Consider the following 57,671-nt stretch of genomic DNA (forward strand, 5'->3'; position numbering starts at 1 on the left):
TTATTTGTTGAGATCATATATAAATCTCACTATATATTAAAAATATATAGAAAGCAGCCCACCCCCCCCCCCCCCCCCCCCCCCCCCCCCCCCCCCCCCCCCCCCCCCCCCCCCCCACGCCTCGATTTTCGCCTGACTGACGGCTGTCGGCATCTCGATCAGCCGATCGCTGAGCGTGAAACGAGCGGGCAGTGTCCCCACGAGACCGGCCAGTGTCCGGCCTGATTGTCGCGCGGACACCAGCGCGCAGAGCATGGGAAGCATCGCATCGCGTGTCGGCAGGGCCGATAGCGTGCCATCGCCGCGTGTCACCGGGGTGGCGAGCAGGAACCCGCCATTGGCCTCGTAACCGACCGAGGGAGCGACGCCGCTTTGCGCGGCTTCCATCATGGCCTCGACTACAAAAGGCGAACCGATGCGCGTGCGCCGTATATCGCGCGCGAAACCGGCTTTTTCCAGAGCAGTGTTGCTGCTGACCGGCGTCGTAACGGCGGCGGCTCCGAGAAACTGCGCGGTGAGAATCCCAAGCACGTCTCCGCGCAGCCAATGGCCGTTCTGGTCGGCGAGCAGGGGACGATCAGAGTCGCCGTCGGTCGTCAGGATGGCGTCCAGCGCGTGTTCGGCGGTCCATCCCGATGCCAGCGCCGCGTCTTCCGGGCGCACGGCCTCGGTATCCACCGGGATGAAACTGTCGGAACGGCCCAGAACGACGGCCTGCGCCCCGAGAGCCTCGACAATCCGCACCAGAACGTCCCGCCCCACGGCAGAGTGCTGATAGACGCCGAGCTTCAGCCCTGACAGCGCGTCGGGGCCGAAGAAAGCGACATATCGCTCCACATAACCAAGCACCACGTCCACTGGCTCGAACGGCGGAAGCGCAGCGACCAAAGCGCCTTTTTCGTCGAACCAGCCATCGGGCAGATCGACATCCTCATCGCGCATGGCCTTCTCGTCGCTCTTCAGAAACTCGCCCCGCGCGCGGTTATATTTGATGCCGTTGCGATCGGCCGGGATATGACTGCCGGTGACCATCAGGGATGGAATGGCGCGCGCGAACGCATGGAGGCAGAGCGCCGGGGTGGGAATCTGCCCGCACAGGACGGGTTCTCCTCCCCTATGAATGATCGCCGCGATGCAGGCGCGCAGGATGCGGGGCGTGCTGGGTCTCAGATCGCCCGCAACCGCCACCGGCATGCCCGGCCCGAATTCGCCAAGAGCCGTAAGGTGTTTCAGATAACCCACGGTGTAAGCAAAGCAGACGGCATCGGTCATGGCCGTCACAAGTCCTCTGGCGCCGCTTGTACCAAAAGCAACGCCGGAGCGTGTCATCCAATCCGCAATTTTCATAACGTGGCTTTCCAGGTCATACCGGATCTGTCGCACGATTTCAGCGGTTAGGACATGCAGGAATCTTTCAGGGCGTTTTCGTCTCGACGCGGCCCTTCTGCCGCATCCGCTTCACCGACGCTCGCCCTGACGCCGACAATCTCCCAGTCTTCGGAGGTTCCGACGAGAGGCGTCCGTCCGAACCGCGAGCGTGGATATCATGGATTTTCGGCAATGGCTGATTGTGCCAGATCCAGACCGGGCCCTACTCCGGGCAGCGAGGCGCGGAGAACCCCGAACACTCCGGGGCGCTGCGCCCCGCGATCCTGAAGTCACGCATACAAATTCGCAATTTTCGTTCCGGGTTCCAGGAGAGTCTTTTGTGAGTTGAGAAAACTCCCTAGAGTAAAGCCCGCTCGACGTCCTGCCGGTGGGAGCAGATCGTCCAGAGAATAAAGTGAGCCCTTTGCCGGACGCCCATGTCGATATCCCCCATTGGGAGCTGCAGAACAACACCGGAAGCGTTACGGTCGTTCTCAGCGGAACCTGGCTCGCACGGACAGCGGACATCCCGCGCTTTCCGGATGACAGTTTCCTTCAGCGTCGAGGCGACTCAGGCACCCTGGAGTTCAACACACAAGCGGTTCAGTCCTGGGACACGGGCCTGATCGCCTTCATCTGGGAAGTCACACGCGCGGCGAAGGACGCGGGTCTTCACACATCGCTTGAGCAACTCCCCGCGCCGATGCGTAAACTCATGGAGTTGCTGCCAGACACGATCGCGTCACCGGCGCCGGTGGCACCGCGTCCCAAACTGCTGGAGACGATTGGCTCCGGGTCCATCAATGGTCTCGCCGAGATCGGCACCGTCACGGAACTGACGGTCGAAGTCATCAAGAATGGCTGCCTGACTCTCGTTGGTCGTGGCCGCATGCGAGGCGTGGATCTGCTCAACGATACCGTCGACGCCGGGCCGTCCGCTCTGCTGATCGTTGGCGTCGTCAATCTTCTCGTCGGGGCCATTCTGGCTTTCGTGGGCGCATCCCAGCTTCAGAAATTCGCCGCGGGCATCTATGTCGCCGCTCTGGTCGGGATCGCGACGGTTCGTGAAATGGCGGCCGTCATGACGGCCATCATCATGGCCGGACGCACGGGCGGCGCATATGCCGCGCGCATTTCGACCATGCAGGGTAACGAGGAGATCGATGCGCTGCGCGTATTCGGCATTCCTGTTTCGACCTACCTCATTTTGCCATCCGTCCTTTCGCTCACGATCACCATGCCGTTCCTCTATCTGTATGGATGTGTGATCGGCATGTTCGGCGGATTTCTGGTGGCCACGGCAATGCTCGACCTCACGCCAGCCGGATATTTCCACGCGACGATTTCAGCGTTCGGGGTCGGGCAGTTTCTTTTCGGCTTCGTCAAAAGCATCGTATTCGGCGCGTTCATAGGACTGACAAGTTGCCGGATCGGCCTGAAGGCCGGGCGCTCGGCTTCGGATGTCGGCATCGCGGCGACACGGGCCGTCGTGGTCGGCATCGTAGGCGTCATTCTGATCGATGCGATCTTCGCCGTTGTCGCCAATGCCGTGGGGATCTGAGGCCATGGAGACTGTTCTGTCGGTCGAGGATCTGACCCTCGCTTTCGGCCCCAAGGTCATTCAGCAGGACATCACCTTTGACGTGCGACGCGGCAGCATTTTTGCCGTCATGGGCGGCTCCGGGTGTGGGAAGAGCACGCTTCTCAAGAGCATGATCGGTCTGTTGCGCCCTAAAACAGGCCGGTATACCGTCGATGGCGAGGACTACTGGGCGGGTTCGGATGCCCATCGCACGGATCTCAACCATCGCTTCGGCGTGCTATTCCAAAGCGGTGCGCTCTGGAGTTCGATGACAGTCGGCGAAAACGTGGCGCTGCCGATGCAAATGTTTACGGAACTCGACACGGACGCGATCCGCCGACTGGTGGAACTCAAACTCGGCTTTGTCGGGATGCTTCCGGCCATGGATCTGTATCCGTCCGAGATCAGCGGCGGCATGCGCAAGCGGGCCGGACTGGCAAGGGCGCTGGCGCTCGATCCGGACATTCTGTTCTTCGACGAACCCTCCGCCGGTCTTGATCCCATCACATCGGCCCGTCTTGATGATCTGATTCTCAATCTGCGTGACGGATTGGGCGCGACGATCGTGATCGTCAGTCATGAATTGTCCAGCCTTTTCCGAATTGCCGATAGCGGCATTTTTCTGGATGCAAAGACCAAGAAGCCGATTGCGCATGGATCACCCGTTGACCTGCGCGATCACTGCGAAGACCCGCAGGTTCATGCCTTCATGAACCGAACCCGCGACGAAGAGGAAAAATCGCCATGAACAGGCAGGCACTGGTTGGCGCGTTCGTCGTGGGCGGCACAATCCTTCTCATGGCGGCCTTCGTGTTTTTTGGAAATCTCCATCCTTTCCAGCACAAACAGAAGGCCGTGATGATCTTTCGCGGCGCGACCTCGGGTCTCTCCATTGGCGCGCCTGTGACCTTCAGGGGCGTACAGGTCGGAGCGGTCACCCGTGTGGCGATTGCCTATGACGCACAGACGCAGGAAGCATTCATTCCGGTCTATGTGACTCTCAATCGAGACAACATCGGACTTCTGGGGAAGCGTGGCCAGGGTCTGCCGACCGTCACGGAACTGGTGCGGCAGGGATTGCGCGCGGAAATGAATCTCAAGAGCTTCGTGACGGGCACGTCGGAAATCGACCTTGACTTCGCCCCGAACTCTCCCGCCACCCTGCATCCCGATCTCGTGCATGGCGTTGAAATCCCGACACGCCAGTCACCCATACAGGCCGTGACGCAGACACTGACCGAACTGCCGCTCAAAGAAATTGCCGACAATACCAATGTGGCGCTCGCCGGCATTCGCTCGGTCGCCGATCATCTCGACCACGATCTGCCACCATTGGTTCAGAGCGTGCAGGCGACGTCGGACCACAGTCGTGAAATGGTGGATGCGGCCCGCCAGCTTGTTGAAGCCTTGCGTCCCGAACTTGAACAGACATTGAAGAACGTGAACAAACTCGCCACGACCGGAACCGCGCAACTCGATGCGAGCGGACACCAACTCCAGACTTTGCTGACCAACAGCAATGCGACCGTTCTGAAAGCCGGAAAAACGCTCGATAATTTTGAAAGCATGACGTCCCTGCGATCGTCGGAGCGGGCCAATCTCGAGGCCAGCCTCCGAGATATCGCCGCCGCCGCCGCTGCGCTGCGCGGTTTCGCGAATGACGTCGAACGCAATCCGCAACTTCTGCTGATGGGGCGCCGCCCGTGAACTCACGTCTTTCCGCCGCAGCGATCGGCCTGCTTCTGATGAGCGGCTGCGCCGCGCCGCCCGTACATTTTTATACGCTCGGCGCGCCGAGCGTTGCGTTGAACACCACGGCTCTCAACCCGACGATGCCGGTCGTCGCGCTCGACCGGATTACGCTGCCCGACTACCTTGATACGCAGGATATGGCGGTCCGTTCCGGAAACGAGATCATGCGCAGCGCAAACGGACGTTGGGCGGAGCGACTTTCCGAGGCGGCCACCAGCCTTCTTGCCGCGCGCCTTGGCGAAAGCTGGCCGAACACGTTCGTTACAACGGCGCGGCAATCATCAACGCCAAACGCTCGTTTGAGCATCAATGTGACGCGTCTCGATATCACGCAGAACGGGCAGGGCACACTTGAAGCGGACTGGACGCTCGTTCCTGCCGATGAGCATCGGGATGTTTCGCGCGCACGGGGTATTTTTACCGCATCCGGAGTGACGACGACAGATGGCGGGAATGCCGCCTTGACAGAGCGGCTTTTCAACGCACTAGCGGAGCGGATTGCTCACAGCATTCATCCATAGGTTTTCATTTTTGAAGCCCGGCTGACGCATCGTTTATGCGCAGAGAAAATTTGCACCGGTGGATGACCGCATGCCGCCGTGGCAACGGCGACTGAAAGCGCGTCATCCTCGTCGGGCAATGAGGTCGGTGATAGCCCGGCCCTGCCGAGATTTCTGGTGTGACATGCCGACTTGAAACAGACGGGCTGGCATGCTCGAAACCGATACTACAGCATCAATCAGGATTTTTCGAACGCTCGATGCGTCCGGTCCCGTTATTTTCATCGCGTCGGCAACGTATTCCTCAACCCGGATAACGGGCGGCCACGCGGAATGGAAAAGTCGCGACGTCTGACGGGACATCGCGACCAACAGATTTAGAAGTGCTTGCGAAGCGTGAAGAACACCATGCGGGGAGATGCGGCCTGAAGGGTCGCGAAAACATGCTTCGGATCGGAAAAAACAAATCCGTTCGAACCGACCGTTGCAACATACCGCTTGTTGAACAGGTTGCTTACGTTGATCTGGGCATCCAGACCACGCAGAACCCAATTGCTGCTCTGGAACCGATATCCAAGATTCAGGTTGAAGACGTCGTTTGGCTTGACCCAGGCATCGTTGAGGTAAGTATAGGTGCGACGCCCCTGATACTGCATGTTGACGTTACCCCAGATGGCGCCGTCATCATAACCGAGTTGCACGTTGGCAAGATTGCGCGGCATGGCGACCACCTGCTTGCCCTGCGTCTGATAGATCGTATCCCCGGAATGAACGTTATCGTTATAATAGGAGTCATTATAAGCATAGGACGCGTAAAGCGACCAGTTACGGGCGAACTGGTAATTGAAGGCGGCGTCGATACCGCGGGACGTCACACCACCGACATTCGTCAGGACCGAAGGATTGCCCTGCACGCCGGTTCCCTGCGTGATCGAAAGCAGACGGTTTTCAAACTCGACATAATACGCCGCGACCGATGCCTGAATGCTGTGATTATGGAAACGATAGCCGACCTCTTCCGTATAGGACATTTCCGGCTTTATCTTGCCCTTGATGGCGTTGTAGCCTGCGGTCGTGGTCGCAAACGGGCTGGTGGCCCCGGTCTGAGAATTGTCGAAGGCGGACATGTTGCGCGCAAAATCGGCGAAGATTTCGTTATGGCCGTCGAGACGATAATTGGCGCCAACCTGCGGCAGGAAGCCGTTTGACGACTGGATCGAACCGGACGGATATCCGTCGTCACCCGTCACGCCGCCGCTCATGGCGCCGATCTGACGGGCCGTTCCGTCGACAATCAGGGATTTGAAACCGTAATTCAGTTTCAGGGCCTTTGTGATCTGCCATGTATCCTGCAAATGCACCTGATAGGTTTTCGTGCCGAACGCGGCCTGCCACGCTGTGGCGAAAGCATTGTTCTTATACCAGTGCAGGCTGCCCGGTGTACCATCCAGACCAAGGGGATAAAAACGCCGCGCCTGTTCGAAATTATTATTTTCGAACCAGAAACCGCCTTCGATCACATGATGTCCGACATCATAGGAAAGACTGCCGATGAAACCTTCACGATGAATGTCATATTCCGTCGTGCGAACCGAAAGCGGCGATCCGCCCAGCGCCGCCGGCGTTGGCGTGTAGGGCGTGGCCCAGACACCTTCGCCATTGTTCATGTGACCGTAGACAGTCGTGAAGCCCTTCAGATGCGACGTGATATCGAAATCGAGCTTGCCATAGCCCAGCACGTCCTGTCGCAGACCGCCCGCATTATAATACACAAAGTCCGGGGGACTGTCGTAATTGGTGCTGCCGATGCCCGCCGGGTAAGCCGTGCCGTTCTGGTAAGCGTAGCCAATCTGCTTGGCCAACGCGTAATTGCCGGTGATATTGTCGACGTTATAGCCATACTGTTTGATGGTCGCGAGCGAAAGATCCTGATAATCATTCTCGCGACGCATGGACCAATCGCCGAAAACAGTCAGTTTTACATGCTCTCCTATCGGCTGGACATATTTCGCGTTGGCCTGGTCCTGCTCCTGCTGCCCGTCACCTTTCCATTTATTGGCATCCTGATGGGCATAGGAGACATAAAATTTACCGCCGCCCTTCAGCGTACCGCTGTTGACGCGCATGAACGTACGCCAGGTCGAAGCCGAACCGATCGTGCCCGCGACATCCACGCCGAATTTATCGCTCGGATCGATGGACGTGAACTCAAGCGCACCACCCAGATCATTGGACGCCGCGACGCCGACGGCCCCGGCGCCCTGCGCCAGGGTCGCCTTGCCATTGTTCTCGGTCAGCAGAGCGCGTCCGATCGAGAGGCCATTGTCATTGCCGTAAGACAGGTTGCCCAGCGGCACGCCGTCCATTGTAAAGCCCAGGCGCGTCTGATCGAAACCGCGAATGATGATCTGCTGCGACCATTCGTAAGAGCCCAGCGGATCCGACGACGTGAACATGACGCCGGGCAACTTGGAGAGCGCCTTGAAAGGACTGGTGCCGGGAACATACTGGGCAATGGCGGTGCGCGACACGGTCTGGGTTTCACGCGCGGCGCCAGCACCAAGAACAACAATCGATTCCGACTTTGTCGCTTCCCTGGAGGTGGGGAGAACCGCGGACGGCGTGACCGCTACGGGCGCGGCGGAGGAAACCGTCGGCGCAGATGCGGTCGCTTTCGCGGCCTGCACCTTGCGAGGCGTGTTCGCATGTTTGGACTTTGACGGACTGGTCGCCGCGTGAGCCGTCGTCGAGAATGCCAGAAGCGTGGAAACACAGGAGGAAAGAAGAAGTGTCTTGCCGCGGATCATGCACTTGCCTTCCAAGATCGATCGTCATTTCAGATCGAATGCATTTCATAACGATCATGCTTTATGGGCAGCGTCATTAAGGCCACTCGAAACACTTGTCTCGTGACAGTTTTATTTCAGTATCGTGTCGTTTTGAATTTAACTTTACAACAAAAGCGGTCTGAATCTTCATGCCTGCTCTGTCGTGAAAAGTCTCGACTTTGTCGGCACCAGCCTGTATCGAGCACGGGCCGTCAGACGCTCGTTGCATGAGACGGTGTCGCATGGACCCGAGGGCGATAGGTCTCTCCTCACATGCGGGTTCGCTCGTACCGGTTTTTCAAACAGGGTCGCATTCCCGGGCGTGCTAAGATGCTGCGAAACGCGCCCTCCTCCCACGGGCGCCTCTACTTGATAACGGCGGTTCCGTGTTTATCCTGCTTCTCGGCGTGCTCGCCCTCGCCCTTCTGACTGCGGTCAGTGTCCTGATTTCACTGTCAGAAATCTCTTTCGCCGCTGCCCGGGACGTACGGCTGCGCGCCCGGGCCGATGCGGGGGATGAGCGCGCTCATTCCTTCCTGGCGCTCCGTCGCAATGGCGGGCAGGTCATGACGGTCCTGCAGATCCTGCTGAACGCCGTGGGCGTCCTCGGCGGCATGATCAGTTCAGATCTGCTGACGCCGCCCATGACCGTCATGCTTCAGTCATGGGGCATCGAGACGACGACGGCCCAGAGCGTCGCTGCAACCGTCAGTTTCGTGTTTACAACCGGTATTTTCGTGCTTTTCGCGGATCTTCTGCCCAAACGCATCGCCATGAATGCCCCGGACCGGATTGCGCTCAGTGTCGGGTGGTTCCCCGCTCTGGCGCTCAAGGTTCTGTTTCCGGTCGTATGGGTGTTCTCGAAAATTTCGGACGCGCTTCTGCGAATGCTGAAAATCCCCGCCGCCTCCGCCGTCGAGCCGATGACGCCCGAGGATCTGCGCGCCCTTCTGGCCGTCGGGACCGCGTCCGGCGTCCTGCTTGCCCAGGAGCACCAGATGATCCAGAATGTGCTCGGCTTGCAGGAACGTGCCGTGACCTCGGCCATGACGCCCCGCGACGAGATCGTCTTTCTGGACATCCACGAGCCGCCGGAAACGCAACGCGACAAAGTGCGCGTCCATCCGTACTCGCGTTACCCGCTGTGCAAAAACGGCATGGACAACGTCATCGGTTCCGTACGCGTGGAAGATGTTCTGGTGGGATCAGCCGTGACCGACGTGACGCGCCCACCACTCTCGAAACTGCGCCGGGACGTGCTTTCCATCCCCGAAAGCCTCAGCCTGCTCGACACGCTGGCCCAATTCGAGGCGCACGGTGTGGGTTTCGCGCTCGTCGTCAACGAATATGGGCTCGTGGTGGGCCTGATCACGTTCAAGGACATCATGGGGGCATTGATGGACGGTCTCGCCAGTCCGTTCGATGAGCAGGCCATCGTTCGTCGTGACGAGAATTCCTGGCTGGTCGACGGCGCCGCGCCGATCGCGGAAGTCATTCGTGAACTCGGCGTCGCGGAACTTCCCGATGGCGATACCTTCGATACCATCGGGGGCTTCGTCATGCACCGTCTGCGTCGCATGGCGCGAAAGGCCGACCGCACCGAAGCCGCCGGCTACCGCTTCGAGGTCGTCGATGTCGACGGCTTCCGCATCAATCAGCTTCTCGTGACGCGTCTTCAACCGACGCAAATCTGAGCGTAGGGACACGCGAGGCAGATACGCCGTACATGCCATAAAAAAACTCCCGCCCGGGGAACCGGAGCGGGAGCCGCCATCGTCAATCCTGACGGAAGATCAGGCCCGACGGGAAATCAGGCTGCCGGACGCATGGAGACGATCACATCCGGTTCCTTGACCACGCCCGACGAACCGGAACCGCGCTTGACCTTGTCGATATGCTCCATGCCTTCGACCACGTCGCCGACGATCGTGTACTGACCGTCCAGCGAAGGACAGGGTGCGAACATGATGAAGAACTGGCTGTTGGCCGAGTCCGGGTTCATCGTGCGCGCCATGCCGACCGTACCGCGCAGGAATTTCGCTTCATGCGTGAACTCCGCCTTGAGATCGGGCAGATCGCTTCCGCCCGAACCGGTTCCGGTCGGATCACCACCCTGAGCCATGAAACCCTCGATCACACGATGAAACTTCACCCCGTCATAGAAACCCTGCTCCGACAGCGTGCGCAAACGCTCGGCAGCCAGAGGCGCGATGTCGGGACGAAGCTGGATCACGACATCGCCATCCTTGGTCTTCAGGACGAGGCGATCTTTGTTTTCGGACATAGGGATAAAAACCTTCAGATAACAGATCGTAAAACGGGCGACATGGATATCATGCCCTGCCCCTTATTTCGGGGTGGTGTGCAGCTTCGACAAGACGAGCGGGATCGTATTTTTGGGCACGAATCCGTCGATATCGCCACCAAACCGGGCGATATCCTTGACGATACGTGACGCCGTGCAGCGATGGGCCTCACTGGCGAGCAGAAAAACCGTCTCGATCTCGGGCGCCAGACGCCGGTTCGCACCCGAAAGCTGCGCTTCGAAATCGAAATCGCTGACAGCGCGCAGCCCCCGCACGATGCAATTCGCGCCATGCGAACGCACAGCCGAGACCAGCAGGGTATCGAACCCGACGATCTCGATCTGCGCGCCGCGTGACAAACCTTTGGTCTCGCGGTGCAGGCACTCGATCCGCTCGTCAAGCGTGAGGAGCGGTTTCTTCGCGGTATTCAGAGCCACGCCCACGACCAGGCGGTCAAACAGCGCCGACGCCCGTTCGACGATATCCAGATGTCCGAAGGTCACCGGATCAAACGTCCCTGGGTAGAAGCCGACACCACACATGAATCAGGCCTCTGTGGGAGGGACATCACCCTCCGACGTCGGCGCCTCGGGCGCAATGTCTTCCGGCGTCGCATCCGTCACGACAGCAACGTCAGCGCCTTCAACGTCGGGACCTTCAACGTCCTCGCCTTCTTCCTCCATCACCGGGAAGATGGCTGCGACCTTTTCTTCTTCGCCCACGCGACACAGCGTCACGCCCGATGCCTGACGCGCCATGACGCGAATCTGCGCAACCGGCGTACGGATCAGACGGCCGACATCCGTCACCATCATGACATCCTCGCCTTCCAGCACCGGCAAGGTCGCCACGACCTCGCGGCCACGTTTGGGATTGGTCAGCGTCATATTCGCGATGCCCTGCCCGCCACGCCCGCTGACACGATAATCGTAGGCCGAAGAGCGACGTCCGAAACCGGCATCGGTCACAGTCAGCAGGATCTCTTCCTGACGTTCGAGTTCCTCGAAACGCTCAGCCGTCAGATCACCCGCGATCTCCATGTCTTCACCGGAGTCGTCGGCCACGACCTCTTCCGCCTCATCGCCCTCTTCGGACTGGGCAAGCAGGCGACGCTTGGCATTCGCCATCTTGAGATAGGCAGCGCGTTCCTCGACGGTCGCATCGACATGTGTCAGCACGCAGAGCGAATTGACCTCGTCACCTTCCTGAAGACGAATGCCGCGCACCCCGGAACTGTCACGCCCGGCGAAGACGCGCAGCGTGTCGGCGGTGATCTGGAAGCGGATGCATCGCGCCTTCTGCGTCGCGAGAAAAACGTCCTGCCCTTCCCGACAGGTCGCGACGCCGATCAGGCTGTCGCCTTCGTCGAGCTTCATGGCGATCAGGCCGGAAGCGCGGATATTGCGGAAATCCGACAGACGGTTACGCCGCACGGAGCCGCTTGCCGTCGCGAAAACGAGGTGCAGCGGTTCCCACAGTGCTTCGTCCTGCGGCAGCGGGAGAACGGCCGTGATGGCATCGCCGCCCAGTTCGGGAAGGAGATTGACGAGCGCACGGCCCTTGGCCGTCGGGCTGGCCTCGGGCAGACGCCATACCTTCTCACGGTAGGCCTTACCGCCAGAGGAGAAGAACAGCACCCATTGATGGGTATGGGCGTTGAAGCTGCGCACCACGACGTCATCGCCACGCCGCCCCGCTGCCGTCCGGCCGCGGCCACCGCGATTCTGGGCACGGAAAATGTCGAGCGGCGTGCGCTTGATGAAGCCGTCGCGCGTGATGGTCACGACCATCTGACCCGGCTCGATCAGGCTTTCGTCGGACTGATCGCCCAAGGCGTCCGAAATCTCGGTCATCCGGGGCGTGGCGATTTCCGCGCGCACGGTGACGAGTTCGTTGCGCATGACGTCCATGCGCCGCGGGCGGCTGGCGATGATGTCGAGCAGATCGTTGATCCTGGCGGCGACTTCGTTGAGTTCCGCCTGAATCTTTTCGCGCTCGAGACCTGTCAGGCGCTGGAGACGCAGCTCAAGGATGCCGCGAGCCTGCGCTTCGGTCAGACGGACTTTCCCGTCCTCGACGATATTGCCCTCGTCATGAATGAGCTGGAGCAGAGGCAGGACTTCCGCCGCGTCCCACTGCCGCGTCATCAGCGCCTCGCGCGCCGAAGCCGCGTCCGGCGCACCACGTATCAGGGCGATGACCGCGTCGATATTGGCGACTGCCAGCACGAGACCGACCAGCAGATGACCACGATCGCGCGCCTTGTTCAGATCAAAGCGCGAACGGCGCAGAATGACGTCCTCGCGGAAGCGCAGGAAGGCTTCGAGCACATCCTTGAACCCCATGAGACGGGGCTTGCCGTCATCCAGGGCGATGCAGTTGACGGCGAAGGACGTCTGAAGCTGCGTGAAGCGGTAGAGCTGATTGAGGACGACATCGGGCGTGGCGTCGCGCTTGAGCTCGATGACGATCCGCATGCCGGACCGGTCGGACTCGTCGCGGATATCGGAAATGCCTTCGATTTCCTTGGCGCGGACGAGATCGGCGATCTTTTCCTGCAACGTCGCCTTGTTGACCTGATAGGGGATCTCGGTGACGACGATCGCCTGTCGGTCCTTGCGGATCTCCTCGATCTCGGCGCGGGCGCGCATCGGGATCGAACCCCGTCCGGTCTCGAAGGCCTGCCGGATTCCGCGACGCCCCATGATGATGCCGCCGGTCGGGAAATCCGGCCCCGGGACGATCTTCATCAGTTCGTCGAGCGACAGTTCCGGGTTCTCGATCAGCGCCAGAGTCGCGTCGATGATCTCGCCAGGATTGTGCGTCGGGATGTTGGTCGCCATGCCGACCGCGATGCCCGACGCGCCATTGACCAGAAGATTGGGGAAAGCGGCCGGCAGAACGCGCGGCTCGCTCTCGCTCTCGTCATAGTTGGGCTGGAAATCGACCGTATCGCGGTCGATGTCGTCCAGAAGGTAGGAGGCCGAACGCGCGAGACGGGCTTCGGTGTATCGCATGGCCGCCGGGCTGTCGCCGTCGACGGAACCGAAATTTCCCTGTCCGTCGATGAGCGGCACGCGCATCGACCAGGGCTGCGCCATGCGGACCATGGCGTCATAGATCGAGCTGTCGCCATGCGGATGGTATTTACCCATCACGTCACCGACCGCGCGGGCCGATTTGCGATAGGGTTTGTCGGCCGTGAACCCGCTTTCGCGCATGGCGTAGAGAATGCGGCGATGCACCGGTTTCAGACCGTCGCGCACATCCGGCAAGGCACGCGAGACAATCACCGACATGGCATAGGCCAGGTAGGATGAGCGCATCTCATCCTCGATCGCCACCGGGATCAGGTCGAGTGGTTCAGCGGGATTCATCGGATCGGTCACGTCGGTCAAGGCAGGTCCATCAGGCTATGGGGACGTCACGCCGCGAGGGCGCCATTCGAGGCTCCCGATGTAGCACGAACTTGCCCTTGTGCCCTAATCCCCACCGGTGAGCGTGACGCGGTTTCATCCGATGGCGCGAACCGTCCACGCCGCCTCCCAGCTCTGCTGCGGCCCGATGTGGAGATTACCCGGCTTGACGGCGAAATCTCCATGAAAACCGGTCGGCGTCGCATAGCCGTGCCATGGCTCGATGCAGAGGAAACCGGCCCCGGGCTTCGTCCACACGCCGAGTTCCGGGAAACCGCGCCAACTCATTTCCAGACCCGCGCCCCGTGGTCCCAGGAACTGCACGCCATGACTGCGCACAGGCCGGAAAATCAGGGCGTCATCGACGAAGAGACTGTCGGAAAGCGGCAGTTCCCGCCCGACCAGGGGTGAGGGTTCCGGCTGGGCACGCAGAAGTCCGTCCGAAACGCGCCATATCGTTTTTTCCTCCTCATCGGAAAAAACCAGCCTGTGCGCCTCGCGGAGCGCTCCGGGTTCCTGCGGCCAGAGGAACGCCGGATGCGCCCCTACCGCCGCATGCAGGTCCGCCGTCGTGTCCGGGTTGCGCAGGACGTAGCGCAGTTCCAGCTTCCCCGCCGCGATCCGATAGTGAAGCTGAAGGCGGAACGCACAGGGGAAGACCCTGCGGCTCTCGGCGTCATCGATGAGTTCGAGAACACACCCATCCGTCGAACGGGAAACCCACTCGAACACGCGATCGCGCGCGAAGCCGTGCTGTGGCAACCGGACCTCGGTGTCTCCGAGCGCCATCCGGTCGTCGGGAAGACGACCGACAATTGGAAAAAGAACAGGAGAATGGCGCTTCCACGGGTTGGAGCCATCCCAGAGCAGGGGCCGCGCATTCGGCCCCCTGCTGTCGAGCACCACGAGTTCGGCGCCCGCCGCATCCACGACGGCGTGCAGCCATCCATCTCCGAACTCATGCCGGTCCGCCATCAAGTCCTCCCGTTAAGACGCCCCCATAAAGGACAGGTCTTCGAAGCGGAGCAAGAGGCTCAAACCGGATTGTGATCCGGCCGGAAGATCCCCCGCAACGGCGCCAGATAGGTCGCCAGATCGACCTTGACGGGCATGAGATAGGCGCTGTCCCCGCGCTCCCGCGCAAATCGCAGGACATCCTGGGCAAAAGCGATGTTCGCCTGCAGACTCGGATTGAAATCTCTTGGGAAAACAACGCGGTTCACGCGCTCCCAATAAGCACGGGACTTCGGTCCGATAACGGGAGACACCCCCCAGAACACCGTCTCGTCTTCCAGCCAGGACGCGCTGAGTTCGAGCATGCGGCGATCGAACAGGGGCTGGGTAAAGAAGCCGCAGGCGCCCGCCGCCTTCTTGCGGCGTATGTCTTCAAGTTCCCGATAGGGCGCGCGGCGATAGGGATCGAACGCAGCATAGATTTTGAGATGAGGCAGTTCGCGGCGATAACGCCCGATGATGTCGACCGTGGTGTTCGGCCATGTCCGATGGCTCATGTCCTGTGGCGGATCGCCCGCGATCACCAGAATCTCGCGCAGTCCGGGATCGTCGGCGCCGGGCAGAGGCCGGTCCGGATCAATGTCGATCGCGCGGATATGGGGAATGCCGTTCAGTGACGCGGCTCCGGCGCCATGCTCCCGCAATGCTCTCACCGCTTGCCACGAACGGAGTGGCAGACGCAGCAGATCGGGAATGTTGATGTCCGTGACGTCCGGCAGAACGTCGCGCACCACGGCGTCATCACGCAGGAGGGCCTCACCGCCCCGGGGGATCAATTCGATGGAAAGGCGGCTCACGCCAGGCCTCCCTGCGGATCCAGCGTCAGGCGCGCCGCCTGCAACGTGTTGTGCAGGAGGCAGGCGATGGTCATGGGGCCAACTCCCCCGGGTACGGGCGTGATGTGCGCGGCGACCTGGCGGGCTTCCTCGAACACGACATCGCCCACGAGCTTCGTCTTGCCGTCATGGGTCGGCACGCGCGTGATGCCGACGTCGATGACCGTCGCGCCCGGTCGAATCCAGTCGCCCCTGACGAGGCCGCTCCTGCCCGTCGCGACGACGAGAATATCGCCCTCACGGGCCAGACCGGCGGGATCGCGCGTGTCGATATGCGCGATCGACACCGTGCACCCCTCCCTGAGCAGAAGCTGCGCCATCGGCTTGCCGACAAGATTGGACGCCCCGATGACCACGGCATGCAGTCCGCGCATTTGCGGCAGGGTCTCCCTGAGAAGGATCAGGCATCCCAGCGGCGTACATGGCACGAGCCCGGGAATGCCGAGGCTCAGCCGTCCGGCATTGACCTCGCCGAGACCATCCACATCCTTGTGCGGAACGATGGCGTTGGTGACGACCGCCGGATCGATCTGCTTCGGCAGCGGAAGCTGGACCAGGATACCATGGATCTGCGGATCGCCATTGAGACGCGCGATCAGGCCCAGCAACTCGTCCTGCGGCGTCGTCTCGGGCAGCATATGCATGAATGACCGCATGCCGGCGCGGTGGGTCTGAAGCGCCTTGTTCCGCACATAGACCTCGCTCGCCGGATCGTTACCGACAAGAACCACGGCCAGTCCGGGAAGCTGTCCGGTCTTTTCGCGCAAGGCCTCGACCTCGATCTTGACACGATCGGTCAGACGGCGCGCGATAGCTTTGCCGTCGATAAGATTGCCGGGTTCTGCGCGGGCCTGTGTCATGTTTCCTCGGAAGGCATGGACGGTGGAATGATGAACGTTCGCAGGAACCGGCTGTCGGCACGAGCGAAAACGAGGGGGAAACGACCGTGAGCGACGAAATACGCAAGAATTTCGCCAGTGACAACATCGCACCCGCGTGTCCTGAAGTTCTGGACGCCCTGCTGCGCGCCAATCGGGGTCCCGCGCCCGCCTATGGATCGGACGAATTGACAGGCGAACTGGAACGCCGCTTTGCCATCCTTTTCGAGCGTGGCCTCATAAGCTTTCCAGTCGCGACGGGTACCGCCGCCAACAGCCTCGCGCTGTCGGCCCTCGTGCCGCCCTATGGGGCGGTGCTGTGCGATCAGAGCGCCCATATCGCCAATGACGAGGGCGGTGCGCCGGAGTTCTTCACCCACGGCGCCAAGCTGATCCCGATCCCCTCTCCTGACGGCCGCATGAAGCCGGACGCGTTGCGCGCGGCTATTGAACTCAACCGCCTTGGCGGCCTTCAAAGCCCTCCAGCGCGCGCATTGAGCCTCACCCAGAGCACCGAATGGGGTACGCTCTACACCCTCGACGACCTGCGCGAACTGACGACCATCGCGCATGATGGCGGAATGACCGTGCATATGGACGGCGCACGGTTCGCCAATGCGGTCGCCGCGCTGGGCTGCACGGCCGCGCAGGCCAGCTGGGAAGTCGGAATCGACGTTCTCACCTTTGGCGGCACGAAAAACGGCGCCATCGCGGCCGAGGCCGTCCTGTTCTTCACGCCGTCCCTTGCGGAAGACTTCCTCCGCCGGGTCAAGCGCAGCGGCCATCTCTGGTCGAAACAGCGCTTCATGAGCGCGCAGCTCCTCGCCCTTCTGGAAAACGATCTCTGGCTCGACCATGCCCGGCAGGCCAATGCGATGGCCGAGCGCCTGGCTCATGGCCTGCATCGCTATACGGCGGCGACGCTGCCTTACGAAACGCAGGCCAACGAGGTGTTCGTGGTTCTTCCAAAGGCGGTTACGCAGGCGCTGGAAGACGCGGGCTACCGGTTCTATCGCTGGCCGACGCCTCCGGGCGTTACGGGCGATCTGATCCGGCTCGTGACGGATTTCACGACCACGACCCACGACATCGACGCCCTGCTGGCCGCGCTCTGAGCGAATAGCGCAGCCGTCATATCCGGCTCCCGCCGCGCGTCACGGCCGTCCGAATCGTCCGAAATCCGGACCACCGTCGTGCCATCCCATGAGGCGCGCCATGACGTGCCCCTCGAGATTCCAGACCGGCAGCAGTCCCACACCGCCCTGCGCGACCGGCACGCGGCTATCGGCCGAATTGTCGCGATTGTCACCCATGACGAAAACATGACCCGCAGGGACGGTAAAGGACGAGAGGTTATCCAGAGGACCATCGTCCAGCCGCTTGAACAGCACGTGTGTCACGCCATTCGGTAGAATCTCATCATAACGTTCGACTTCCGCGCGTCTCCCATCACCGAGAATCTCGGTTCCGACCCCTCGGTCGCGCCAGGGCAGTTCCCTGCCGTTCAGCCACACGCGGCCATGCTCCAGGGCGATGCGATCGCCGGGCAAAGCGATCACGCGTTTGACCCAGTGCTCGCGGTGATTGGCTGGCGCCCTGAAGACCACGACATCCCCCCGCGCGGGAAGGCGACCGAACAGTCGGCGAGAAAGCGCGTCATGCTCACCGGGGGCGGTCGCGAAAGGAAGCTGGGCCGAGCTGAGGCCATAGGCGAAGTTCATCGTGACGATCCGGTCACCGATCATCAAACTCGGCTCCATGGAGCCGCTCGGCACCACGAATGTCGCTGCGAGCGTGGATCGTACGGCAAACGCGCAGAACACCATCAAAGCGATTTCTGTCAGCAGCCCGGCTTTTTTCTTCAGCATTACATTCTTCTCACCGTTTACGGTGACATCCTGTAACAAGCGGGCGATAAGAAACCAGTGACAAGACAGCAACGAGATGTCACTCAGAGGGCTGACAACCATCACCTGTTCGAATCCGACACAAAAACATACCCGACGGGAACCCATAGGTTCCGGGTGCGTATTGGGTCGTAAAAAATATGTTATTTTCAGGAAATATTTTCATATCCGATTCACACTTACTAGGTGTTAACTTTTTTCCGTGCAGTATCTTCGAATGAAATTTGGGCGAATCCTGCAAGTTCTGCGCTCGATAACTTTTATGCTGATTGCTTATTTCGCCACGGCTCGCACGGGCGCACAGACACTGCCCACGCAGATGTATGTCGCCGATTTCATGACGCCCAACATCATCTGCCAGCTTCATCTCCCCAACGGAGCGCTGCTCGTCGGTACGGATGGAGGCGTTTTCTTCTTCAATGGCGTCCGTTTCGTGCAACTCGGGCCGCCGCAGGGGCTTCCGCCGACGGGGATCGTGTTCGGTCTGACACTCACAACGAACGGCACCATCGCCGCGAAATATCTCTCCCGTATCTTCACGGCACAGTTTGATCCCGCCCGGCCCAATCTCACGGACTTGCACTTCCAGGCCCTTGGAAAATTCAAGATTACACCGACGGAGCGCATCGCGGCTTTCGGCGACGGCATCGTCACGATCGATCAGTGGCGACTGCGGCATATCTCCTTTACGCCGGGATCCCCCCCCCCGACCCAGCCAATGCTGCCAGGCGACGAGGAAGTCGCAGCGTTCCATAGTCATGACGATAAATTATGGGCCATTACTTTTTCAAACCGTTTCTGTCATGCGACGCTGACACGTCCTTTCGTTTGCATGCCTCCGCCTCCCGCACGATGGAACGACGAAAAATGGCGGACGATCACCGTCACCGGCAAACTCGTCTATGCGCGAAGCAATCACCACTTCGCGGTCATTGATCCGCGCAGCGAGACGGTTGCCTACTCAGCGCTTCCCTTCACGTCGCAGCGCTACGAAAGCATCGATCGGCCGCCGCTTTTCATCACCGGCGACGGCGCTGCCCTTACACCTGGCGATGGCGGCCTGATGGAATGGCACGCGGGTGTCTGGAGGCGCTTCAATTTTCCCACCGAGGCGCTCGCCGACGATCGCATCCGGACCATCACCGAGACAGGAAAAGGCACCCTCTGGATCGGTTTTTTCAACTCGGGCGAAGCGCGTGTCCTGGGCTATCGCTCCGTGGAAAGCTGGACAAAGCAGGACGGCCTCTCGAACAACAGCATATGGAGCATGGTCCGCCAGCCTGACGGTCCCCTATGGATCGGCACGGACACGTCTCTGGACACTTTCAGCGCCACCAGAACGCCGAAAATCCAGCGTGTCTTTCAGGAACATGCGGATAGTCTCTCTCTCGACAAAGCCGGCCATATCTGGTTCGTCGCAAGCTATCAAAAGCTCTGTCGGGTGGAAAACATCCTCACTCCGATTGTCTGCCGAACCGAGCGCGGTCCCGACATGGCCCTGTCGCAGCCAAACGGTCCGACCTGGCTCATAAGCCAGACTGGTCTGCGGAAAGTGGTGCCCGGACCCGACAACACTTTCTCGACGATCCCCGTTCTAACCGGCACCAGCGCCTGGGCGTCACTCGATCCTCTGACGGACCGGTTCTGGATGCAGATCGACACCGACCTGATCAGCGTCGGCGCCAAAGGCGACGTTCAGAGGCTCAACGGCTTCCAGAACGCCGAAGATGCGGAATCCACGCATTATGCTTCGATTGGACTGAAAACGTTATGGGTGGTCAACGCGTCCCATCTGTACCGTATTCAGCATGAAGGGATGAAAGTGACCCATACGGCCACCTATTCAACCCAGACACTCGGACTCCGCTCGCCTTTCGTCTCCATCAAGGCCGACACGCGCCACTGGCTCTGGGTCGGAACCGGAGAGGGCGTTCTGGTCAATAATGGCCATCAATGGACCCACATCACGACCCAGGACGGTCTGATCAGCAACGACGTCAACGAAGGATCGATCGAGGAAGACAGCGACGGATCGATGTGGATCGGTACCAGCAGCGGGCTGTCCCATCTCACGAATATAACCAATCTTTTCGACACAACCCCGGCCGCCCCGTTCATCGAGGCCGTTTCACTCAACGGGCGTAAGCTCACAGGCCCGGCCCCCTACTATTCCAGGGCGCCTCTGGATATCACATTCGGCACTCTGGATTACGCGCACTCCCTTCCAGCCTCATTCGAGTATCGTCTGGACGGCGTCGACGGCGCGCCGATTTTCACGGCTTCGGACCACGTCCATTATCCTTATCTGCCGCCGGGCAAGCATATCTTCCACCTCACGACATACGACACTCATGACGGAAAACGTTCGAACGAAACGACCGTCACCCTGACGATGCCCTATCCCTGGTGGCAGCGCTGGCCCTTCATCATCGTGAGCGGCGCGACAGTCATTCTCACGGCCTACGTGGCCTTCCGGCTCCGGCTCCGGAAAATATTAGCCCGCCAGACCGAACTCGCCGCCCTGGTCGATCATCAGACGCGGGAATTGCAACACGCCGCGCGCGAGCTTGAATACCAAGCCTCGCATGACAGCCTGACAGGTCTCCTGAACCGGCGCACGCTCGGCAAATCCACTGATACGCTTCAGCGTCAGCGTCGGAGAGGCGAAATCATTCATATCGTCGCCATGGACGTCGATCATTTCAAATCCATCAACGATAATCTGGGACATAGCGCTGGCGACGAGGTTCTGGCCGAAATCGGCCGTCGCTTCCGGCTGAATCTCACGGAGAACGAACGCGCCTTCCGCTATGGAGGCGAAGAATTCCTGTTCATGCTGCTCGCCGACCGAAAGCATGCCCATCAACGTGCCGAAGAACTACGACATGAACTGACCCGCGAGCGGATCGTGCTGACGGACGGCGATCATATCCAACTCACGATCAGCGCCGGGTGCAGCAGTCTGGCTGACCCGCGTCAGCTCGACGAGGCGATCGATCAGGCAGACCAATGCCTCTATCGGGCAAAAATTTCCGGTCGCGACCGTCTGGTCATGGCGGGAAGCGACGCACGCTAAAAACAGCCGCCAGACATTCGAAAAGCCGGTGTCACGGATCCGACACCGGCTTCAAGGACCATGACCCAGAGAGGCTCAGGCGTCCAGTGCAGCCTTGAACTGGGGGAGCACCTCGAACAGATCGCCCACGAGACCATAATCCGCCACGCTGAAGATCGGCGCTTCAGGATCGACGTTGATTGCCGCGATCACCTTGCTGTCCTTCATTCCGGCGAGATGCTGGATCGCTCCGGCAATGCCCACGGCGATATACAACTCGGGGGCGACGATCTTGCCTGTCTGTCCGACCTGCATCTCATTGGGCGCAAACCCTGAATCGACGGCCGCGCGCGACGCCCCGATCGCCGCGCCAAGCCTGTCGGCGATCGGCTCGAGCATCCTGAAGTTTTCGGCATCCTTGAACGCCTTGCCGCCCGAGATGACGACACGCGCGGTTTCGAGTTCCGGCCGGTCGGATTTCGTAACTTCCAGTCCGACGATCTGCGCATCCGGCACTTCAACAGCCGCCGAAACGCTCTCGACCGCCGCGTTGCCGCCCTCGGCGGGCACCGGATCAAAATTCGCCCCGCGAACGGTCAGGACTTTCCGGGCGTCCTTCGAGCGGACCGTCGCCAGCGCGTTACCGGCATAAATCGGTCGCACAAACGTATCGGCATCGAGAATCCGCACCACTTCCGTCACCGGCTGGACATCCAGCAAACCCGCCAGGCGCGGCATGACGTTCTTGCCAAATGCCGTCGCGGCGGCAAGCAGATGGGTATAATCGCCAGCGTGATCGGCCATCAGAGCGGCGATGGTCTCGGCCAGGGGCGGAAGATCCGCATGAAGCACGCGCACGACGCCTTCGATCCGCGCGGCGACCGTCGCGCCCTCGCCAACCACGAGCACATCGACATCGCCAAATGCGCGTGCCGCCATGACGGCGGACCGGCTGGCCTGTTTGACCAGACCATTTTCGATTTCGACCAGAACGAGAGACGTCATGTTCAGATCACCTTCGCTTCATCACGCAGCTTCTCCACCAGCTCGGCAGCGCTCGACACCTTCACGCCGGCCTTGCGCGCCGGCGGTTCGACCACGCTCACCGTTTCCAGACGGGGCGCCAGATCGACACCCAGAGCGTCGGCCGCGATCGTCTCCAGCGGCTTCTTGCGCGCCTTCATGATGTTCGGCATCGTCGCGTAACGCGGCTCGTTGAGGCGCAGATCGGTCGTCACGACGGCTGGCAGCGCCAGACGAACGATCTCGAGACCCCCGTCAACCTCGCGTTTCACTTCGACCCAGCCTTCGCCGACCGTCACCGTGTTCGCGAATGTGCCCTGCGGCCAGTTCAGCCTGGCTGCGAGAATTTGGCCTGTGGCGTTCATATCGTCATCGATCGCCTGCTTGCCCATGATGACAAGGCCCGGTTCCTCACGGTCCACGATCGTCTTGAGCAGCTTGGCAACCGCCAGTGGCTCCAGAACCAGATCGGTCTGGACGAGAATCGCGCGATCCGCCCCCATGGCCATGGCTGTACGCAGGATCGCCTGAGCATCGGTCACACCGATCGAAACGGCGACAACTTCACTGGCTGCGCCTTTTTCGCGCAGCCGCACCGCTTCTTCGACCGCGATTTCATCGAACGGATTCATCGACATCTTGACGCCCTGCGTCTCGACACCACTGCCATCCGCCTTGACGCGCGGCTTGACGTTGTAATCCACCACCCGTTTGACCGGGACCAAAATCTTCATCGCCATTTCCTGTCGATTGGGAAGTTGCGAAACGTTCTAGACCAAAAGTCCCGCATCCGTCATACCCTGAGTGTCACATACCGACCGGATAATTGGGACCGCCCCCACCTTCAGGCGTGCACCAGTCGATGTTCTGGGCAGGGTCCTTGATATCGCAGGTTTTGCAGTGCACGCAGTTCTGCGAGTTGATCTGCAACGCCATGTCGCCGTCCTTCCGCACAGCTTCATAGACACCCGCCGGGCAGTAACGGCTTTCCGGCGACCGGAAAACGTCCCAGTTGACGGTCTTCCACAGGGCAGGATTGCGCAGCTTCAGATGGATCGGCTGATCCTCTTCATGATTGGTCGCCGACAGGAAAACAGAAGAGGGGAGGTCGAAAGTCACCACGCCATCCGGCTTTGGATAGTCGATCGGCGTGCAAAGCGCGGCGGGTTTGAGAACCTCGTTATCCGCATGCCTGAAATGCAGCGTCCAGGGCGCACGCCCTCGCAGGAGCATGCTGTCGATCCCCGCATAGAGCGCCCCGAGTTTCATGCCCCATCTGGCGAAAGCCGGACGGATATTGCGCACGCCCCGCAATTCGTCCCAGAGCCAGGAGTCTCGCACAAGCTTCGTATAGCTGCCCGCTTCCCGGCGTTCCGTCGACAGGGCTTCCGCCACGGCCTCAGCCGCCAGCATCCCGGACTTCATCGCGGTATGCGTGCCCTTGATCTTGGGCACGTTGAGAAAACCCGCGGAATCTCCGGTCAATACACCGCCGGGAAAGGACAGTCGCGGGATGGACTGCAAGCCCCCTTCGGAAAGCGCGCGCGCGCCATAGGCGATACGACGCCCCCCCTCGAAATGCCTGCGAAACGCCGGATGGTTCTTGACGCGCTGCATCTCGTGGAAGGGCGAGAGATAGGTATTGCCGTAATCCAGACCGGTCACGAACCCGTAGGAGACGAGATTTTCACCGAAATGATAGAGCCACGCGCCTCCATAGGTCCTGTCGTCCATGGGCCAGCCGAAACTATGCTGGACGAGACCCGGACGATGATTTTCCGCCGGAATTTCCCAGACTTCCTTGATCCCGAGGCCATAGGTCTGAGGATCGACGCCATCGCGCAGGCCGAAGAGCGCCATGGCTTTCTTGGTGAGCGAACCGCGCACGCCTTCGGCCAGGATCGTCTGGCGAGCGCGCAGGATCATGCCGGGCGCGAAATTCGGTCCAGGCTTCCCCTCGCGCGTCATACCCATGTCACCGGTTACGACACCCGCCACACGGCCATCTTCGATGAAAAGATCGGCTCCCGCGAAGCCGGGATAGATCTCGATCCCCATCTCCTCGGCCTGCGCGCCCAGCCAGCGGCAGACGGCTCCGAGAGAGACAACGTAATTTCCATGATTGCGCATATGCGGCATCACACGGTCGAGCCACGGGATGGCGTAGCTTTTGGTCTCGGTCAGGAAGAGCATGCTCTCCTGCGTGACTTCCGTTTCGAGCGGCGCGCCGCGCTCGCGCCAGTCAGGGATCAGTTCCGCCAGCGAACGCGGCTCGATGACGGCCCCGGACACGATATGGGCGCCGATCTCGCTGCCTTTCTCGACGAGGCAGATGCTCGCATCCGGCATGAGCTGCCGCAGACGAATGGCAGCGGACAGGCCAGCCGGACCGCCGCCGACCACGAGCACGTCGAATTCCATCTCTTCGCGTTCGATCGCCGTCATGGCGTGACCTTCCTTCGCTCTCATTCAGAATAGGTGCTCAGACGCCGCGCCGCACGAACGTCCAGTAAAAGGGTGTACGGCCTTCGCGCCAGGCCTTGGCCTCGTAACGCGTCGGCGACCAGCCCTCGGGCCGTTCACCCTGCGACAGATCCACCAGTTCGAACAGGTCCTGCGCGCCCATCACGTCCTGCACCCATTCCTGATAGACGGGGTGATCGCTGCCGATCCGCCAGACACCGCCCGGTCTGAGAACGCGCGCCACCTCCGCGATATTCGCCGGATGGACGAAACGACGCTTGGCATGACGGGATTTGGGCCACGGATCGGGGAACATCAGATAGACGCGGCCAAGACTGCCATCGGGCAGCGACTTGAGAAGCTGGCGCGCATCCTCCGGCCAGATACGGAAATGAGCGGGCGGCACGATATCCGCTTCCTGCCCTTCCGGCACGAGGCGCCCCATCAACGAGCAGAGGCCGTTTTCGAAAACTTCCGAAGCGATATAACCAACATCGGGGTTGGCTTCGGACTGGGCGAAAGCATGCTCACCGCCGCCAAATCCGATTTCCAGCCACACATCCGAAACGTCCCCGAACACCGCGCGAGGATCATGCGCCTGCTCCGGCGTGAGCCTCAGACGCGGAAGGGCGTCTTCGAGAAGACGCTGCTGACGGGCGCGCAACGGGTGTCCCCGCTGGCGACCATAGAGCCGTTCGGGCTGCGGCTTGTGGTTGACCGTCTCCGACAGGATCAGGCCCTCAGCGGTTGAAAGCACCACGCAGGGCATCGACGAGATCCGTCTGCTCCCAGGTGAAGTTGTCCTTCTCAAGGTCCGGCATGCGACCGAAGTGACCATAAGCCGAGGTCTCGGTGTAGATCGGCCGGTTCAGACGCAGGTGACGTCGGATACCGCGTGGCGAGAGATCCATCACCTCGTTCAGCGTGCGCGCGAGCTTCGCCTCGTCCACATCCTTGCCTGTGCCGTCAAGATCGACGTAGATCGACAGGGGCTTGGAGACGCCAATGGCGTAGGAAAGCTGGATCGTGCAGCGATCCGCGAGACCCGAGGCCACGACGTTCTTCGCAAGATAGCGCGCGGCATAGGCGGCGGAACGGTCGACCTTGGTGGGGTCCTTGCCGGAGAAAGCGCCGCCGCCATGCGGAGCGGCGCCACCATACGTGTCCACGATGATCTTGCGACCCGTCAGCCCCGCGTCGCCATCGGGGCCGCCGATGACGAAAATCCCCGTCGGGTTCACGTAGAACTCGTCTTCCGGGCACATCCAGCCTTCAGGCAGGACTTCCTGCACCACTGTGCGCAACGTATCGCGCAGAGCCTTCTGGCTCAGACCGTCCTCATGCTGCGTGGAGATGACGACGGACGTCGCGCCGACGGGCTTGCCGTTGACGTAACGCAGCGTGACCTGGCTCTTGGCATCGGGCAGCAGGCCTGCGCCGCGCGGATCACCGGCCTTGCGGTAGTCGCGGAGCTTCTCGAGCAGCGTCTGGGCATAGAACAGGGGAGCGGGCATGAGATGCTCGGTCTCGCGCGTCGCGAAGCCGAACATGATGCCCTGATCGCCCGCGCCCTCGTCCTTCGCACCCGCGCTGTCGACGCCAACGGCAATGTCGGCGGACTGGGCATGGAGGTAGGAGGTGATTTCGGCTTTTTTCCAGGAAAAACCTTCCTGGTCGTAGCCGATATCCTTGATCGCCGCGCGTGCGCGATCGATCAGCAGCTCGGTCGTGACCGAGGCGGGACCGCGCACTTCGCCGGCCAGAATGACACGGTTGGTCGTGCAGAGAGTCTCGCACGCAACACGGGCTTCCGGGTCAGCCTCGAGATAGGCATCCAGGACCGTATCGCTGATGCGATCAGACACCTTGTCCGGATGACCTTCGGAAACGGATTCCGATGTGAACAGAAAATCGCCGTAGTTACGCATTGATCGTCCCGTGACCTCTCAGCAAGCGGGGTAGCGGCACAAAGACCGCAGGGAGACCGGAAGGGCCGCAGAGCCCATTCCGAAAGCGCACGGCTTGGCTCAAGTCACACCGCTGGTCAAGTGATTTAACGCCGGAAGGCGGATGAAAGCCGCGCCGCGTGCCTCTCAAAGCTATGCTTCCAGCGCATCCCTCATGCCATAAAGCCCGGCTTCCCGTCCGGCCAGCCAGCGCGCGCCGCGTACCGCGCCCTGCGCGAAAACACGGCGATCGAAAACACGATGCGACAGCGTGATCTGCTCTGTCCCGGACGTGAAAATGAGGCTGTGCTCCCCCACGACCTGGCCGCCACGCAAAGATGCGAATCCAATATCGCCGTCTGCGCGGATGCCGGTCGGGTTCGTCCGCTTCACATCGGCGAGCAAGACCCCGCGTCCTTCCGCCACAGCCGCACCGATGGCAAGCGCCGTGCCGGAGGGGGCATCCACTTTCTGCCGATGGTGCATTTCGAGGATTTCCGCGTCGTAATCCCCTCCCGGCAGCGTCGCCCCCAGACGGCGGGCGAGATCGAGCAGCATATTCACGCCGGGCGCGAAATTGGCGGCCTGGAGAACGGCAATGCGGCGCGATGCGGCGACGACGGCCATCTCGGCATCGTCATCGAGGCCGGTCGTGCCCAGCACCCAGCCGCAGCCCGTGTCAGCGAAGATTCCGGCATGATGGATCACCGTATCGGCGTGGCTGACATCGATCACGACATCGCATTGCGCCGCGAGCACCGCCGCATCGTCGGTCATGCCCCTCGCCCCGTCCGGCCGTCGCGACAGGCCGCCGCCAAAGACCAGCCCCCTCGCCGCGATTTCTTCCACGCAGAGCCTTCCCAGCCGCCCCGTCACTCCCGCCACGCCAATCCGAATACCCGACACGCTTCACCTCCCTCGCTTCGCCACCCATACGAAAAAAGGGAGCGCAAAGCGCCCCCTTTTATGACCCGTTCACGTCATGACGATCGTTATTTGCCGTCGAAGAAATCGCGCACCTTGGCAAAGAACCCGGCTTCCTGAGGATTGGCTTTGCTGTGATCCTGCTCGTCGGCGCCCGCTTCGAACTCTTCGAGAAGCTCGCGCTGGCGCTTGGTGAGATGCTGGGGCGTCTCCACGGAAACCTGGACGTACATATCCCCGCGCGCGGCCGACCGAAGGACCGAGAAACCCTTGCCGCGCAGACGGAACGTCTCGGCTGACTGCGTCCCGGCCGGTATCTTCACCCGCGCCCGTGTCCCGTCGATGACCGGAACCTCAACCTCCGCGCCCAGCGCGGCCTGCGTCATCCGCACCGGCACCCGGCAATAGATATTGGCGCCTTCACGCTGGAAAATATCGTGCTGCGCCACGGCGATATGAACATAGAGGTCGCCTGGGGGCACACCCTTTCCACCCGACTCCCCTTCGCCGGACAGGCGGATGCGCGTTCCATCCTCGACGCCCGCCGGGATGGGGATATCGAGCGTGCGCGTCTCTTCCGTCGTGCCGACACCATGACAGACCTTGCAGGGATCCTTGACCATGCTGCCGCTGCCGTGGCAGGTCGGACAGGGTCGCTCGACGAGAAAGAAACCCTGCTGGGCCCGGACCTTCCCGGCGCCGTGACAGGTCGGACAGGTCGTCCGCCCCTGGGTAGGGTCGGAAGATCCGGTCCCGTCACAGGCTTCGCACAGCTTCCGCGTGCGATATTCCACCGGCTTCGTAACCCCGGCAAAAGCCTCGGTCAGCGTGACCTCGATCTGGATCTGGAGATCGGAACCGGCGCGGCGGCCGCCGCCGCGACGCCCCCCCATCATGTCCCCGAACATCTGCTCGAAAATATCGCTGAAACCACCGGCGCCACCAAAGCCGCCACCACCGCCCATGCCACCTTCGAAGGCGTCATGACCAAAGCGATCGTAAGCCGCACGCTTCTGGTCGTCCTTGAGGACTTCATAAGCTTCGCTGATCTGCTTGAACTGTGCCTCGGCTTCCGTATCGCCCGGATTGCGATCCGGGTGATACTTCATCGCCAGCCTGCGGTAGGATTTTTTCAGTTCGTCGCCCGTCGCGGTGCGCGACACTTCAAGAACGGCATAATAGTCAAGTTTGGTGGCCATTGGATCCTCGGAATGGGGGTCCAGAACGTGCCGTGGGATCGATCGCCCTCAGAAAAGAGCATCCACGGTCCTGAAACTCGAAACGCCCGTCTCCCGATTCCGGAAGCACGGGCGCCAGAATGACATCAACGTCAACGGGACCGGGATCGTGAAAATCCCGGCCCGTCTGACATTTCAGTTCAGTTCTTCTTGTCGTCGATTTCTTCGAAATCGGCGTCCACGACGTTGTCGTCCTTCGCGCCCGGCTGCTCACCGGCGGCACCGGCTTCGCCGCCCTGCTGGGCGTAGACAGCCTGACCAACCTTCATGGCCGCCTGCGTCAGACGCTCTGTCGCGGACTTCAGAGCCTCGGCGTCGCTCCCGTTCATCGCTTCGCGAACGGCGGCGATCGCGGCTTCGGCCTCGGTCTTGTCCGCCGCCGGCACCTTGTCACCGGCTTCCTTCAGCGACTTCTCGGTCTGATCGACCAGGGCATCGGCGCTGTTGCGCTGCTCGACCAGTTCACGCTTGGCCTTGTCGGCGGTCGCGTTGGCTTCCGCTTCCTTGACCATGCGATCGATATCGGAATCCGACAGACCACCAGAAGCCTGGATCTTGATCTGCTGCTCCTTGTTGGTCGCCTTGTCCTTGGCCGAAACATTGACGATGCCGTTGGCGTCGATGTCGAACGTGACTTCGATCTGGGGCATGCCACGCGGCGCCGGGGCAATCCCCTGAAGGTCGAAGTTGCCCAGCAGCTTGTTATCGGCCGCCATCTCGCGTTCGCCCTGATAGACCTTGATGGTCACGGCGCTCTGGTTGTCTTCGGCGGTCGAGAAGGTCTGGCTCTTCTTCGTCGGGATCGTCGTGTTGCGATCGATCAGACGGGTGAAAACACCTCCCAGCGTCTCGATGCCCAGTGACAGCGGCGTCACGTCGAGCAGCAGCACATCCTTGACGTCGCCCTTGAGCACGGCGCCCTGGATCGCCGCGCCGATCGCCACGACTTCATCGGGGTTCACGTTGCGCGCCGGCTCCTTGCCGAAGAACTGCTTCACGGCCTCGATGACCTTGGGCATGCGCGTCATGCCGCCGACGAGGATGACCTCATCGATCTCGGCCGGAGACACACCCGCATCCTTCAGAGCCGCACGGCACGGACCCAGCGTGCGCTGTACCAGATCATCCACGAGGCTCTCAAGCTTCGCGCGCGTCAGCTTGACGACGAGATGCTTCGGACCGGAGGCGTCGGCCGTGATAAACGGCAGGTTGATCTCGGTCTCCTTGGAGGAAGACAGCTCGATCTTCGCCTTTTCCGCGGCTTCCTTCAGACGCTGGAGCGCCAGCTTGTCGCCACGCAGATCGATGCCCTGCTCGCGCTTGAACTCGTCCGCGAGGTAATCGATGATGCGGTTGTCGAAGTCTTCACCGCCGAGGAACGTGTCGCCATTGGTGGACTTCACTTCGATCACGCCGTCGGAAATCTCGAGCACGGACACGTCGAACGTGCCGCCGCCGAGGTCATAGACCGCCACCGTGCCGGAATCGCGCTTGCCGAGACCATAGGCCAGAGCCGCCGCCGTGGGCTCGTTGATGATGCGCAGCACTTCGAGGCCCGCGATGCGGCCCGCGTCACGCGTCGCCTGACGCTGGGCGTCGTTGAAATAGGCCGGAACCGTGATGACGGCCTGCGTCACCGTCTCGCCGAGATAAGCCTCGGCCGTTTCCTTCATCTTGCCGAGCACGAACGCCGAAATCTGCGACGGCGCGTATTTCTCGCCGCGCGCTTCGACCCATGCGTCGCCGTTGTCACCCTTGACGATGGCATAAGGCACCATCGCCTTGTCTTTCTCCACGGTCGGATCGTCATAACGACGGCCGATCAGGCGCTTGACGGCATACAGCGTGTTGGTCGGGTTGGTGACGGCCTGACGCTTGGCGGCCTGCCCGACGAGGCGCTCGCCGCCTTCGGTGAAAGCAACCATGGACGGCGTGGTGCGCGCGCCTTCGCTGTTCTCGATAACGCGCGTTTCGTCACCCTCGCGCACCGCCACGCAGGAATTCGTGGTGCCGAGATCGATGCCAATGACCTTGCTCATATTTTCTTCCTTTTACAGCGGCGGAAAGCAGCCCTTGAAGGCACCGCTCTCCGCCCTATCGCGGCACCCCTGACGGATGCCCGTTCTATGGAAATGGATGTAAGAAAGCGCGCGAAGCGTTTCAAGCCTTCCGATGCACGTCAGGACGCGCTCGAAGCCGATTCAGCGCCTTCGGCCCCGGCGCCAGCCTTCGACACGACCACCATGGCCGGCTTGAGCAGGCGGCCATGCAACGTCCATGTCGGCGTCCAGGCCTGGATGACCGTGCCCGGCGCATGTTCTGCACTCGGCTGCTCCGCCATCGCCTGATGAAGGTTGGCGTCGAAAGAGTCCCCGACGGGATGCTGGCATTTGACGCCGTGACGCTCAAGAATGCCGATGAACGAACGCTCCGTACCTTCAAAACCTTCCCGCAGTTTCGTCAGCAGCGGATCCTCGTGCTCGCTCTTCTCAGGCAAAGAGGCCAGACCACGCTGGACGTTCTCGGCAGCTTCGACGATATCGCGTGAGAATTTCTGGACCGCGTACTGACGGGCGTCCTCGATCTCACGCTTGGTACGCGCGCGGAGATTCTGCATCTCGGCTTCCGAGCGCATCCACTTGTCGCGGAACTCTTCGGCCTGCGCCTCAAGCTCATGAATGCGGGCGGCGGCGGCCTGCATGGTCTCTTCGGGACCATCCGCGGCACCGGATGCGGCGCCTTGAGCGCCGCCAGTCGTGTCCGACGCATCCGCCGTCTGGGACGCATCGTGAATATCGTGCTCTGTCGTCATCGTATGTTACGACCTCGAATTCTGGCCCGGAGCCTCCATGAGCACGCCGGGCGTTCCTGGAAAGCCCCGACCGGCGCCCCCTCGATGAGGATCGGGAGAATGCCGTCAGGAGCCATGGATTGCAACTCGACGACCGCCCCGGTTGGGCGCGGTCGCACGCATACATTATAGGTGGCGGCAAATCGTCAGATGCCAACCCCCCTTTTGGTCAATCTCCTTTGGCTAATCCCTCTTGGCTTCTGTACCAACCCGATTATCCTCACCCGGCTGACGGTCCCCGATCTCCGGCCCCATCGCATGGCCGGATTTCCGGCCCCTCTTTCTTGAGCACTTCTTAAGCATCGGATGCGCCCGTCATGGAGACGACAAAACATACCATCGCGCTCGTGGACGACGACCGCAACATCCTGACCTCGGTGCAGATGGCGCTCGAGGCCGAGGGATTTACCGTCCATACCTACACCGACGGCGAGGCCGCCCTGCAGGGCATCACCAGTCGCCCCGTCAGCCTTGCCGTGCTCGACGTCAAGATGCCGCGCATGGACGGCATGGAGCTGCTGCAACGCCTGCGCGCACGCTCGGCCCTGCCCGTGATCTTTCTGACATCGAAGGACGAGGAACTGGATCAGCTCATGGGGCTGCGTCTGGGCGCCGACGACTACATCACCAAGCCGTTTTCGCAACGCCTCCTGCTCGAGCGCATCCGCGCGCTCCTGCGTCGGCAGGAATCCAGCCGCGCCGAGGCCAGTGGCGTCGGGACCGCCGCGAGCGCCCTGCTCCGCGGCAGCCTGACGCTCGACGAAACACGCCACCAGTGCCTGTGGCGCGGTAAGGACATCCCCCTGACCGTGACGGAATTCCTGCTGGTCAAGGCGCTTGCGCTGCGCCCCGGCATGGTGAAATCACGCGACCAGCTCATCGACGCGGCCTATGGCGACAACATCTATGTCGATGACCGGACGATCGACAGCCACATCAAGCGGGTCCGCAAGAAGTTCCGGCAGGTCGATGACGACTTCAACCAGATCGAAACGCTCTACGGCATCGGTTATCGCTACAAGGAAGACTGATGCCTGTGCGGGAGCGCGAAAAACTCCTGAGAGACTCGCCTGAGCGGCAGCCTTTCCAGCCGATCCGGACCTATCTGCAACGCCTGGCGCAAGCGGGGCGAAGGCGGCTGACCGCCTATACCCGCGAGCACCGACGCCCGCGCTTCTCCTCGCCGCTGATGCGGCGAATCATGCTGATCAACACGCTGCCGCTCGCCCTCCTCGCCGTAACGCTGCTTTTCCTCAACGATTTCCAGAACAGCCTGCTCGAAACCGAGGTCGGCGCGCTGCGCGAGCAGGCCCATATCTATGCCAACGCGCTCGGCCAGAACGCGGTGATCCGCACGCCCGATCGCCATCCGCTTCCCGGCAGCGAATTCATGCTGGATGATGCCCTCGCCCGCCCCCTGCTCCTGCGCCTGACCGAACCCAGCCCGAACGCCCATGCCAGACTGGTCGGCCCCGACGGCAAGCTTGTCGCCGACAGTCGCGACGAAGCCGTCCTCGCTCGCCGCCGCCGCCGCCGCGAAACACCCGCGCCTTCCGTGTCGGACACGGTCTCGGGCACGGGTCTCGGCAAGGAGATCAGGAGCCAGGATCTTCCGCCCACCCCAGACAGCGCACCCGAAGGCTGGCATCCCCCGCGCGACAATGTGGTGGAAATTTTCTACGAATGGCTGCTCTCCCTGCTGCCTCTGAGTTCACGCGAGGGGATCGTCACGCTGGACGCGCCGAGCGACCCGCCGCCGCCCAATTCCGACACGGGAGAACGTTCGGGCCTGCCGGAAGCCGCGCCCTATATCCGCCGCACACGCGACCACCAGCTCATCATCACGGTCGCCGAGCCCGTCATCCATGATGGCCAGACCGTAGGCGTCATCCAGCTGACACGTCAGGCCCAGGAAGTGGACCGCTCGCTCTTCGCGGTGCGCTCCTCCATTCTCTCGCTGTTTCTCGCAGCCCTGGTCGTGACGTTTCTGGTGTCCTGGTATCTGTCCCGAACGATCGCGCGTCCGCTTCTGCGTCTGGCGCGCGCATCCCACGAAATGCGTGACGATAGCGGCCGGGTGGACTCGGTGCCGGAACGCATGCTGGTGCGGCGCGACGAAATCGGCGTGCTGGCCCGCGCCCTGCGCGGGAGCGTCCTTGCCTTGTGGGGGCGCATGGATTCAACGGAGCGCTTCGCCGCCGATGTCAGCCACGAGCTGAAAAACCCGCTTTCATCGATCCGCTCGGCCATCGAAACCCTGCCCCGGATCGAGAACCGCGAGCGCCAGTCGCGTCTGCTTGCGATCATCAGCAACGATGTCCGCCGTATGGATCGCCTCATCAGCGACATTTCGGATGCAAGCCGCCTGGATGCGGAAATGTCACGCACAAGACCGACCGCGATCGACGTGGCCGCCCTTCTGGCCATTCTGACAGAAATGCACCAGACGACACGCAAGGAAGAGGATGCCATTCTGCGCCTCGTCAACGGGGCGGAACCACGCCCTGTTTTCGTGCTCGCCGTGGAGGATCGTCTCGTACAGGTCCTGCGCAACCTGATCGGCAACGCCATTTCGTTTTCGCCGCCTCGCGGAGTCATCACGCTGGAGGCGACCGAAGAGGGTCAGACCGTCGAAATCACGGTGACGGACGAAGGGCCGGGGATTCCGGAGGGCAAGCTGAATGATATCTTCGACCGGTTCTATTCGGAGCGGCCTCATTCAGAGCATTTCGGCCAGCATTCGGGGCTGGGTCTTGCGATCAGCCGTCAGATCATCGAGGCGCTGCATGGTACGCTCGAAGCGGAGAACCAGCATGACCCGAACGGTGCTGTCACCGGCGCGCGATTTGTCATCCGACTTCCGCGCGCCGATCGGGGATAACGCCTGGTCGCGTTCCCACATCTCATCCGCGCGGCAGGGTGAGAACCGTCGCGACCTGGGTATCCGCACTCGCCTGTCGGCGCGCGCGCGCCGCATACATCTGCTGCCGGGCATTCTGACGGGCCTCTTTCTCGCACTCTTCGAGAGCCGGATCAAAAAGGCTGGAACTGCCCGTGATACGCGCGCAGATCTGATGGGCGGTACGGTCGACCTCACGATCGAGCTGCTTCCATGAAGCGTGATCGCTGAGATCCACATTGGTGATGTCGATCGCCTTGCTGTTCGCGTCCACGCCATCCTGCGCGAGCGCGGGCGTGGCAATAGACGCAGCAGCAAGAACGGCGACGAAAAGAGAGGAGCGGAACATGGTCTTGGCCTTTCCAGCCTCGCCTCGGCTGAATTGCCAGGCTTGCCGGACACTCTGCAAACGCCGTGCCAAACGCGTGAAACACGCCCTGATCCATCTTTTTCGTCGTGCAACCTCAAGACAAGTCGATAATTTTTGGGAATCTGCACCAAATAATGAAACTTTGAGATCCTTATTTGCCTTTTCCGCCTCCGTTTTTGGGGTTTTTAATTTCCGATGATCGAACGGCGCACCATTCATGCTTCCTGCGCCGCGCTCGGAGAGGAAGCGGTCATCCTGACGGGCGCGCCGGGCAGCGGCAAAAGCGATCTTCTGTTGCGGCTGATCGACGCCGGGTTCGATCTGGTTGCCGATGACAGGATCATCCTTGAAAACGGTCTGGCCAGCGTCCCGGACTCGATTGCCGGGCTGATGGAAATACGGGGGGTCGGAATCGTGAGACTTCCCCATCGCGCATCCCCCGTGCGGGTTCGACTGCACGTCGCGCTCTCATCCAGCCCGGACAGCACGCGTCTGCCCACGGAACAACGTCATCCGGAAAGCGGGGTCGTGTCGATCAACCTCGATCCCCGGCACGCGGGCGCCGTCGCGATCATCCGGACCACGCTACGATGCCTCTCTAACTGCGAAGCATCGTGCGGCCATGAACTCCTGACGGGCGCGAACGGTGACAATTCTGCGTCAACACCGTTCCCACCCGTAACCGAATGAGGCTAGTCTCATACGATGCATCATGATTGCGACATTTCGTTGGCAGATCATCCACTCTGGAAGTGGAAATGATCACGATTCCGGAAACCTGTGGAGACAGTCTGCGTCGCGTTCTGCTGGTGACCGGTCTCTCGGGCGCCGGGAAGTCGTCAATCCTTCGCATCCTCGAGGATCTGGGTCACGAGGTCGTCGACAACCCGCCGCTCGACATGGTCGACACGCTCGTCTCGCGCAGCGATCAGCCACTGGCCGTAGGAGTTGACGTCCGCACGCGCGGTTTCGAGGCTCAGGCCGTTCTGGACGCGCTGTCACGGCTCCGGGCCCGGCCGGACTGTCGCGCGGAACTGCTCTATGCCACCGCCGAGACCGACGTGCTGCTTCGTCGCTTCACGGCCACGCGTCGGCGCCATCCGCTGGACAACGCTCCCAATGCGGCCCCCGGACTGGCATCGAGCATCGCTCAGGAAACGATTCTTCTCGCCCCCCTGCGTGCCCATGCGGATTTCATCATCGATACGTCGGAACTGCCGCCCCACGATCTGCGCCGCCTGATCGAGACGCGTTTCGGCAATATGCGAGACGGCGAATCGCTGACCGTCACGCTCATGTCCTTCGCTTACCCCGCGGGCCTTCCGCGCGAAGCCGACATCGTTTTCGATGCGCGCTTCCTGCGCAACCCGCATTACGATCCGGTTCTCAAGCCCCTGACAGGCCTCGATCCGCAGGTTCAGGCCTTCGTCGGGCAGGACCCTGATTACAAAACCTTTCTCGATCAGATTCTCGCCCTGCTGCGTCTCGTGCTGCCCCGCTTCGTAACGGAGGGGAAAAAGCACGCCACCGTTGCCATCGGCTGCTCAGGCGGACAGCACCGCTCTGTCACACTCGTCGAAGCCGTGGCCGACACGCTGGCCTCGGAACGCGAGTCGGTCTTGCCAGACGAGCCAATCGTGGTCATGCATCGGGAACTCGCCCGTCAGGGGCGGAGCACCTGGCGCTGGGCACGTCCGCCTCGACAGGACCAGACGATCGACACAGCCCGGACCGAAACCACTTGAACCCGTCGCAGCTCTTCCGATATCTCGCCCGCAATCCTTTTGCGCCCTGTCTGGCAACTGCCCGGCTGACGCGACGGGCCCATTTCACCGGAGCGACCGGATGATCGGCATCGTCCTCATCACCCATGGCCATCTTGGCGATTCCCTGCGCGAAACCGTCGAGCACGTCATTGGCCCGCAGACCCAGCTTCTGAGTGTCCCGGTCGAGCGCGAGGACGAGATCGCACAGCTGCGTCCGGCCCTGCTCGACGCGGTCCATGCGGTCGATACCGGCGAAGGCGTCCTGCTGCTGACGGATATTTTCGGCAGCACGCCCTCCAATCTCGCCCTCTCGGTCCGCGAGCCCGACCATGTGGAGGTCATTGCCGGCGTCAACATGCCCATGCTGGTCAAGCTCGTCAAAAGCCGCGAGCATCGTGATCTCGCCTCGTGCATCGCCCTGGCGACCAGCGCCGGGCGCAAATATATCGCCGCCGCGTCCGAGTTACCGCAATCCTGTCTTCAGGGCGGCAAATGCTGCGAGGAAACCATCGCCGAAGCTCTCGCGCCTCACGCATCCCCTCTTCTGGGGGCGGACAGCCGCGGCGGAATGAACGCCAACGTGATCCCGCTGCGTCACGCCGTTTCATGACCGACATCCAGACCTGCAGGACTGTGGAAATCGTCAATCCGCTCGGCCTGCATGCACGGGCGTCGGCGAAACTCGTGCTGACGGCGGAGCAATATGACGCCGAAGTCGAGGTCGCCCGCGGCGGGCAGAGCGTTTCCGCCCTTTCGATCATGGGTCTCATGATGCTGGGGGCGGGCAAAGGGGAACATGTCACCCTGACCGGCACTGGTCCGCAGGCCGAGGACGCCATCTCGGCGATTGCCGCACTGATCGCCGACGGCTTCGGCGAACGTGACTGAAAGTCGTTCACGAGCAAAAGCGCTTGCACTCCCGCTCGAGTCCGTCCCCGGTCGCCCCATGCGCGTACTCCACGGCAAGGGAGTCTGCCCGGGCATCGTGATCGCACCGGTGGCTTTCGCGTCCGAAAAACCGCTTCCCGCCATCATCCACACGCATGCAAGCACCTCCCCTGAAGAAGAGGGTGCCCGCTTCGACGACGCCGTCGCGCGGACCCAGCGCCAGCTCGCCAAACTTCGTAGCAAGCTCGAAAATTTCCCGGCCGAGGGCCGCGAGGAAATCGGAGCACTCCTTGACGTTTACGAGCGTATGCTGGGTCACTCCAGGCTGATCCGCGCCGCGCGCGCGCGCATTCTCGAAGAAGGTCTGACATCCGAGGCCGCCGTGAAGGAGGAGAGCGAAACGCTCGCGCACCAGACCGGCCCGAAGGACGACACATCCGAAGAAGAACGCGAAGCCGCCACGCGTCGCGCCGGTGAATTTCGCGAGATCGCGCGGCGACTGCTGCGTAATCTCAGCGGCGTATCGTTCCGCACGTTTTCACATCTGCCTCATGGCTGCGCCCTGGCGATCGAGCAGCTTCGGCCCGCCGATGCCGCGCTGGTCAATCCGTCGCATTTCGCCGCCGTGATCACGGAAAGCGGAGGCACGACCGACCACACGGCGATCATGCTGCGCGCGCTCAACATACCGGCCGTGCTCTCCGTCCCGCACCTCGCGACCCTGTTGCAGGATGGCGATCTGGTCGTCGTCAACGGCACGAGTGGCGAAGTTTTCATCAATCCGGATGCGACGACGCTCGCCGCCGCCCGTGCCGCCATGGAAGAAGAGGCGCGCCTGCGTCGTGGCTTTGGTCGGTTGCGCCGTCTTCCGGCGCGCCTGACCGACGGCGAAGACATCGAGCTTCTCGCCAATGTCGAACTCACCACCGAACTTCCGCCCGTGCATCAGAGCGGGGCCCAGGGCATCGGACTGCTCCGGAGCGAATTCCTTTTCGAAGGCGACATGCCCGACGAGGAGGAACAATACGAGACCTATGCCATTTTCGTGCGCGGGATGGAAAATCATCCGGTGACGATCCGCGTGCTGGACTGGGGCGGCGACAAAGGCATCGACCGGCTCCGCGCACTGGGCTACGGCATGCCGGAAGACGGGCAGATGCTGAGCATGCGCGGCCTGCGTCTTTTGCTCAGCCACCCCGACATTCTCGAAACCCAGTTCGCCGCCATCCTGCGCGCATCCCTGCATGGCCCGGTCCGCGTTCTGCTGCCCATGGTGACGGCCCTGTCCGAGATCCGTGAAGCCCGCGAAATCTACGAAAAAGTCGCGCGACGTCTGCGCAGGCGCGGCATCAAGCTGCCGACCAAGCTGCCACCGCTGGGCATCATGATCGAAACGCCCGCCGCGGCGATGACGGCCGACATCCTGGTTCATCAGGCCGAATTTCTGGCCATCGGCACCAACGACCTCACCATGTACACGCTGGCCGTCGACCGCAGCGGGGCCCTGGACTCGAACGTTTACTCGGCCCTGCATCCGGCGATCCTGCGCCTGATCGGCACGACAGCGAACGCGGCCCTGCGCTCGCACCGACCCGTCTGCGTCTGCGGCGAGCTGGCGTCGGACCCGCGCGCCGTGGCCCTCCTGATCGGCCTTGGCCTGCGCTCGTTTTCCATGACCGCGAGCGCCCTGCCGCTCGTCAAGCAGATGGTGCGCTCCCTGTCGCTCGAGACCTGCGATATGCTGCGCCGACAGGCCATGCTGGTGGACGACCCCTCGGAACTCCAGAAGCTGGTGGCGAATTTCCAGACCTGACCGCGCCGGAACCCATGGCCTTCCAGCAAGGGCATACAGCGTCGGCTTCAGGCCCGATCCGTCGCACGACGCAGAGCCGCGGCGACCCATTCCGCCGCCCGGATGCCATCGATTCCCGCTGAAAGAATACCGCCCGCATAGCCCGCGCCCTCACCGGCGGGAAAAAGACCGCGCCATGTGGGGCTTTGCCCCTCCACGTCGCGTGCCATGCGGATGGGGGATGAGGTCCGCGTTTCGACGCCCGTCATGACGGCGTCTTCCATCGCATATCCCCTGAGCTTGCGCTCGAAATGCGGAAGCGCCTCGCGCATGGCCTCGACGGCGAAATCCGGCAGGCAGAGAGACAGGTCCGTCGGGGTCACGCCGGGTTTGTAGGAAGGCACGACCGAACCCAGGTGAACCGAAGCGCGCCCTGCGAGAAAATCGCCGACACGCTGCGCGGGCGCCCTGTAATCGCCGCCACCCGCGACGAAAGCCGCCTTTTCCCAGTGCCGCTGGAACGCCACACCCGCCAGAACATCACCGGGATAGTCACGCTCGGGCGTCACCTCCACGACCATGCCCGCATTGGCGTTGCGCTCGGCCCGGGAATACTGGCTCATGCCGTTGGTCACGACCTGTCCCGCTTCCGAAGTCGCCGCGACGACCGTGCCGCCCGGACACATGCAGAAGGAATACACGCCGCGTCCGTTGCTGGCATGATGGACGAGCTTGTAATCCGCGGCGCCAATCATGGCATGCCCCGCCTGGTCGCCGAAGCGGGCCAGGTCGATGACGGATTGCGGATGCTCGATGCGCACGCCGATCGAGAACGGTTTGGCGGTCATCGCCACACCGCAATCCCGCAGCACCTCGAACGTATCGCGCGCCGAATGACCAACGGCCAGCACGACCTGCGACGCCGCAAGTTCGCTTCCATCCGCAAGCCGGAGCGCCCGCAGCAACGTCGTCGTCCCATCGACGGCCCGATCGCCCACGAGGCCGACGACCCTGGTCTCGAACCGGTATTCGCCGCCGAGGCGCTCGATCTCCGCGCGCATGTGCTCGACCATGCTGACAAGGCGGAAGGTGCCGATATGCGGCTTGGAGACAAAGAGAATCTCCTCCGGCGCGCCCGCCTTGACGAATTCCTCAAGCACCTTCCGCCCCAGATGGCGCGGATCGCTGACGCCGCTATAGAGCTTGCCGTCCGAGAACGTGCCCGCCCCGCCTTCGCCGAACTGCACGTTGCTTTCCGGCGTCAGCACGGAGCGTCGCCACAGCGCGAACGTGTCGACCGTGCGTTCTCGAACGGCCTTGCCGCGCTCCAGAACGATGGGACGCAGCCCGGCCTGCGCGAGGATCAGCGCGGCCATCAATCCGCATGGACCGGCCCCGACCACCACCGGACGCGGTGCGTCGGCCGGTGCCAGGGGCATGCGATAGGCCGTATCGGGCGTCGGCTGGACGTGGGGATCATCGGCAAAGCGTGCCAGCGCAGCGGCTTCATCCCGAATGACGCAGTCCATGCTGTAGACGAGCAGGATGCGCCCCCGACGGCGCGCGTCGTAGCCGCGACGCGCCACATGCAGGTCTTGCAGATCGTCCGGGGCGATGCCCAGGCGTTCCAGCACCGCCGCACGCAGCGCCTCTGGAGAATGGTCGAGCGGGAGCCTGAGTTCGGTAAGCCGGATCATGCCCGGCTGGAAGTCATGGCTTGGCCCCATTTGTCAAGAGAAGGCTCCGGGTGAAACGCTCTCACAGCAGCGGCTCGTCCCGCCCCGTCATCTCCCGGCGGATGATCCGCACGGGCACCAGGGCGCTGCCGAGGAACCCGTCATGAAACGCCTGCAGCGAGAATCGCGGCCCCTTCGCCTTCCGCATGTCTTCGCGCAGATGCAGGATCATGAGCTTGCCGAGCGTATAGGAATAATAGCCGGGATCGGCGGTACCCCGCCGGGCTTCCTTGTAAGCCATGCCCGGAGACTGGAAGCACTGCTGGCGCATCATGGTCGTGGCGTCGGCGAGGCTCATCCCCTGCGTGTGCATGCCGAACGAGGCCAGGAAGCGACAGTCGCGCAGCAGGGCATCCTGCAACTGCATGAGGCGCAGCCTGGCGTCGCCCAGACCCTGTTCGACCATCATCTGTTCGGTGTAATGCGCCCAGCCTTCGGTCGTCGCATAAGACGACGCCGCCTTGCGCACGAGCGACCATTCGGGATGGGCGCTGCGATACAGTCCCTGCGTGAAATGCCCGGGCATCACTTCATGGACGGTGATGTTGAGCAGGGCCGGCCGGTTGAGGTCACGCAGCAGTTCCTCGGTCCGCGCTTTCGTCCAGGTCTTTTCCGGCGGCGTCACGTCGTAGAATGCCGTGGTCGCCTTCGTCTCGAACGGGCCGGGCCAGTCCATGGCCGCGACGAGCAGGGAGCGCTCGAAAGACGGCGTATCGATGACATCCGGCAGCGCATGGGACGGCAGCGTGACGAGCTTCCTGGCGAGCACATAATCCTGAAGGCCCTTGAGCTGGGCCTTCACCATGGGCAGCAGGGTCTCGGGCCTGGGATGATCGGCCCGCACCTCGTCCAGGGCATGATCAGGATGCGCCGGGTCGATTTCGCGTTCCGTGGCCAGAAACGCCGTCCGGTCGCGATCGAGCTGCGCCCTGCCAGCGGCGATGAGGCTGTCGATGGGAAGATCCACCAGGTCGGCCGCCAGGAGCGCGCGTATGGTATCGCGGCCCAGCGCGAACGTGCCTGAGGGCTTCAGATGCTCGAGATAGACGCCATACCGCGCCAGAGCCGCCAGCGTGCGCCGCGTTTCGGCCTTGAGCCGGGATTGCAGGGCCGGATCGTGAACGGCCGCGAAGGCTTCGGGAATGTTGCCGCCGACGAACTGGATGGCGCCTTCGAGATCGGCTCTGGCGATTTCCAGATAGACGGCGGGCACATCCCCGATCTGCGCTTCTGCCTGCTTCAGCAGGGCTGGGATCGCCGCTTCGCGGGCAAGGACATTGCGCAGCCGGTCGGAAGCGGGCGCGAAATCCCGGGAGGCGAGGCTGTAAAGCGCGCCGGTCGCCAGATCGACATATTGGGCGGGCATGCGACGGAACGGACGGATTTTTTCTTCAAGGGTCAACTGGCCGCTGATGATGCCCATGAGAACTTCGCGATCATCACGCTGGGCCTGTGACAGGCCGGACGTCTCCAGCGCGGCGAGGGCCGCGTATTCGCGGTGCAGCCTGGCCACCTGCGTTGCGCGGAACGCGTCGGAAACGTCATCGAGCCGGTCATCGTAAGTGTGAATCCCGGCCTGTGTCGCCCCCGTCGGCGAGGCGGCCCACTCGGCCTTGTAATGCGCGGCTTCGAGGGCTTCCAGCGCCGCTGGTCCCGATAATGGCCCCGATGATGGCGGCGCCGCTGAAACGGGGGCGGCGCATGGAACGACCGAGAGCATGAGAAGCAGGAGGCGATGCCTCCGGATCTTACGAAATATCATAATCGAAACGATAGCCCGCACGCGACGCGTTCACAATCGGACTTTCACCCGCATCCGGCATGGCCTCACCCCCGCGACAGGGTACACCATGCGTGACATGATCCTGTTATAGTATGCGGTCTGCGGAATACGCTATGCGGTCCGTCCACCTCTCGCTTCGAGTCTTCGCCCATGGCCACGCACGACCATCCCCATGATCATGACCATGAAGGTTGCGGGCCTGACGCCGGTCACGGACATGACCACTCTTCCCATGACCATGACCATGACCATGACCATGACCATCATGATCACGGCCTGTTCGGGCATCACCATCACGAGCCGGCGAGCTACGGCGCCGCATTCGCCATCGGCATCACGCTGAATGTCGTCTATGTCATGGCCGAAGCGCTGTGGGGTTTCTGGGCGCATGCTCTCGCCCTGCTCGCCGATGCCGGACACAATCTTTCCGATGTCCTGGGCCTCGCGGCCGCCTGGCTGGCGCATCGGCTCGCCCAGCGCGCGCCCTCGACACGCTTCACCTACGGCCTGAAGCGCTCGACCATTATCTCCGCCCTGTTCAACGCCATGCTTCTGATGCTCGTGACCGGCGGGATCGTCTGGGAAGCGGTGCTCCGGCTCCTGCACCCGGCCCCCGTCGCGGGCTGGACGGTCACGATCGTCGCCGCGATCGGTATCCTCATCAACGGCGGTACGGCGCTGCTGCTGATGCGCGGGAGCCAGAGCGACCTCAACATCCGGGGGGCCTTCCTTCACATGGCGTCCGACGCGCTCATGTCGCTGGCCGTGGTCGTCTCCGGGCTTGTGATCGTCTTCACCGGCTGGACGATCCTCGATCCGATCGTAAGCCTGCTCGTTTCGATCGTCATCGTTCTGGGCACATGGTCGCTGTTGCGCGGTTCGCTGGACATGGCGCTGGACGCGGTGCCGCGCGGGATCGACCCCGACAGGGTCGAGGATGCCCTGCTCGGCCTCGAAGGCGTCCAAGGCGTGCATCATCTCCACATCTGGCCGATGAGCACGACCGAAACCGCCCTGACCGTTCATCTCGTGGCGGATACGCGATCGACACGTCCGGATTCTCTGCTCAGAAACGCGACACGGCTTCTGGTCGAGCGTTTCGACATCTCGCACCCGACGTTCCAGATCGAAGAAGAGGGATGTGCCGGACACGACACGGCGTGTCGCGCGCCGACTCCGGCCCCGATCTGATGCAGGACAGCGTCAAACTGCGCTTCGGGATCGGTTCGGTCCTGATCAGCCTGATCGTGCTGGGACTGAAATATCTGGCCTGGCATGTCAGCGGAAGCGCCGCACTCCTGTCGGACGCGCTGGAGACGGTCATCAACGTCGCCGCCGCCATCGGAACGCTCTGGGCGCTGCATGTCTCAGCCCTCCCCCCGGACGAAAACCACACCTACGGGCACGAAAAGGCAGAATACCTCTCCGCCGTGGCCGAGGGCGTTCTGGTGATCGGCACGGCGATCGGCATCGGCTTCGTCGCGTGGGAAGACTGGCAGCATCCTTCCCCCCTTCTCGCACCGTGGCGCGGCGTGACGCTCAATGCGCTTGCAGGCCTCGTAAATCTTGCCTGGGGCCTCATTCTCCTCGGCGCGGGACGTCGTCGTCACTCTCCCGCGCTCAAGGCCAGTGGCGATCATATCCTTTCGGACGTGTGGACGACGGGCGCCCTCGTGGTCGGCGTCTCCCTGATCCCGCTGACCGGCTATCTGCGGCTGGACGCCATTCTTTCGGCTCTGGTTGCGGTCAATGTGCTCCGGGTCGGGTTCGAAATGACACGCCATTCTATAGGTGGCCTCATGGATGAAGCGCCGGACGCCCAGACCCTCGAACTCATCCGCACCGTCATTTCCGAGCAGGCGCGCGGCGCCATCGAAGCGCACGACCTGCGTATCCGCCGCGCGGGCAGCATCAGCTTCATTGAATTCCACCTCGTCGTGCCCGGCGTCATGACGGTTCACGATGCCCATGAAATCTGTGACCGTGTGGAGCATGCTTTGCGCCGGCAACTGGGTCGGGCCGTGATACACATCCATGTCGAGCCCGACGACAAGGCCAAGCATACGGGCGTGCCGGTTCTGCCCTGAGCATGATGTTTTTTTGACAAAACTCCGCTTTTCCGCCGCACTTAACTTGACCCCTGTCCATCCGACCTGTCAGGACCGGTCTATCCGGGGCGTGTCAGCCGAGCGCCGATCACGATTTTCGCCTCGCGTCTTGAATGGCCCGGCGCCTTGAATGGATCGACATGGGACAGAATTCACCCTTGCACCAGCAGCAACGCATCCGCCATCTGAGCCGGTCCGCCCGCGTGACCACCACGCAGTGGCGGCGCACGCTCGTTTACTGGCTCGGTGCCGTTCTTGTCGGAATCGCGGCCGTGACCTTCGCCAACGCCGCGGACTGGGCCGCGCGGAAACGCACGCTCATGGTTCACTGGTCACCGTGGGTCATGCTCGTGGTCATGCCTGCCGGACTGGCCTTCTCGACGTGGTTGACGCGGAAATTCTTCAAAGGCGCCCAGGGCAGCGGTATCCCGCAGACCATCGCCACCCTGCACATGGACAATTTTGCCGTCGTCAACCGCGTCCTGTCATTGCGGGTGGCCATCGGCAAGATCATCCTGACGACGTTCGGCCTGTTCTGCGGCGCTTCGATCGGCCGCGAGGGCCCGACCGTGCAGATCGGCGCGTCGATCATGCACGGATTCTCGCGGCTGCTCGGCCATTCCAACGTCACGATCAAGCGCGGCGCGATTCTGGCCGGGGGTGCCGCCGGTGTCTCGGCGGCCTTCAACACCCCGCTGGCGGGTGTGGTGTTCGCGATCGAGGAACTGTCCCACTCCTTCGAACAGCGCACCTCGGGAACAATGCTGACAGGCGTCATCCTGTCGGGTGTCACGGCCATCGCGCTGATGGGCAACTATACCTATTTCGGTCACACCTATGTGGACGTTCCCGTCGGCACGGCATGGATCGCGGTGCTGGCCTGCGGTCTCATCGGTGGCGTCACGGGCGGTACGTTCTCGGCGATCCTCATCCGCTTTTCGCGCGGCGTTCCCGGCATGGCGGGACGTTTCATCAGCACGAGACCCATCGCTTTCGCCGCTTTATGCGGCCTTGTCCTCGCCATCCTCGGCCTGATGTCCCATGGCATGACCTACGGCACCGGGTACGCGCAGGCACGCGCCATCATAGACGGGCGGGAACACTATCCGGCGTCGTTCTTCGTGTTGAAATTCCTCGCGACCGTCGTCTCCTACTGCTCGGGCATTCCAGGGGGACTCTTCGCGCCATCCCTGAGCATCGGCGCGGGAATCGGCGGCTGGATCCAGCAGTTTCTCCCGCATACGACGTCCGGCGCGGTCGTTCTTCTGGGCACGGTCGGTTTTTTCTCCGCCGTGGTTCAGGCCCCGCTGACGGCCACGGTCATCGTCATGGAAATGTGCGACAACCAGCAGATGACTCTGGCCCTCATGGCGACGTCTTTCCTGGCTTTCGGCACGTCCCGCATCCTCTGCAAGCGCGCGCTTTACGGCGCCCTCGCCGACCGCTTCATGACGACCGTCGAACGCGCGCCGGTCACGCCGCGCGAAGCCACACCTCCTCCCCCAGCCATCACGTCAGCGGAAGAAAAGCTGCTACACGAAATCAAGGGCGACAAATAAGGACGGCCCCGCGAAAACCGGCATTCAGGCCAGAGGGGTTTCTTCGTCCCTGATCGTCACCGGATACATCAGATAGGCCAGTCGCTTGGCTTCCTGACGGGCATGGGCAACGGAGTGCAGAATCACACCGCAGACCAGCGACAGCGCCGCGATCATCTCCAGGCCGGTCGCGAGCACCGCGGACGGGAGTCTCGGGACAAGCCCGGTTCGAATGAAGTCCAGAATGACTTGCGTTCCCGAGACCAGCCCCGCCACGCAGAAGGCGAGCGCGATGACCGCGTAAAAACCTAAAGGACGCTCACGCTGAATGAGCTTCAGGATCGTGCCCAGGATACGAAACCCGTCCTGATAGGTGCGCAGTTTGGACGCTGACCCTTCGGGTCTCTCCCGATAGGCGGTCTTTTCCTCGGCCATCGGCAGGTTGAGTTCGAGGGCATGCACCGTCAGTTCGGTCTCGATCTCGAAACCGGCCGAAGTGACCGGAAACGATTTGACAAAACGTCTTGAAAACACGCGATAGCCGGAAAGCATGTCGCTGAGGCGGCGGCCAAAGATCGCGACGACGATACCGGTCAGAACCCTGTTCCCCAGAACATGTCCGCGACGATAGGCGGCGGCGCGATCCGTGACGCGCGCCCCGTTGACCAGGTCCAGCCCCTCGGCAGCGGCACGCGCGATGAGACGGGGCGCCGCCGCGGCTTCATACGTGGCGTCACCATCCGTCAGGAGATAATAATCGGCGTCCACATCGGCGAACATGCGGCGAACGACATGACCCTTCCCCTGCATGCGCTCGATACGGACGATTGCCCCCGCCGCCCGTGCGATGTCCACGGTCCGGTCCGACGAATTGTTGTCGTAGACATAGATCCGGGCGTCGGGAAGTGCGGCCCGGAAATCCCGGACAACCGTACCGATCGTGACCTCTTCGTTATAACAGGGGATCAGAACGGCCACACGCAACGACGGCAGACGGGTCATGTTTTGAATGGTCTCCTGAGGAAAACGCACGAAAGGAAAGCTCCGCCGTCCATGCGTAAGACAATCCCGAATTACGCATGGAAAGGACGCCTTCCAATGTCGGTGTCCAAGGCCAAGGACTCAGCCAGGGCACTTACGTCCCTTCACCCGACGTCCAGCCTCACTCGTCCACTTCGCTTTCGGCGGGATCTTCTTCGTACGTCACCACCTCAAAGCGGCCCAGAGGTGCGGGGCCAAACGCGGTGGAGATCGCGACGTCCGTGGCGTCGCGGCCACGCGCCATGAGAAGTCGGCCGATGCGGCGCCTGTCATGACGCGCATCGAACGTGAACCAGCGACCGTCGAGATAGACCTCGAACCAGGCGGAAAAATCCATGGGATCGTCGCAGAGCGGCACCCCGATATCGCCGAGATAGCCGGTGCAATACCGCGCCGGAATGTTCATGCACCGGCAGAACGCCACGGCGAGATGCGCATAATCGCGACAGACACCCACGCGCTCGTGAAAGGCCTCGAAAGCGGTGCGGGTCGAGCGGGCCTGCTGGTAGTCGAAGCGGATCCGCTCATGCACGTAAGTGACGATCGCCTGTACCCGCGCCCAGCCGGACGCCACATGCCCGAACAGGGACCAAGCGATATCCGACAGGCGATCGGTCTCACAATAACGACTGCCCAGAAGAAAGACGATCACGTCATCCGGCAGTTCTTCGATGGGATGCTGCCGCGCCATGGGAACGCAGTCGTCCAGATCTCCCGTATCGTAGACGGAAAATTCAGCATGGATCCTCAAGCCTCCGCTCGGCACCGTGACGCGCGTACAGGCATTGCCGAAGCCGTCGAGATAGGTGTGATGAGCGACATCAGGTTCGAAACGCATGATCTGGGGAGTGCGCAGATCACCCGCGCGGCTCGGATGCAAGCTGAGCATCAGCAGTAACGGCGTCGGATACTCGGAAGAAAACACGATGTCATAGCCTGCGCGAATCAGCATCCTGCTCTTTCCTTATGCTTCCGCCCGAACATGTCCCTCTGGCGGTTCATCCCGATGGCGCGGCCGTGCATCCGTCCCGCCAGACCCGTTCCTGACGACGACGGAAACGTCCATGCTTTCGAAATCGGCCGGAAAGCCCGTCCACGTCCCCGCGAGCGGCACGGCCTGTCGCCAGTCACGCACGCTCGCGACGCGGATAAGATCATGCGAACCGAGAATCCCGTTGGTCGGATCAAAGTCTACCCATCCCAGTCCCGGCACGAAGACCTCGACCCACGCATGGGTCGCGCCGCCGCCATGATGATGCTCGCCACGCGGCGTATGAAGATACCCCGTCACGAAACGGGCCGCGAAACCCAGTGCCCTGACCGCTTCGATCATGAGCACCGCGAAATCCCGGCACGTCCCGCTGCACAGCACAAGCGTGCGAGAGGGAGACTGGGTTCCCTCTTCGAAACGAGCCCGATAGGAAAATTCATCGTGGATGGCCCGCGTCATCGCAGCGAGCAGTTCGAGCGTTCCGGTTTCGCCCGGTTTCAGGAAGCGTCGCGTCCATCGCGCGAGCGCATGATCCGCGTCATCGCTCAGGGGTTCTCGCAATCGAGCAAGGTCGGGAACATCGCCCGCGTCATAATTGAAAGGCCACGCACGGGCATAGGACGCGACCTCGCCCACCACGGGAACGACCGCCCGGTGGTCGACCGTCATGCGGTTGACCACCCTGAGTTCACGCGCCCGCGTGCCGACCGAAAAATGGGTCACCACGTTGCCAAACGCGTCGAGCGTGTGCCGCAGCCGGTCTTCGCCGGGCGTGACGTCCAGCGACCACTCGATCAGGCGTTGATCCACCGTGTCGCGCGGGCGCCCCAGCAGCCGGTGTTCACCGAACCCGACAGGACGGCGGTAACGATAGACCGTCGTGTGTTCGACCGACAGGACTGGCATGCCTTGGAAGCACTCGTTGCGTTGTTGCGTTTTTCAGCATCAGCATTTTTGCCTCCACGCGCAAGCAGCATGCCGACTCACGCGCGAAAAACCGTCGTCGGAGCGAATCGAGCGCGGGCGATCCCGAAGCGCTTTCAGGAAGCGCTTTCAGAGAGAAACGCTGATACCGCCATCGACCATCAGCATATGACCATTCACGAAGCTGGAGGCGTCCGACGAGAGAAACACGCAGGCGCCGATCAATTCCTGCACCTTGCCCCAACGCGCCGCCGGCGTGCGCGCGCGCAACCACCCCGAGAATGCTTCGTCCTGGACAAGCGCCTGGTTCATGTCCGTCTCGAAATAGCCCGGAGCAAGACCGTTGATTTGCAGACCATGGCGCGCCCAGTCCGTCGCCATCCCCCGCGTGAGGTTTTTAACCGCCCCCTTGGCGGCCGTATAGGGCGCGATACCGGGACGGGCGAGTTCGCTCTGCACCGAGCCGATATTCACGATCTTGCCCTTGCCGCGCGCGATCATATGCCGCGCGACAGCCTGCCCGACGAAAAAGACGGCATTCAGGTTGGTCGCCATCAGTTCGTCCCAGTCAGACCGACTGAACTGTTCCAAAGGCGCACGCCGCTGAATGCCCGCGTTGTTGATCAGGATGTCGATCGGACCGACCGAGGCTTCGATCGCATCCACGGATGTCTGGACTTCGGCCTGATCCGTCACGTCAAAGACGCTCGTATTCACCGTATGGCCCAGCTCGCGAAGCTCGGCGGCGGCGGCATCAAGCCGCGCCTCGTCACGTCCGTTCAGCACGACGGCCGCCCCGTGCGCCGCCAGTCCCCGCGCCAGGGCGAACCCGATGCCGCGGGAAGCCCCCGTCACGAGAGCCCGTCGGCCATGAAGGGAAAAAAGTGGAAACGCCTGAAGCAAGGGAAGCTCCTTTCGTGATCGGAAGACGCATCCTTACCGCAAATGAATGCGCGGGTCAGTCCTCGGACGGGGCCATGCTCCGGATCAGATCGAACATGCGCTTCCGTACTGCCGTGTCCGGAATCCGATAATAGGCCCGCACGAGATCGATGGTTTCGCGGCGACCGAAAAGCGTTGCATCCTCGGAGGAGGCATCCAAGCGCTTCGGCGGCGGTCCGCCGAACGTCGAAGGCGCTTCGGCGAAGCCCATCATGCTGTTCAGAGGCTGAGCCGATTGCGACGCCACGCCCGCCATGCCGTCATAGAAAAAACTGACCGGGACTTCCATGACACGCGCCAGTTCGTAAAGACGGCTGGCGCTGACGCGATTGGCGCCTCTCTCGTATTTCTGGACCTGCTGAAAAGTCAGCCCCAGAGCCTCACCCAATTTTTCCTGAGACAGCCCCATCAGGGTACGGCGCAACCGAATTCTCTGCCCCACATGGATGTCGACGGGACCCGCCGCTGCGGGGCCTTTCGCGATATCGACGGTCGGCGGAGCGCTCGTGGCAATCTGAGTCATATCATTTGATTGATACAACAACCGTAGATTGTCAACGTTAACCTTTTATACATGCTTTCGCCCTTGCCGACCTCCAAGACCGGTCAAAGACAACCCGACACAGATCAGTGAGAGCAAAATCGGCACAACCCTGCCGTGCAGCGCGAAAAATGTCTGGGCCAGGGGCGACGGAACGGCCTCGACCAAGGTCGCCGTTTGACCCCAGCCGATCCGCCCGAGTTCATGGCCTGTGACATCGAAAATGGCTGTAATGCCCGTATTGGCGGCCTGGGCGATCGGCAACCCCTCTTCCACGGCGCGCATACGCATCGTCGCCAGATGCTGCCGAGGGCCGGCGGTGTCGCCGAACCACGCGTCATTGGTGATGTTCAGCATCCAGGATGGCCGGTCCGGTCCCACCACGCGTCCCGAGAAAATCACCTCATAACAGACCATCGGATCGACGCCGTCGAATCCGGGGTAGCGCCAGGTCTTGGGGCCGGAGCCCGCCGCCAAAACGCCGGGCACGAGTTTCACGGGCACGAAGCGCGGCGCATATTCGCCAAACGGCACCAGCGTGGCCTTGTCATAGGCGTCCAGGATGGAACCATCCGGGGCCAGAGCGAAAGCGCTGTTATAGTAGCGCCCCTGCGCGTCGCTGCGATCGGACCCGATGATCCCGCCGCTGGCCCCTTCCGCTGCCTGGGCCATCACCTGCCGCGCGAGAGGATCTTCGTTAAGAAGGCCGGGAAAAGCCGACTCAGGCCATACATACACAATGGAGCGCCCAGCCCCCTCCTCACTGGCCAGATGTCGTGCCCGTACAATGCCCTCGCGGGTCAGGGAGAGATAGTGCCTGAAGACGTTCACCGCGTCTTTCTGCCCCAGAATATCGCCTTCGCTGACGTTGCCCTGCGCCAGAACGACGACAGGATTCTGTATCGGCAGGGGATGGACGTTGTGGATCCGTACGATACCGACCGTGAGCCACAGTAACACCGCCACAGCGACCGTCACGAACCACTTCCGCCCCTGCCACACGATCAGAGACCCCAGAATCACGGCGAGCGTCATGCCGTCCACGCCGATCCACGCAGCCGGTTGAATCAGCCAGTCGCCCACACGCCCCGGCAGTTCGAGAACGCTGCCCGGCGGATTCCACGGAAAGCCGGTAAAGAGGAAGACGCGGCCCATATCGGCCAGCGTCCAGCTCCCGGCAAAAAGAAACACGCGCTGCCAGCCGGAGGGTACCAGGCGGCACAAGGCGGCGGGCGCGGCGGCAAAGGGCGCGAGAATGAGCGCCGGTCCGGGCGCGGCCAGCGGCACGGCCCACCAGAAATCATGCCAGCGCGTCAGAGGTGCGGCCGTGAGCCAGTACAGACCGGCGGTGTTGAAGGCCAACCCGAAAACGAAACCGTAAAGCGCGGCTCGTCGCCAGTTCGGCGCATCTTCCGCGCAGCGATAGAGAAACAGGAGCCCTAGCGACAGACATGGTACGAAACACAGCGGAGGAAATGCGGCGGCCGCGAAAATTCCAGCCGCCATAAGCGCGACCGCAAGACGCCAGCCTCGCCAAGGCAGATCAACCGTGTTCATGATCAAGGAGGAAGCTCTGAATCAGGCTCAGTCAAGCGCGTCGCGCAGGCGGCGCTCGTAATGCCGATAGTATTTGTCCGCCAGCAACTCGCTTTTGACAAGAATGGCGACATCCGTCGTGTTGAACTGGTGATCGACGACCGCGCCGTCCCCGACATATCCGCCAAGCCGAAGGTAGCCTTTGATCAAAGGCGGCAAACCGGCAAGACAACGGCGGTGGTTCAGCGCGTGAGGATCACCCCGCTGCATGTCGACATAACGGTCTTCGAGCGCGCGAATCCGCAGGGCAGGCGGGGCGAGATGGTTGTGATACAGATAGGTCAGCTCGTCGGCGAGCGCCTCCGGATTCGTTCCCGGCAGGCTCGCACACCCGAAAAGGACATCGACGCGATATAGAAAAATGTAAGATGCGATGCCACGCCAGAGCAACTGCATCGCCGCCCGACCGCGATAGGCCCGATCGACGCATGAGCGGCCGACCTCCAGAAGACGTCCGGGAAACTCAAGCAACGGGCTCAGGTCATATTCGCCCTGACTGTAATATCGCCCGAGTTGCGATGCGGCATCACTGCGTAAAAGTCGATAGGTTCCCACGACACCCGCGGGACCATCCTCGATCTCATGATCGATTACGAGAAGATGGTCTGCCACTTCGTCAAACGGATCGATGTCGCGTTTGAGCCGACGTGCCTGTTCGTCCGGAACGGCGCCCATTTCTTCGAAGAAAACGCGATATCGCAGCGCCTGGGCCGCATCACGCTCGGCCGCGTTGGCGGCGATCCGCACACCCAGATTGCCCCCACGCAATTCGGGGAAGCCTTTACGCTCCAGATCAAGTGTCGAGAGTGATGCGCCGTGCGACGACCCCTTCAACGCGGACGGCTCGTCCAGCGCGATCGCGCGCAGCAGATCGGCGCGTGTCGGAGCGTTTGTCATTCGGCGTCCTTTTCATCCCCGGCATGACCGGACTCCTTGGAGGCCGCGTCTCCACCGCCTCCGGCACGGCGACCGAAAAGCTCCAGTCGGACGGACACGAGATCGAAACCCAGACGCTCCGCGAGACGACGGATCAGCGTCTCGTGTTCGGCATCCTCGAATTCGACGACACGACCGGTATCGACGTCGATCATGTGATAATGCGTCGTGCCCGGCTCACTGGCCTCATAACGGGCGCGCCCACCACCGAAGTCGCGGCGCTCAAGGATGCCTTTTTCCTCAAGGAGGCGCACGGTGCGATAGACCGTCGCAATCGATATCCTGCCATCCAGTTGCGACGCCCGTCGATACAGTTCCTCGACGTCGGGATGATCTTCCGCGTCTGAGAGAACCTGTGCGATCAATCGACGCTGGCCGGTCATCTTCAGGCCACGTTCCATACACAGTTGGCCGATCCGCGATTCTGCGTTCACACGACCGCTGCGCTTTTCGTCTGCTCGTGCTTCCGGTATCATGATCTATCGCCTAGCGGAAAACGGGACGCATGGCCAGTGGGACCGGCTCACGATCCTGCACAGGTTGTGCTTGCAGCCTCAAACGCGAGTCCCTCCCTGATGCCCGATCATAGAAGAATGTCCGAGCGACCTGCCACTCAAAGCGTCAGCGGTCTTTCATGAAAAGCCGCTGACAGCCTGATCGGGAACACGGTCCGAAACTCAGGAATCGTCACTACCGCGGCGATGCCCCAGACCGATCTTGTGCGCCAGGGAGGATCGGTGCTTGGCGTAGTTCGGTGCCACCATGGGATATTCCGTCGGAAGGCCCCAGCGTTCCCTATAGGCCTGTGGCGTCAGCCCATAAGCCGATTTGAGATGACGGCGCAGGAGCTTGAGCTTCTTCCCATCTTCGAGGCAGATAATATAATCGGGGAAAACTGATTTTTTGGGGTGCACGGCGGGAGTAGGCTTCTCGTCCGCCACCGGCACCGGAGGACTGGCGAGAGAAACAAAAGCCTCTTTTACCTTTCCGATGAGATCCCCAAGATCCTGTTCAGAAACGCTATTGTTTTTCACATAGGCCGCGATGATTTGTGCCGTTAATTTCTGCACCAGCGTCTGGTCAGTTGTATCGGTCATGTCGCTCTATTTCCCACAATGCTTAAACGGAACGATATGAAATCTTTAACTGCCGCTCAAGTGAGGAAATGATGAAATCATGACTGGAGCCATCGCCACGGATACCGAACTCGATATCACCGGAGAGGTCTGTCCGATGACGACAGTCCATGTCCGCCTTGCACTGGACCGGCTTCCTGGCGGTGCCATACTCGGCGTGACACTGACGGGGGACGAGCCTCATCACAATGTCGCGTCAGCGGTCCGCGCTCTGGGACATCAGATCGTTCTGGATGAAACCCTCAGCCGGGCATCCGATCTTTACCGGCTGGTTATCCGTAAATCACAGGCAAGGACGAGCGCGTCGCCGCCATCGGCGTAATAACGACGGCGCGTGCCGCAGGGCAGAAACCTGCAACGCTCGTAGAGCGCGCGCGCCGCAGTGTTCGTCACCGCCACTTCCAGAAAAGCACGGCCGACACCGCTGTCGAGCAGCCGCGCCGCAGCCGATTTCACAAGCGCATGTCCTGCTCCCGCCCGACGGCCCTCCGGTCGCACGGCCAGCGTCAGAATCTCGGCTTCGTCCAGAACCCTGCGATACAGAATGAATCCCACGGGGTCCGCCTCGTCCAGGACGACCAGCGCCTCGACGCCCCCGGTTTCCAGAAGCGTGCGGATCGCGTCCTCGTCCCAGATCTCGCCACCAGCAAATGCTTCGGCATGAATATGAGCCAGGATCGCTGCGCCCGGCGTGCCCATCGACACGATCGATCGCGCCGGGGGAGTCATCCGACAGGCGCGGGTCGCAAGCCCTGCTGCGGAAGCTTCGCTTCCGGCGGATCCACATAGATCGGCTCGAGCGGATGGACCGGTCCGGCGCAAGCCGCCTTCCAGATCGCCTCCGCCGCCGGCTCTTCATAGGCCACGCGCCGCGCGCCGCCCGTCTGCGCGTCCGACAGCCATGCAAGCGCATCGCCCGTTACCGCCGGAACGGACGGCGGCACGACGATATCGGCCGGTGCCGAAGCCCGGATCGGGTGGACGCCGTCATCCACGAAACAGCGATTCCGGCGCGCCACACTCACGCACATCGCACGGGACAGACCCGGCATCGCCCTCTGGGCATCTCCGGCCGTCACACCGAGACCTCGAACACCATATCCCATGGCCAGCCCCTGCGCGAGGGCGAGGGAAGCGCGCAAACCCGTGAAAGATCCCGGGCCAACGACAGCGACGACGGCGTCAGGTTTATCACGCCAGCCCGCTTCATCGAGCATTTCGTTTACGAATATCGCCAGACGCTCGGCCGCCCCGCGCCCCGACATGCGACGCTCGGCCACGACACGTCCGTCTTCAAGCGCAGCCACGAAACCTGAGGTGTTTTCGCCCGCTGCCGCCCCGTTGAGGACGACCACGCGGCGGCTCAACGCCGGGTTCAGAGGCAGAGACATGCTTCGTCGAAAGAAAGGCGAGGCGCACGAACTGGCGCAGACGGCTCGTCCGCATAACCGAGGGCCACGAGAAAGTTGGCTCTCCAACCCGTATCGGCCAACAGATTGTCTTCGACCGCAAATGCGTCGAAACCTGACATCGGCGCAGCGGCAAGGCCGAGCGCACGCGCCGCGAGAATCAGATAGCCGCCTTGCAGGGTGCCGTTACGGAAGGCCGTCTCTTCCGAAAGACCGACATCAGCCGCAAACCAGTCGCGCAGCGCGGGTTCGGAATTAAGGCGCGGAAGATGCTCGAAAAACAGTGGATCATAACAGACGACGACCACCACGGGCGCCGCCGCGCAGAGGGCGGCATTCGCGGGAGTTACCGCATTTTTGAGGCGCGCGCGCGCATCTTCCGTCGTCAGAAAAAGAAAGCGGGCCGGGGTACAGTTTCCGGATGTCGGGCCGAGTTTCACGAGATCGTAAAGCTGCTCGATGATGGCATGAGACACGGGACGCCCATCGAAGCTCCTGGGCGTATGAGCCTCCCGAAAGAGACGGTCCAGCGCCTCGGCCCCGATCGTCATGTCCGCCGCAGCGGCCGACACATGATCCGTCATGTCCGACAAATCTCAGTCCTCGACCTGCTCGACCGCCACGACCTCGGGCACGTAATGCTTGAGCATGTTTTCCACACCATGCTTGAGCGTCGCCCGCGATGACGGACATCCGGAGCAGGCGCCCTGCATGCTCAGGCGCACGATACCGTCACGATAGCCACGGAACACGATATCTCCGCCGTCCCCCGCCACGGCTGGCCGAACGCGGGAATCGAGAAGCTCGCGGATCTGCGCCACGACAGCTTCATCTTCGGGCAGCGTATCCTCGGCATCCTCCATGTGAACGCCTTCGATCACAGGCCTGCCTGCGATCAGGTGGTCCGTGAGAACCCCGAGAACCATCGGCTTGAGCTCTGGCCAGTCCGCATCCGCCGACTTGGTCACCGACACGAACTCGCCGCCAAGAAACACGCCGCTCACACCCGGAAGGCCGAACAGGGCGACGGCCAGGGGCGAGCGCCGCTCAGCCGCCGCAAGGTCGGCGAAATCCGCTGTTCCGCGGTGGCCCATCACATCCCGCCCCGGCAGGAACTTCAGCGTGGAGGGATTGGGGGTGTCCTCGGTTTCGATGAACATGGACTCTCTCGATACTAACGATGATTACCAGACGATCATTCCGGCCTGACATGAGGCATGGAACACGTTTCCGCAAGCCCTTAGAGTACCGATGCGGTCTCAGATACGGGAAGAGTGATGCGCGCGCGAAGGCCGCCCTGCGGAGCGCGCGCCAGCTCTATCGTGCCATTCGCCCGCTCCACCTCGCGCTTCACGATGGCCAGACCCAGTCCCAGCCCGCCCGTCGCG

General features: G+C 62.2%; 53 protein-coding genes (1 of these 53 running past the window's edge). 18 read left to right on the forward strand and 35 right to left on the reverse strand.

Going from position 1 to position 57,671, the window contains the following annotated elements; all coding sequences use genetic code 11:
• Window positions 1–36: 36 nt before the first annotated feature.
• Complete coding sequence (locus tag PWM43_RS08350) at window positions 37–1,329, reverse strand: phosphohexomutase domain-containing protein (protein WP_289842262.1); 1,293 nt, start codon at window positions 1,327–1,329, stop codon at window positions 37–39.
• A 454-nt stretch (window positions 1,330–1,783) separates the two neighbouring features.
• Between PWM43_RS08350 and PWM43_RS08355 the strand changes: the two genes are divergently transcribed.
• From PWM43_RS08355 to PWM43_RS08370, 4 genes are read left to right on the forward strand one after another with little or no spacing between them, the layout of a single operon-like run.
• On the forward strand, window positions 1,784–2,929 hold the full coding sequence (locus PWM43_RS08355; RefSeq protein ID WP_394356054.1) for an MlaE family ABC transporter permease: 1,146 nt from the start codon (window positions 1,784–1,786) through the stop codon (window positions 2,927–2,929).
• 4 nt (window positions 2,930–2,933) lie between these two features.
• Window positions 2,934–3,698 carry an ABC transporter ATP-binding protein gene (locus PWM43_RS08360; protein WP_289842045.1) on the forward strand — a complete coding sequence of 255 codons (765 nt, stop codon included), beginning with the start codon at window positions 2,934–2,936 and terminating at the stop codon, window positions 3,696–3,698.
• Window positions 3,695–4,657, forward strand: coding sequence for an MlaD family protein (locus PWM43_RS08365; protein ID WP_289842046.1), 963 nt, complete (start codon window positions 3,695–3,697; stop codon window positions 4,655–4,657). The genes PWM43_RS08360 and PWM43_RS08365 overlap by 4 nt, the downstream gene beginning before the upstream one ends.
• A complete protein-coding gene (locus tag PWM43_RS08370; protein ID WP_289842047.1) occupies window positions 4,654–5,223 on the forward strand; it encodes a PqiC family protein in 570 nt (189 codons plus the stop codon). Before PWM43_RS08365 ends, PWM43_RS08370 begins: the two co-directional genes overlap by 4 nt.
• A gap of 356 nt (window positions 5,224–5,579) precedes the next feature.
• Here the strand turns inward: PWM43_RS08370 and PWM43_RS08375 are convergent, their stop codons facing one another.
• Window positions 5,580–8,009: a TonB-dependent receptor gene (locus PWM43_RS08375; protein ID WP_289842048.1), complete on the reverse strand. Its 2,430-nt coding sequence runs from the start codon at window positions 8,007–8,009 to the stop codon at window positions 5,580–5,582.
• A gap of 407 nt (window positions 8,010–8,416) precedes the next feature.
• Between PWM43_RS08375 and PWM43_RS08380 the strand changes: the two genes are divergently transcribed.
• Window positions 8,417–9,724, forward strand: a complete 1,308-nt coding sequence (locus PWM43_RS08380; protein WP_289842049.1) for a hemolysin family protein — start codon at window positions 8,417–8,419, stop codon at window positions 9,722–9,724.
• Between the two features lie 116 nt (window positions 9,725–9,840).
• Here the strand turns inward: PWM43_RS08380 and PWM43_RS08385 are convergent, their stop codons facing one another.
• The 6 genes from PWM43_RS08385 to folD form a co-directional block, all read right to left on the reverse strand.
• Entirely contained in the window at window positions 9,841–10,314 is a 474-nt protein-coding gene (locus PWM43_RS08385) for a peptidylprolyl isomerase (protein WP_289842050.1), read from the reverse strand.
• Between the two features lie 63 nt (window positions 10,315–10,377).
• Window positions 10,378–10,878 (reverse strand): pantetheine-phosphate adenylyltransferase, encoded by a 501-nt coding sequence (gene coaD, locus PWM43_RS08390; protein ID WP_289842051.1) that lies wholly within the window; start codon window positions 10,876–10,878, stop codon window positions 10,378–10,380.
• 3 nt (window positions 10,879–10,881) lie between these two features.
• A complete protein-coding gene (gyrA, locus tag PWM43_RS08395) occupies window positions 10,882–13,713 on the reverse strand; it encodes a DNA gyrase subunit A (RefSeq protein WP_289842264.1) in 2,832 nt (943 codons plus the stop codon).
• A gap of 135 nt (window positions 13,714–13,848) precedes the next feature.
• On the reverse strand, window positions 13,849–14,727 hold the full coding sequence (locus PWM43_RS08400) for an aldose 1-epimerase family protein (RefSeq protein ID WP_289842052.1): 879 nt from the start codon (window positions 14,725–14,727) through the stop codon (window positions 13,849–13,851).
• Window positions 14,728–14,786: 59 nt separating this feature from the next.
• Window positions 14,787–15,563 (reverse strand): methylenetetrahydrofolate reductase, encoded by a 777-nt coding sequence (locus PWM43_RS08405; protein WP_289842053.1) that lies wholly within the window; start codon window positions 15,561–15,563, stop codon window positions 14,787–14,789.
• Window positions 15,560–16,462 (reverse strand): bifunctional methylenetetrahydrofolate dehydrogenase/methenyltetrahydrofolate cyclohydrolase FolD, encoded by a 903-nt coding sequence (gene folD, locus PWM43_RS08410; protein ID WP_289842054.1) that lies wholly within the window; start codon window positions 16,460–16,462, stop codon window positions 15,560–15,562. The genes PWM43_RS08405 and folD overlap by 4 nt, the downstream gene beginning before the upstream one ends.
• Before the next feature lie 86 nt (window positions 16,463–16,548).
• On the opposite strand from folD, the gene PWM43_RS08415 reads away from it, so the two are divergent.
• A complete protein-coding gene (locus PWM43_RS08415; RefSeq protein WP_289842055.1) occupies window positions 16,549–17,595 on the forward strand; it encodes a threonine aldolase family protein in 1,047 nt (348 codons plus the stop codon).
• A gap of 39 nt (window positions 17,596–17,634) precedes the next feature.
• Here the strand turns inward: PWM43_RS08415 and lepB are convergent, their stop codons facing one another.
• On the reverse strand, window positions 17,635–18,348 hold the full coding sequence (lepB, locus tag PWM43_RS08420) for a signal peptidase I (RefSeq protein ID WP_289842056.1): 714 nt from the start codon (window positions 18,346–18,348) through the stop codon (window positions 17,635–17,637).
• A 301-nt stretch (window positions 18,349–18,649) separates the two neighbouring features.
• Between lepB and PWM43_RS08425 the strand changes: the two genes are divergently transcribed.
• Complete coding sequence (locus PWM43_RS08425) at window positions 18,650–21,463, forward strand: diguanylate cyclase (RefSeq protein WP_289842057.1); 2,814 nt, start codon at window positions 18,650–18,652, stop codon at window positions 21,461–21,463.
• Window positions 21,464–21,538: 75 nt separating this feature from the next.
• Here PWM43_RS08425 and PWM43_RS08430 read toward each other — a convergent pair whose 3' ends face one another.
• The 9 genes from PWM43_RS08430 to PWM43_RS08470 form a co-directional block, all read right to left on the reverse strand.
• Window positions 21,539–22,447 (reverse strand): FAD-binding protein, encoded by a 909-nt coding sequence (locus PWM43_RS08430; RefSeq protein ID WP_289842058.1) that lies wholly within the window; start codon window positions 22,445–22,447, stop codon window positions 21,539–21,541.
• 2 nt (window positions 22,448–22,449) lie between these two features.
• Window positions 22,450–23,199, reverse strand: coding sequence for an electron transfer flavoprotein subunit beta/FixA family protein (locus PWM43_RS08435; protein ID WP_289842059.1), 750 nt, complete (start codon window positions 23,197–23,199; stop codon window positions 22,450–22,452).
• 73 nt (window positions 23,200–23,272) lie between these two features.
• On the reverse strand, window positions 23,273–24,910 hold the full coding sequence (locus PWM43_RS08440; protein WP_289842060.1) for an electron transfer flavoprotein-ubiquinone oxidoreductase: 1,638 nt from the start codon (window positions 24,908–24,910) through the stop codon (window positions 23,273–23,275).
• A 37-nt stretch (window positions 24,911–24,947) separates the two neighbouring features.
• Complete coding sequence (trmB, locus tag PWM43_RS08445; RefSeq protein WP_289842265.1) at window positions 24,948–25,658, reverse strand: tRNA (guanine(46)-N(7))-methyltransferase TrmB; 711 nt, start codon at window positions 25,656–25,658, stop codon at window positions 24,948–24,950.
• A 10-nt stretch (window positions 25,659–25,668) separates the two neighbouring features.
• The gene (metK, locus tag PWM43_RS08450; protein WP_289842061.1) at window positions 25,669–26,856 is read right to left on the reverse strand and encodes a methionine adenosyltransferase; all 1,188 of its coding nucleotides are present in this window, start codon (window positions 26,854–26,856) and stop codon (window positions 25,669–25,671) included.
• Between the two features lie 171 nt (window positions 26,857–27,027).
• Window positions 27,028–27,771 (reverse strand): 4-hydroxy-tetrahydrodipicolinate reductase, encoded by a 744-nt coding sequence (gene dapB / locus PWM43_RS08455; RefSeq protein ID WP_289842266.1) that lies wholly within the window; start codon window positions 27,769–27,771, stop codon window positions 27,028–27,030.
• Window positions 27,772–27,866: 95 nt separating this feature from the next.
• Complete coding sequence (gene dnaJ, locus PWM43_RS08460) at window positions 27,867–28,997, reverse strand: molecular chaperone DnaJ (RefSeq protein ID WP_289842062.1); 1,131 nt, start codon at window positions 28,995–28,997, stop codon at window positions 27,867–27,869.
• A gap of 179 nt (window positions 28,998–29,176) precedes the next feature.
• On the reverse strand, window positions 29,177–31,075 hold the full coding sequence (dnaK, locus tag PWM43_RS08465) for a molecular chaperone DnaK (protein ID WP_289842063.1): 1,899 nt from the start codon (window positions 31,073–31,075) through the stop codon (window positions 29,177–29,179).
• A gap of 140 nt (window positions 31,076–31,215) precedes the next feature.
• The gene (locus tag PWM43_RS08470; RefSeq protein ID WP_289842064.1) at window positions 31,216–31,848 is read right to left on the reverse strand and encodes a nucleotide exchange factor GrpE; all 633 of its coding nucleotides are present in this window, start codon (window positions 31,846–31,848) and stop codon (window positions 31,216–31,218) included.
• Window positions 31,849–32,204: 356 nt separating this feature from the next.
• Here PWM43_RS08470 and PWM43_RS08475 point away from each other — a divergent pair, with 356 nt between their 5' ends.
• Both PWM43_RS08475 and PWM43_RS08480 read left to right on the forward strand, forming a co-directional pair.
• Window positions 32,205–32,918 carry a response regulator transcription factor gene (locus PWM43_RS08475; RefSeq protein ID WP_289842065.1) on the forward strand — a complete coding sequence of 238 codons (714 nt, stop codon included), beginning with the start codon at window positions 32,205–32,207 and terminating at the stop codon, window positions 32,916–32,918.
• Window positions 32,918–34,768, forward strand: coding sequence for an ATP-binding protein (locus tag PWM43_RS08480; protein WP_289842066.1), 1,851 nt, complete (start codon window positions 32,918–32,920; stop codon window positions 34,766–34,768). Before PWM43_RS08475 ends, PWM43_RS08480 begins: the two co-directional genes overlap by 1 nt.
• 22 nt (window positions 34,769–34,790) lie before the next feature.
• On the opposite strand, the gene PWM43_RS08485 is transcribed toward PWM43_RS08480, so the two are convergent.
• A complete protein-coding gene (locus PWM43_RS08485) occupies window positions 34,791–35,135 on the reverse strand; it encodes a UrcA family protein (protein ID WP_289842067.1) in 345 nt (114 codons plus the stop codon).
• Window positions 35,136–35,351: 216 nt separating this feature from the next.
• On the opposite strand from PWM43_RS08485, the gene PWM43_RS08490 reads away from it, so the two are divergent.
• The 5 genes from PWM43_RS08490 (at window position 35,352) to ptsP (ending at window position 39,623) form a co-directional block, all read left to right on the forward strand.
• A complete protein-coding gene (locus PWM43_RS08490; RefSeq protein ID WP_289842068.1) occupies window positions 35,352–35,846 on the forward strand; it encodes an HPr kinase/phosphorylase in 495 nt (164 codons plus the stop codon).
• Between the two features lie 68 nt (window positions 35,847–35,914).
• The gene (gene rapZ, locus PWM43_RS08495; protein ID WP_289842069.1) at window positions 35,915–36,901 is read left to right on the forward strand and encodes an RNase adapter RapZ; all 987 of its coding nucleotides are present in this window, start codon (window positions 35,915–35,917) and stop codon (window positions 36,899–36,901) included.
• 100 nt (window positions 36,902–37,001) lie between these two features.
• A complete protein-coding gene (locus PWM43_RS08500; RefSeq protein ID WP_289842070.1) occupies window positions 37,002–37,532 on the forward strand; it encodes a PTS sugar transporter subunit IIA in 531 nt (176 codons plus the stop codon).
• Complete coding sequence (locus PWM43_RS08505; protein ID WP_289842071.1) at window positions 37,529–37,810, forward strand: HPr family phosphocarrier protein; 282 nt, start codon at window positions 37,529–37,531, stop codon at window positions 37,808–37,810. The genes PWM43_RS08500 and PWM43_RS08505 overlap by 4 nt, the downstream gene beginning before the upstream one ends.
• Window positions 37,803–39,623, forward strand: a complete 1,821-nt coding sequence (ptsP, locus tag PWM43_RS08510; protein ID WP_289842072.1) for a phosphoenolpyruvate--protein phosphotransferase — start codon at window positions 37,803–37,805, stop codon at window positions 39,621–39,623. The genes PWM43_RS08505 and ptsP overlap by 8 nt, the downstream gene beginning before the upstream one ends.
• A 47-nt stretch (window positions 39,624–39,670) precedes the next feature.
• Here ptsP and PWM43_RS08515 read toward each other — a convergent pair whose 3' ends face one another.
• Both PWM43_RS08515 and PWM43_RS08520 read right to left on the reverse strand, forming a co-directional pair.
• Window positions 39,671–41,299, reverse strand: coding sequence for an NAD(P)/FAD-dependent oxidoreductase (locus PWM43_RS08515; RefSeq protein WP_289842267.1), 1,629 nt, complete (start codon window positions 41,297–41,299; stop codon window positions 39,671–39,673).
• Window positions 41,300–41,360: 61 nt separating this feature from the next.
• The gene (locus PWM43_RS08520) at window positions 41,361–43,100 is read right to left on the reverse strand and encodes a DUF885 domain-containing protein (RefSeq protein WP_289842073.1); all 1,740 of its coding nucleotides are present in this window, start codon (window positions 43,098–43,100) and stop codon (window positions 41,361–41,363) included.
• 171 nt (window positions 43,101–43,271) lie between these two features.
• Here PWM43_RS08520 and PWM43_RS08525 point away from each other — a divergent pair, with 171 nt between their 5' ends.
• The 3 genes from PWM43_RS08525 to PWM43_RS08535 all read left to right on the forward strand — a co-directional run bounded on the left by PWM43_RS08525 (window position 43,272) and on the right by PWM43_RS08535 (window position 46,788).
• Window positions 43,272–44,312 carry a cation diffusion facilitator family transporter gene (locus PWM43_RS08525; protein ID WP_289842074.1) on the forward strand — a complete coding sequence of 347 codons (1,041 nt, stop codon included), beginning with the start codon at window positions 43,272–43,274 and terminating at the stop codon, window positions 44,310–44,312.
• Window positions 44,312–45,208, forward strand: coding sequence for a cation diffusion facilitator family transporter (locus PWM43_RS08530; protein WP_289842268.1), 897 nt, complete (start codon window positions 44,312–44,314; stop codon window positions 45,206–45,208). The genes PWM43_RS08525 and PWM43_RS08530 overlap by 1 nt, the downstream gene beginning before the upstream one ends.
• Window positions 45,209–45,369: 161 nt before the next feature.
• A complete protein-coding gene (locus tag PWM43_RS08535; RefSeq protein WP_289842075.1) occupies window positions 45,370–46,788 on the forward strand; it encodes a chloride channel protein in 1,419 nt (472 codons plus the stop codon).
• 24 nt (window positions 46,789–46,812) lie between these two features.
• Here PWM43_RS08535 and PWM43_RS08540 read toward each other — a convergent pair whose 3' ends face one another.
• The 9 genes from PWM43_RS08540 to PWM43_RS08580 form a co-directional block, all read right to left on the reverse strand.
• Entirely contained in the window at window positions 46,813–47,769 is a 957-nt protein-coding gene (locus PWM43_RS08540; protein ID WP_289842076.1) for a glycosyltransferase family 2 protein, read from the reverse strand.
• 160 nt (window positions 47,770–47,929) lie between these two features.
• On the reverse strand, window positions 47,930–48,760 hold the full coding sequence (locus tag PWM43_RS08545; protein ID WP_289842077.1) for a transglutaminase-like domain-containing protein: 831 nt from the start codon (window positions 48,758–48,760) through the stop codon (window positions 47,930–47,932).
• Window positions 48,761–48,772: 12 nt separating this feature from the next.
• Window positions 48,773–49,705, reverse strand: coding sequence for a transglutaminase family protein (locus tag PWM43_RS08550; protein WP_289842078.1), 933 nt, complete (start codon window positions 49,703–49,705; stop codon window positions 48,773–48,775).
• Window positions 49,706–49,852: 147 nt separating this feature from the next.
• A complete protein-coding gene (locus tag PWM43_RS08555) occupies window positions 49,853–50,626 on the reverse strand; it encodes an SDR family oxidoreductase (RefSeq protein WP_289842079.1) in 774 nt (257 codons plus the stop codon).
• A gap of 55 nt (window positions 50,627–50,681) precedes the next feature.
• Window positions 50,682–51,188 (reverse strand): helix-turn-helix domain-containing protein, encoded by a 507-nt coding sequence (locus tag PWM43_RS08560; protein ID WP_289842080.1) that lies wholly within the window; start codon window positions 51,186–51,188, stop codon window positions 50,682–50,684.
• Window positions 51,189–51,233: 45 nt separating this feature from the next.
• Window positions 51,234–52,763 (reverse strand): apolipoprotein N-acyltransferase, encoded by a 1,530-nt coding sequence (gene lnt, locus PWM43_RS08565; protein ID WP_289842081.1) that lies wholly within the window; start codon window positions 52,761–52,763, stop codon window positions 51,234–51,236.
• A 27-nt stretch (window positions 52,764–52,790) separates the two neighbouring features.
• Complete coding sequence (locus tag PWM43_RS08570; protein WP_289842082.1) at window positions 52,791–53,699, reverse strand: GNAT family N-acetyltransferase; 909 nt, start codon at window positions 53,697–53,699, stop codon at window positions 52,791–52,793.
• Window positions 53,696–54,214, reverse strand: coding sequence for a Fur family transcriptional regulator (locus PWM43_RS08575; RefSeq protein WP_289842083.1), 519 nt, complete (start codon window positions 54,212–54,214; stop codon window positions 53,696–53,698). The genes PWM43_RS08570 and PWM43_RS08575 overlap by 4 nt, the downstream gene beginning before the upstream one ends.
• Before the next feature lie 201 nt (window positions 54,215–54,415).
• Window positions 54,416–54,835 (reverse strand): MucR family transcriptional regulator, encoded by a 420-nt coding sequence (locus tag PWM43_RS08580; protein ID WP_289842084.1) that lies wholly within the window; start codon window positions 54,833–54,835, stop codon window positions 54,416–54,418.
• 79 nt (window positions 54,836–54,914) lie between these two features.
• Between PWM43_RS08580 and PWM43_RS08585 the strand changes: the two genes are divergently transcribed.
• Window positions 54,915–55,196 carry a sulfurtransferase TusA family protein gene (locus PWM43_RS08585; protein WP_289842085.1) on the forward strand — a complete coding sequence of 94 codons (282 nt, stop codon included), beginning with the start codon at window positions 54,915–54,917 and terminating at the stop codon, window positions 55,194–55,196.
• On the opposite strand, the gene rimI is transcribed toward PWM43_RS08585, so the two are convergent.
• The 5 genes from rimI to PWM43_RS08610 all read right to left on the reverse strand — a co-directional run.
• A complete protein-coding gene (gene rimI, locus PWM43_RS08590; RefSeq protein ID WP_289842269.1) occupies window positions 55,136–55,573 on the reverse strand; it encodes a ribosomal protein S18-alanine N-acetyltransferase in 438 nt (145 codons plus the stop codon). The two genes, PWM43_RS08585 and rimI, sit on opposite strands and share 61 nt — an antisense overlap.
• Window positions 55,574–55,599: 26 nt before the next feature.
• Window positions 55,600–56,265 carry a tRNA (adenosine(37)-N6)-threonylcarbamoyltransferase complex dimerization subunit type 1 TsaB gene (gene tsaB / locus PWM43_RS08595; RefSeq protein ID WP_289842086.1) on the reverse strand — a complete coding sequence of 222 codons (666 nt, stop codon included), beginning with the start codon at window positions 56,263–56,265 and terminating at the stop codon, window positions 55,600–55,602.
• Complete coding sequence (locus tag PWM43_RS08600) at window positions 56,250–56,834, reverse strand: malonic semialdehyde reductase (protein WP_289842270.1); 585 nt, start codon at window positions 56,832–56,834, stop codon at window positions 56,250–56,252. The genes tsaB and PWM43_RS08600 overlap by 16 nt, the downstream gene beginning before the upstream one ends.
• A 45-nt stretch (window positions 56,835–56,879) precedes the next feature.
• Window positions 56,880–57,443, reverse strand: coding sequence for a NifU family protein (locus PWM43_RS08605; RefSeq protein WP_289842087.1), 564 nt, complete (start codon window positions 57,441–57,443; stop codon window positions 56,880–56,882).
• Between the two features lie 80 nt (window positions 57,444–57,523).
• Window positions 57,524–57,671, reverse strand: partial view of an ATP-binding protein gene (locus tag PWM43_RS08610; RefSeq protein WP_289842088.1) — the final stretch only. 1,226 nt of this gene lie beyond the right edge of the window; the window shows 148 of its 1,374 coding nt (coding positions 1,227–1,374); its start codon lies beyond the right edge, outside the window — the gene reads right to left on this strand; it ends in the stop codon at window positions 57,524–57,526.

Origin of the sequence: Brytella acorum, assembly GCF_029309905.1 — a bacterium.
Classification (GTDB): domain Bacteria; phylum Pseudomonadota; class Alphaproteobacteria; order Acetobacterales; family Acetobacteraceae; genus Brytella; species Brytella acorum.

Bases quoted from the DNA above. Each gene is read 5' to 3' on its own strand.
- PWM43_RS08350 (WP_289842262.1), bottom strand. From the start codon at position 1,329: ATGACACGCTCCGGCGTTGCTTTTGGTACAAGCGGCGCCAGAGGACTT.
- PWM43_RS08360 (WP_289842045.1), top strand. From the start codon at position 2,934: ATGGAGACTGTTCTGTCGGTCGAGGATCTGACCCTCGCTTTCGGCCCC.
- PWM43_RS08365 (WP_289842046.1), top strand. From the start codon at position 3,695: ATGAACAGGCAGGCACTGGTTGGCGCGTTCGTCGTGGGCGGCACAATC.
- PWM43_RS08375 (WP_289842048.1), bottom strand. From the start codon at position 8,009: ATGATCCGCGGCAAGACACTTCTTCTTTCCTCCTGTGTTTCCACGCTT.
- PWM43_RS08385 (WP_289842050.1), bottom strand. From the start codon at position 10,314: ATGTCCGAAAACAAAGATCGCCTCGTCCTGAAGACCAAGGATGGCGAT.
- coaD (WP_289842051.1), bottom strand. From the start codon at position 10,878: ATGTGTGGTGTCGGCTTCTACCCAGGGACGTTTGATCCGGTGACCTTC.
- gyrA (WP_289842264.1), bottom strand. From the start codon at position 13,713: ATGAATCCCGCTGAACCACTCGACCTGATCCCGGTGGCGATCGAGGAT.
- PWM43_RS08400 (WP_289842052.1), bottom strand. From the start codon at position 14,727: ATGGCGGACCGGCATGAGTTCGGAGATGGATGGCTGCACGCCGTCGTG.
- folD (WP_289842054.1), bottom strand. From the start codon at position 16,462: ATGACACAGGCCCGCGCAGAACCCGGCAATCTTATCGACGGCAAAGCT.
- lepB (WP_289842056.1), bottom strand. From the start codon at position 18,348: ATGCTGAAGAAAAAAGCCGGGCTGCTGACAGAAATCGCTTTGATGGTG.
- PWM43_RS08425 (WP_289842057.1), top strand. From the start codon at position 18,650: ATGCTGATTGCTTATTTCGCCACGGCTCGCACGGGCGCACAGACACTG.
- PWM43_RS08430 (WP_289842058.1), bottom strand. From the start codon at position 22,447: ATGACGTCTCTCGTTCTGGTCGAAATCGAAAATGGTCTGGTCAAACAG.
- PWM43_RS08435 (WP_289842059.1), bottom strand. From the start codon at position 23,199: ATGAAGATTTTGGTCCCGGTCAAACGGGTGGTGGATTACAACGTCAAG.
- PWM43_RS08440 (WP_289842060.1), bottom strand. From the start codon at position 24,910: ATGACGGCGATCGAACGCGAAGAGATGGAATTCGACGTGCTCGTGGTC.
- metK (WP_289842061.1), bottom strand. From the start codon at position 26,856: ATGCGTAACTACGGCGATTTTCTGTTCACATCGGAATCCGTTTCCGAA.
- dnaJ (WP_289842062.1), bottom strand. From the start codon at position 28,997: ATGGCCACCAAACTTGACTATTATGCCGTTCTTGAAGTGTCGCGCACC.
- dnaK (WP_289842063.1), bottom strand. From the start codon at position 31,075: ATGAGCAAGGTCATTGGCATCGATCTCGGCACCACGAATTCCTGCGTG.
- PWM43_RS08470 (WP_289842064.1), bottom strand. From the start codon at position 31,848: ATGACGACAGAGCACGATATTCACGATGCGTCCCAGACGGCGGATGCG.
- PWM43_RS08475 (WP_289842065.1), top strand. From the start codon at position 32,205: ATGGAGACGACAAAACATACCATCGCGCTCGTGGACGACGACCGCAAC.
- PWM43_RS08480 (WP_289842066.1), top strand. From the start codon at position 32,918: ATGCCTGTGCGGGAGCGCGAAAAACTCCTGAGAGACTCGCCTGAGCGG.
- PWM43_RS08485 (WP_289842067.1), bottom strand. From the start codon at position 35,135: ATGTTCCGCTCCTCTCTTTTCGTCGCCGTTCTTGCTGCTGCGTCTATT.
- PWM43_RS08490 (WP_289842068.1), top strand. From the start codon at position 35,352: ATGATCGAACGGCGCACCATTCATGCTTCCTGCGCCGCGCTCGGAGAG.
- rapZ (WP_289842069.1), top strand. From the start codon at position 35,915: ATGATCACGATTCCGGAAACCTGTGGAGACAGTCTGCGTCGCGTTCTG.
- PWM43_RS08500 (WP_289842070.1), top strand. From the start codon at position 37,002: ATGATCGGCATCGTCCTCATCACCCATGGCCATCTTGGCGATTCCCTG.
- PWM43_RS08505 (WP_289842071.1), top strand. From the start codon at position 37,529: ATGACCGACATCCAGACCTGCAGGACTGTGGAAATCGTCAATCCGCTC.
- PWM43_RS08515 (WP_289842267.1), bottom strand. From the start codon at position 41,299: ATGATCCGGCTTACCGAACTCAGGCTCCCGCTCGACCATTCTCCAGAG.
- PWM43_RS08520 (WP_289842073.1), bottom strand. From the start codon at position 43,100: ATGATATTTCGTAAGATCCGGAGGCATCGCCTCCTGCTTCTCATGCTC.
- PWM43_RS08525 (WP_289842074.1), top strand. From the start codon at position 43,272: ATGGCCACGCACGACCATCCCCATGATCATGACCATGAAGGTTGCGGG.
- PWM43_RS08530 (WP_289842268.1), top strand. From the start codon at position 44,312: ATGCAGGACAGCGTCAAACTGCGCTTCGGGATCGGTTCGGTCCTGATC.
- PWM43_RS08535 (WP_289842075.1), top strand. From the start codon at position 45,370: ATGGGACAGAATTCACCCTTGCACCAGCAGCAACGCATCCGCCATCTG.
- PWM43_RS08540 (WP_289842076.1), bottom strand. From the start codon at position 47,769: ATGACCCGTCTGCCGTCGTTGCGTGTGGCCGTTCTGATCCCCTGTTAT.
- PWM43_RS08545 (WP_289842077.1), bottom strand. From the start codon at position 48,760: ATGCTGATTCGCGCAGGCTATGACATCGTGTTTTCTTCCGAGTATCCG.
- PWM43_RS08550 (WP_289842078.1), bottom strand. From the start codon at position 49,705: ATGCCAGTCCTGTCGGTCGAACACACGACGGTCTATCGTTACCGCCGT.
- PWM43_RS08560 (WP_289842080.1), bottom strand. From the start codon at position 51,188: ATGACTCAGATTGCCACGAGCGCTCCGCCGACCGTCGATATCGCGAAA.
- lnt (WP_289842081.1), bottom strand. From the start codon at position 52,763: ATGAACACGGTTGATCTGCCTTGGCGAGGCTGGCGTCTTGCGGTCGCG.
- PWM43_RS08570 (WP_289842082.1), bottom strand. From the start codon at position 53,699: ATGACAAACGCTCCGACACGCGCCGATCTGCTGCGCGCGATCGCGCTG.
- PWM43_RS08575 (WP_289842083.1), bottom strand. From the start codon at position 54,214: ATGATACCGGAAGCACGAGCAGACGAAAAGCGCAGCGGTCGTGTGAAC.
- PWM43_RS08580 (WP_289842084.1), bottom strand. From the start codon at position 54,835: ATGACCGATACAACTGACCAGACGCTGGTGCAGAAATTAACGGCACAA.
- PWM43_RS08585 (WP_289842085.1), top strand. From the start codon at position 54,915: ATGACTGGAGCCATCGCCACGGATACCGAACTCGATATCACCGGAGAG.
- rimI (WP_289842269.1), bottom strand. From the start codon at position 55,573: ATGGGCACGCCGGGCGCAGCGATCCTGGCTCATATTCATGCCGAAGCA.
- tsaB (WP_289842086.1), bottom strand. From the start codon at position 56,265: ATGTCTCTGCCTCTGAACCCGGCGTTGAGCCGCCGCGTGGTCGTCCTC.
- PWM43_RS08600 (WP_289842270.1), bottom strand. From the start codon at position 56,834: ATGACGATCGGGGCCGAGGCGCTGGACCGTCTCTTTCGGGAGGCTCAT.
- PWM43_RS08605 (WP_289842087.1), bottom strand. From the start codon at position 57,443: ATGTTCATCGAAACCGAGGACACCCCCAATCCCTCCACGCTGAAGTTC.